56 protein-coding genes (2 of these 56 cut by a window edge) are annotated in these 55428 nt (G+C 65.9%); 30 read left to right on the top strand and 26 right to left on the bottom strand.

The genetic code is table 11. The features are described 5' to 3' along the window. Positions 1-257 carry the beginning of a hypothetical protein gene (locus RXV90_RS10780; protein ID WP_316648661.1) on the bottom strand. The gene continues 274 nt to the left of window position 1, outside the view, so only the first 257 of its 531 coding nucleotides appear in the window; its start codon is at positions 255-257; its stop codon lies beyond the left edge, outside the window. A gap of 143 nt (positions 258-400) precedes the next feature. Here RXV90_RS10780 and pyrF point away from each other — a divergent pair, with 143 nt between their 5' ends. Beyond that, entirely contained in the window at positions 401-1120 is a 720-nt protein-coding gene (pyrF, locus tag RXV90_RS10775; RefSeq protein WP_316648660.1) for an orotidine-5'-phosphate decarboxylase, read from the top strand. Between the two features lie 54 nt (positions 1121-1174). Next, positions 1175-2065, top strand: a complete 891-nt coding sequence (locus tag RXV90_RS10770) for a bifunctional helix-turn-helix transcriptional regulator/GNAT family N-acetyltransferase (protein WP_316648659.1) — start codon at positions 1175-1177, stop codon at positions 2063-2065. On the opposite strand, the gene RXV90_RS10765 is transcribed toward RXV90_RS10770, so the two are convergent. Then, positions 2052-2339, bottom strand: a complete 288-nt coding sequence (locus RXV90_RS10765) for an NfeD family protein (protein WP_316648658.1) — start codon at positions 2337-2339, stop codon at positions 2052-2054. The genes RXV90_RS10770 and RXV90_RS10765 overlap by 14 nt on opposite strands. After that, positions 2336-3229 (bottom strand): SPFH domain-containing protein, encoded by an 894-nt coding sequence (locus RXV90_RS10760; protein ID WP_316648657.1) that lies wholly within the window; start codon positions 3227-3229, stop codon positions 2336-2338. The genes RXV90_RS10765 and RXV90_RS10760 overlap by 4 nt, the downstream gene beginning before the upstream one ends. 156 nt (positions 3230-3385) lie before the next feature. On the opposite strand from RXV90_RS10760, the gene RXV90_RS10755 reads away from it, so the two are divergent. The 4 genes from RXV90_RS10755 to RXV90_RS10740 all read left to right on the top strand — a co-directional run bounded on the left by RXV90_RS10755 (position 3386) and on the right by RXV90_RS10740 (position 8636). Then, the gene (locus tag RXV90_RS10755) at positions 3386-4639 is read left to right on the top strand and encodes a DNA polymerase IV (protein ID WP_316648655.1); all 1254 of its coding nucleotides are present in this window, start codon (positions 3386-3388) and stop codon (positions 4637-4639) included. 208 nt (positions 4640-4847) lie between these two features. Continuing rightward, positions 4848-5819: a UDP-glucuronic acid decarboxylase family protein gene (locus RXV90_RS10750; protein ID WP_316648688.1), complete on the top strand. Its 972-nt coding sequence runs from the start codon at positions 4848-4850 to the stop codon at positions 5817-5819. Positions 5820-5957: 138 nt separating this feature from the next. After that, complete coding sequence (gene folE2 / locus RXV90_RS10745) at positions 5958-7061, top strand: GTP cyclohydrolase FolE2 (RefSeq protein ID WP_316648654.1); 1104 nt, start codon at positions 5958-5960, stop codon at positions 7059-7061. A 123-nt stretch (positions 7062-7184) separates the two neighbouring features. Further along, on the top strand, positions 7185-8636 hold the full coding sequence (locus RXV90_RS10740) for a TrkH family potassium uptake protein (RefSeq protein WP_316648653.1): 1452 nt from the start codon (positions 7185-7187) through the stop codon (positions 8634-8636). A 67-nt stretch (positions 8637-8703) separates the two neighbouring features. Here RXV90_RS10740 and RXV90_RS10735 read toward each other — a convergent pair whose 3' ends face one another. After that, positions 8704-10464 (bottom strand): trypsin-like peptidase domain-containing protein, encoded by a 1761-nt coding sequence (locus RXV90_RS10735; protein WP_316648652.1) that lies wholly within the window; start codon positions 10462-10464, stop codon positions 8704-8706. 119 nt (positions 10465-10583) lie between these two features. Here RXV90_RS10735 and RXV90_RS10730 point away from each other — a divergent pair, with 119 nt between their 5' ends. From RXV90_RS10730 to glmM, 8 genes are all read left to right on the top strand, one after another. Beyond that, positions 10584-11510 carry a glycine--tRNA ligase subunit alpha gene (locus RXV90_RS10730; RefSeq protein WP_316648651.1) on the top strand — a complete coding sequence of 309 codons (927 nt, stop codon included), beginning with the start codon at positions 10584-10586 and terminating at the stop codon, positions 11508-11510. Between the two features lie 20 nt (positions 11511-11530). Next, positions 11531-12043, top strand: a complete 513-nt coding sequence (locus RXV90_RS10725) for a DUF6446 family protein (protein WP_316648650.1) — start codon at positions 11531-11533, stop codon at positions 12041-12043. Positions 12044-12097: 54 nt separating this feature from the next. Beyond that, positions 12098-14335 (top strand): glycine--tRNA ligase subunit beta, encoded by a 2238-nt coding sequence (gene glyS / locus RXV90_RS10720; protein ID WP_316648649.1) that lies wholly within the window; start codon positions 12098-12100, stop codon positions 14333-14335. A gap of 134 nt (positions 14336-14469) precedes the next feature. After that, positions 14470-17013, top strand: a complete 2544-nt coding sequence (locus RXV90_RS10715) for a putative PEP-binding protein (protein ID WP_316648648.1) — start codon at positions 14470-14472, stop codon at positions 17011-17013. Positions 17014-17295: 282 nt separating this feature from the next. Then, positions 17296-17853, top strand: a complete 558-nt coding sequence (locus RXV90_RS10710; RefSeq protein ID WP_316648647.1) for a cell wall hydrolase — start codon at positions 17296-17298, stop codon at positions 17851-17853. A gap of 93 nt (positions 17854-17946) precedes the next feature. Then, positions 17947-18864, top strand: coding sequence for a dihydroneopterin aldolase (locus tag RXV90_RS10705; protein WP_316648646.1), 918 nt, complete (start codon positions 17947-17949; stop codon positions 18862-18864). Continuing rightward, entirely contained in the window at positions 18861-19877 is a 1017-nt protein-coding gene (gene folP / locus RXV90_RS10700; RefSeq protein ID WP_316648645.1) for a dihydropteroate synthase, read from the top strand. Before RXV90_RS10705 ends, folP begins: the two co-directional genes overlap by 4 nt. Positions 19878-19880: 3 nt before the next feature. Next, entirely contained in the window at positions 19881-21221 is a 1341-nt protein-coding gene (glmM, locus tag RXV90_RS10695; protein ID WP_316648643.1) for a phosphoglucosamine mutase, read from the top strand. Positions 21222-21223: 2 nt separating this feature from the next. Here the strand turns inward: glmM and RXV90_RS10690 are convergent, their stop codons facing one another. The 5 genes from RXV90_RS10690 to ilvC all read right to left on the bottom strand — a co-directional run bounded on the left by RXV90_RS10690 (position 21224) and on the right by ilvC (position 25581). Further along, a complete protein-coding gene (locus RXV90_RS10690; protein WP_316648642.1) occupies positions 21224-22138 on the bottom strand; it encodes a DMT family transporter in 915 nt (304 codons plus the stop codon). A gap of 67 nt (positions 22139-22205) precedes the next feature. Next, positions 22206-22772 carry a hemerythrin domain-containing protein gene (locus RXV90_RS10685; protein ID WP_316648641.1) on the bottom strand — a complete coding sequence of 189 codons (567 nt, stop codon included), beginning with the start codon at positions 22770-22772 and terminating at the stop codon, positions 22206-22208. Positions 22773-22836: 64 nt separating this feature from the next. Beyond that, a complete protein-coding gene (locus tag RXV90_RS10680) occupies positions 22837-23757 on the bottom strand; it encodes a DMT family transporter (protein WP_316648640.1) in 921 nt (306 codons plus the stop codon). A gap of 61 nt (positions 23758-23818) precedes the next feature. After that, positions 23819-24451 carry a GNAT family N-acetyltransferase gene (locus tag RXV90_RS10675; protein ID WP_316648639.1) on the bottom strand — a complete coding sequence of 211 codons (633 nt, stop codon included), beginning with the start codon at positions 24449-24451 and terminating at the stop codon, positions 23819-23821. Between the two features lie 107 nt (positions 24452-24558). Then, positions 24559-25581 (bottom strand): ketol-acid reductoisomerase, encoded by a 1023-nt coding sequence (gene ilvC, locus RXV90_RS10670; protein WP_316648638.1) that lies wholly within the window; start codon positions 25579-25581, stop codon positions 24559-24561. A gap of 136 nt (positions 25582-25717) precedes the next feature. Between ilvC and RXV90_RS10665 the strand changes: the two genes are divergently transcribed. The 5 genes from RXV90_RS10665 to RXV90_RS10645 are packed head-to-tail and all read left to right on the top strand — an operon-like array spanning position 25718 to position 28929. Continuing rightward, positions 25718-26173 carry an Lrp/AsnC family transcriptional regulator gene (locus RXV90_RS10665; protein WP_316648637.1) on the top strand — a complete coding sequence of 152 codons (456 nt, stop codon included), beginning with the start codon at positions 25718-25720 and terminating at the stop codon, positions 26171-26173. Continuing rightward, on the top strand, positions 26170-26628 hold the full coding sequence (locus RXV90_RS10660; protein ID WP_316648636.1) for an Lrp/AsnC family transcriptional regulator: 459 nt from the start codon (positions 26170-26172) through the stop codon (positions 26626-26628). The genes RXV90_RS10665 and RXV90_RS10660 overlap by 4 nt, the downstream gene beginning before the upstream one ends. Before the next feature lie 19 nt (positions 26629-26647). After that, complete coding sequence (locus RXV90_RS10655) at positions 26648-27013, top strand: cupin domain-containing protein (protein ID WP_316648635.1); 366 nt, start codon at positions 26648-26650, stop codon at positions 27011-27013. A gap of 6 nt (positions 27014-27019) precedes the next feature. After that, positions 27020-27769 carry a hypothetical protein gene (locus RXV90_RS10650; RefSeq protein WP_316648634.1) on the top strand — a complete coding sequence of 250 codons (750 nt, stop codon included), beginning with the start codon at positions 27020-27022 and terminating at the stop codon, positions 27767-27769. 32 nt (positions 27770-27801) lie between these two features. After that, positions 27802-28929, top strand: a complete 1128-nt coding sequence (locus tag RXV90_RS10645) for an alanine--glyoxylate aminotransferase family protein (protein WP_316648633.1) — start codon at positions 27802-27804, stop codon at positions 28927-28929. Here RXV90_RS10645 and RXV90_RS10640 read toward each other — a convergent pair. Next, entirely contained in the window at positions 28917-30119 is a 1203-nt protein-coding gene (locus tag RXV90_RS10640; protein WP_316648632.1) for an FAD-dependent monooxygenase, read from the bottom strand. The two genes, RXV90_RS10645 and RXV90_RS10640, sit on opposite strands and share 13 nt — an antisense overlap. A 52-nt stretch (positions 30120-30171) precedes the next feature. Continuing rightward, entirely contained in the window at positions 30172-30819 is a 648-nt protein-coding gene (locus RXV90_RS10635) for a pyrimidine 5'-nucleotidase (RefSeq protein WP_316648630.1), read from the bottom strand. 99 nt (positions 30820-30918) lie between these two features. Between RXV90_RS10635 and RXV90_RS10630 the strand changes: the two genes are divergently transcribed. Then, a complete protein-coding gene (locus tag RXV90_RS10630) occupies positions 30919-31572 on the top strand; it encodes a GntR family transcriptional regulator (RefSeq protein ID WP_316648628.1) in 654 nt (217 codons plus the stop codon). Here the strand turns inward: RXV90_RS10630 and RXV90_RS10625 are convergent. Both RXV90_RS10625 and carA read right to left on the bottom strand, forming a co-directional pair. Next, positions 31511-33460: a glycosyltransferase family 2 protein gene (locus RXV90_RS10625; protein ID WP_316648626.1), complete on the bottom strand. Its 1950-nt coding sequence runs from the start codon at positions 33458-33460 to the stop codon at positions 31511-31513. The two genes, RXV90_RS10630 and RXV90_RS10625, sit on opposite strands and share 62 nt — an antisense overlap. Before the next feature lie 88 nt (positions 33461-33548). Further along, positions 33549-34700 (bottom strand): glutamine-hydrolyzing carbamoyl-phosphate synthase small subunit, encoded by a 1152-nt coding sequence (gene carA, locus RXV90_RS10620; RefSeq protein ID WP_316648625.1) that lies wholly within the window; start codon positions 34698-34700, stop codon positions 33549-33551. Positions 34701-34840: 140 nt separating this feature from the next. Here carA and RXV90_RS10615 point away from each other — a divergent pair, with 140 nt between their 5' ends. Continuing rightward, on the top strand, positions 34841-35302 hold the full coding sequence (locus tag RXV90_RS10615) for a GatB/YqeY domain-containing protein (RefSeq protein WP_316648624.1): 462 nt from the start codon (positions 34841-34843) through the stop codon (positions 35300-35302). 15 nt (positions 35303-35317) lie between these two features. On the opposite strand, the gene RXV90_RS10610 is transcribed toward RXV90_RS10615, so the two are convergent. From RXV90_RS10610 to RXV90_RS10565, 10 genes are all read right to left on the bottom strand, one after another. Then, entirely contained in the window at positions 35318-36031 is a 714-nt protein-coding gene (locus RXV90_RS10610) for a DUF5765 domain-containing protein (RefSeq protein WP_316648623.1), read from the bottom strand. Positions 36032-36099: 68 nt separating this feature from the next. Continuing rightward, positions 36100-37272 carry a DNA recombination protein RmuC gene (locus RXV90_RS10605; RefSeq protein WP_316648622.1) on the bottom strand — a complete coding sequence of 391 codons (1173 nt, stop codon included), beginning with the start codon at positions 37270-37272 and terminating at the stop codon, positions 36100-36102. Beyond that, the gene (mutL, locus tag RXV90_RS10600; protein ID WP_316648620.1) at positions 37269-39101 is read right to left on the bottom strand and encodes a DNA mismatch repair endonuclease MutL; all 1833 of its coding nucleotides are present in this window, start codon (positions 39099-39101) and stop codon (positions 37269-37271) included. Before mutL ends, RXV90_RS10605 begins: the two co-directional genes overlap by 4 nt. A gap of 45 nt (positions 39102-39146) precedes the next feature. Further along, complete coding sequence (locus RXV90_RS10595; RefSeq protein ID WP_316648619.1) at positions 39147-40460, bottom strand: M16 family metallopeptidase; 1314 nt, start codon at positions 40458-40460, stop codon at positions 39147-39149. Then, positions 40457-41803 (bottom strand): M16 family metallopeptidase, encoded by a 1347-nt coding sequence (locus RXV90_RS10590; RefSeq protein WP_316648618.1) that lies wholly within the window; start codon positions 41801-41803, stop codon positions 40457-40459. Before RXV90_RS10590 ends, RXV90_RS10595 begins: the two co-directional genes overlap by 4 nt. An 82-nt stretch (positions 41804-41885) precedes the next feature. Further along, a complete protein-coding gene (locus tag RXV90_RS10585; protein WP_316648617.1) occupies positions 41886-42410 on the bottom strand; it encodes a DUF3035 domain-containing protein in 525 nt (174 codons plus the stop codon). Positions 42411-42441: 31 nt separating this feature from the next. Further along, complete coding sequence (gene lspA / locus RXV90_RS10580) at positions 42442-42939, bottom strand: signal peptidase II (RefSeq protein ID WP_316648616.1); 498 nt, start codon at positions 42937-42939, stop codon at positions 42442-42444. Then, positions 42936-44525 carry a bifunctional phosphoribosylaminoimidazolecarboxamide formyltransferase/IMP cyclohydrolase gene (purH, locus tag RXV90_RS10575; protein ID WP_316648615.1) on the bottom strand — a complete coding sequence of 530 codons (1590 nt, stop codon included), beginning with the start codon at positions 44523-44525 and terminating at the stop codon, positions 42936-42938. The genes lspA and purH overlap by 4 nt, the downstream gene beginning before the upstream one ends. A gap of 17 nt (positions 44526-44542) precedes the next feature. Next, positions 44543-46297: a heparinase II/III family protein gene (locus RXV90_RS10570; RefSeq protein ID WP_410482357.1), complete on the bottom strand. Its 1755-nt coding sequence runs from the start codon at positions 46295-46297 to the stop codon at positions 44543-44545. A 102-nt stretch (positions 46298-46399) separates the two neighbouring features. After that, positions 46400-47677: an RsmB/NOP family class I SAM-dependent RNA methyltransferase gene (locus RXV90_RS10565; RefSeq protein ID WP_316648614.1), complete on the bottom strand. Its 1278-nt coding sequence runs from the start codon at positions 47675-47677 to the stop codon at positions 46400-46402. 77 nt (positions 47678-47754) lie between these two features. Between RXV90_RS10565 and RXV90_RS10560 the strand changes: the two genes are divergently transcribed. Further along, positions 47755-47937 (top strand): DUF1674 domain-containing protein, encoded by a 183-nt coding sequence (locus RXV90_RS10560; RefSeq protein ID WP_316648613.1) that lies wholly within the window; start codon positions 47755-47757, stop codon positions 47935-47937. Positions 47938-47951: 14 nt separating this feature from the next. Here the strand turns inward: RXV90_RS10560 and RXV90_RS10555 are convergent, their stop codons facing one another. Then, positions 47952-48338, bottom strand: coding sequence for a dihydrodipicolinate reductase (locus RXV90_RS10555; RefSeq protein WP_316648612.1), 387 nt, complete (start codon positions 48336-48338; stop codon positions 47952-47954). Positions 48339-48399: 61 nt separating this feature from the next. Further along, positions 48400-49230, bottom strand: coding sequence for a 4-hydroxy-tetrahydrodipicolinate reductase (dapB, locus tag RXV90_RS10550; RefSeq protein ID WP_316648611.1), 831 nt, complete (start codon positions 49228-49230; stop codon positions 48400-48402). A 139-nt stretch (positions 49231-49369) separates the two neighbouring features. Between dapB and RXV90_RS10545 the strand changes: the two genes are divergently transcribed. From RXV90_RS10545 to rpsO, 7 genes are all read left to right on the top strand, one after another. Then, positions 49370-49705, top strand: coding sequence for a DnaJ family domain-containing protein (locus tag RXV90_RS10545; RefSeq protein ID WP_316648610.1), 336 nt, complete (start codon positions 49370-49372; stop codon positions 49703-49705). Between the two features lie 46 nt (positions 49706-49751). Next, positions 49752-50150 (top strand): 30S ribosome-binding factor RbfA, encoded by a 399-nt coding sequence (gene rbfA / locus RXV90_RS10540; protein WP_316648609.1) that lies wholly within the window; start codon positions 49752-49754, stop codon positions 50148-50150. Further along, positions 50134-50892 (top strand): phosphodiester glycosidase family protein, encoded by a 759-nt coding sequence (locus RXV90_RS10535; protein ID WP_316648608.1) that lies wholly within the window; start codon positions 50134-50136, stop codon positions 50890-50892. The genes rbfA and RXV90_RS10535 overlap by 17 nt, the downstream gene beginning before the upstream one ends. Before the next feature lie 67 nt (positions 50893-50959). Continuing rightward, the gene (gene truB / locus RXV90_RS10530; protein ID WP_316648607.1) at positions 50960-51865 is read left to right on the top strand and encodes a tRNA pseudouridine(55) synthase TruB; all 906 of its coding nucleotides are present in this window, start codon (positions 50960-50962) and stop codon (positions 51863-51865) included. After that, positions 51862-52374, top strand: a complete 513-nt coding sequence (locus RXV90_RS10525) for a DUF1643 domain-containing protein (protein WP_316648606.1) — start codon at positions 51862-51864, stop codon at positions 52372-52374. Before truB ends, RXV90_RS10525 begins: the two co-directional genes overlap by 4 nt. 45 nt (positions 52375-52419) lie before the next feature. Then, positions 52420-52788, top strand: a complete 369-nt coding sequence (locus RXV90_RS10520) for a DUF5665 domain-containing protein (RefSeq protein WP_316648605.1) — start codon at positions 52420-52422, stop codon at positions 52786-52788. 152 nt (positions 52789-52940) lie between these two features. Next, positions 52941-53210, top strand: coding sequence for a 30S ribosomal protein S15 (gene rpsO / locus RXV90_RS10515; RefSeq protein ID WP_316648686.1), 270 nt, complete (start codon positions 52941-52943; stop codon positions 53208-53210). Between the two features lie 89 nt (positions 53211-53299). On the opposite strand, the gene RXV90_RS10510 is transcribed toward rpsO, so the two are convergent. After that, positions 53300-53986, bottom strand: coding sequence for an SGNH/GDSL hydrolase family protein (locus tag RXV90_RS10510; RefSeq protein WP_316648604.1), 687 nt, complete (start codon positions 53984-53986; stop codon positions 53300-53302). 254 nt (positions 53987-54240) lie between these two features. On the opposite strand from RXV90_RS10510, the gene pnp reads away from it, so the two are divergent. Continuing rightward, positions 54241-55428, top strand: the 5' portion of a protein-coding gene (gene pnp, locus RXV90_RS10505; protein ID WP_316648603.1) for a polyribonucleotide nucleotidyltransferase. The gene runs 945 nt beyond the window's last position; only the first 1188 of its 2133 coding nucleotides appear in the window; it begins with the start codon at positions 54241-54243; its stop codon lies off the right edge, out of view.

Genomic DNA, 55428 nt, shown 5'->3' with positions numbered 1-55428 from the left:
TAGGTTGCGGGAAAGAGGAGCCCGTCGGCGGAGATTTCGAGTACGGCCGGGTTTCGGACGATCACAGCGGCAAGAAGGAGGATGCCGCCGAGGAGCGTGAGTGAAAAGACGGCCGCAATGGCGGGATCCCAGCCCCCGCGGTCGAAGCCGGGGCCAAGGAGGGCGGCGATAAGGACGAGGCAAAGAAGCACCGCGAGCAGGCAGAGAAGAGACACCAGCGCGCGCCTTCGGTGGGTGAACCTGTCGATCCGGGCCATGGCTTTCCTGATCCGGCGGCCCCGTCGGGCCGGTTTTCACACCCATCCTGCCATGATTTGCCCAAATGGGCGACACGGGCCCTTCCGGCTTGACGCAAGGAGGGGAACGGCCCAGTAGAGGGAAAACCGCGGGAGGCGCCCCCATGTTCGACGACAGATTGATCGTAGCCCTCGATGTTCCGAACGCGCTTGAGGGCCTCGCACTGGCCGAGCGGTTGGGCGACGCGGTGAGTTTCTACAAGATCGGCCTGGGGATGCTGACGGGCGGCGGGCTGGCGCTGGCCAACGAGCTGAAGGCCGAGCACGGCAAACGCATCTTCCTTGACATGAAGCTGTTCGATATCGGCGCGACGATCGAGGCGGCGGTGCGGGGCATTGCGCAATACGACCTCGATTTCCTGACCGTGCACGGCGATCCGCATGTGGTGCGGGCCGCGCGGGAAGGAGCCGGGGCGTCGGAGATGAAGATTCTCGCCGTGACCGTTCTGACCTCGATGGACCGGGACGACCTTGATGCCGGGCAGATCCGTGCGGGAAGCCTGCCGGAAATCGTGGCCGCACGGGCCGCGCGGGCCTTTGAAGCCGGGGCGCACGGGGTGATCTGTTCGCCGCAGGAGGCCGCGATGATCCGGTCGCTGCCCGAAGCCGCGGGCCGGCTGATCGTAACGCCCGGGGTGCGGCCCGCGGGTGCCGCACTTGGCGATCAGAAGCGGGTGATGACCCCGGCGGAGGCGATTGCCGAAGGCGCCGATCACGTGGTGGTGGGCCGCCCGATCCACCGGGCGGAAGACCCCCGCGCGGCCGTGCAGGCCATCCTTTCGGAATTCGACACGCCGCAGGCGCGGACGCCCAATCGGATCTGAGCCACCGCCGTTTGACCCTTGCCCGCGACACTTATCTGACTTAAGTCAGATAACATGATGCAGGATCCCGTTGCCCGTTTTCGCCGCTTTGCCCGTGCCGTGACCTCGGAAGTCGGCGCGCTCGACACCTCGTTTCTCGGGCGGGGCCGCCCGCTTGGGGCTGCGCGGGTGCTGAACGCCATCGGCCAGGGGATGGAGGACGTGCAGACGGTTCGGGAGTACCTCGACCTCGATTCGGGCCTCATGAGCCGGCTGTTGCGGGGCCTCGAGGACGAGGGGCTGATTGAAACGGTGCCACATCCCGATGACGGACGACGCCGGATCGCGAAGCTGACGGAGGCGGGCCAGCGCGAGTTCGAAATCTACGAGGAGGTGTCGAACGCCCGGGCCAGGGCGCTTCTTGATCGTCACCCCGCACCCGAAGAGCTTCTTGCCGCGATGGATCTGATCGCCTCGGCGCTGGGACGGGAGCGGATTGCGCTGACCGAGGAAGATCCCCGGTCGGAGCCCGCGCGCCAATGCCTCGAAGCCTATTACGGGGAACTCGCGCGGCGTTTCAACACCGGGTACGACGTGAACCTTGCCCGCGATCCCGGCGCCATCGACATGATGCGGCCCAGGGGGGTGTTCCTCGTCGCGTGGTCGGACGGCGCGCCCATGGGGTGCGTCGGCGTAAAGGGCCATGGCGGCCGGGAGGGAGAGATCAAGCGGCTCTGGACCGCGCCCCATGCCCGGAGGCTCGGTGTCGCGACGCGCCTGATGACGCAGGCCGAAGCCGTGGCGGCGGAGCTTGGGATAGCGGTTCTGAGGCTAGATACGAACAGCGCCCTGCCAGAGGCAGAGCGCTTTTACCGCGAGGGCGGCTGGCAGGAAATCGCGCGCTTCAACGACGACCCCTACCCCGATCTTTTCTTCGAGAAGCGGCTGTCGCTCAATCCTCGTTGATGTCCCGGTCCCACACCTTCACCTGACCGTCGCGGACGCCCACCACCTTGCGCAGAAGCGCCCAGGCGATCAGCGACAGGACAGCGAAGATGAGCATGGTGGCCGGAAGCGACCCCGCCATCAGCGTGGCCAGCGGGCCGCCGATGCCAAGGAGGATCCCGGTGATCGCCGCGCCGATGGCGAAGCCCAGAAGGATGTAGCCGGAGACGAAGACCTCGAGCACGCCAAGGATCAACGCGCCCGCAAGCCAGACCCACCAAACGGACCACATCATCCCCGCCCCCTGAGCATCTTGAAGGCATCCGAGAACGCCTCGAGCGCCTGGGCGGGCACGACGATCGTCTGCTGGCCCTGGCCCTGGCCAAGCTGGCTGAACGCTTCCACCTGTTTCAGGGCAACCTGGTACTGCGCGGCCTCAAGCCCGTTGGCCTGGATCGCCGCGGCGACGACGCCGGTGGCGTAGGCTTCGGCATCGGCCTGCACGCGGCGGGCTTTCGCGGTCTGTTCGGCCGCATAGAGATCGGCGTCGGCCGCGAGTTCGACCGCCCGCCGCTGGCCTTCGGCGCGGGTAACCGCGGCACGGCGCTCGCGCTCGGCATTCAGCTGCTGGAGCATCGCGTCGCGCGTGGCCTGATCGAGGTTCACGTCGAGGATTTCGGCGCGCGTCACCTCGATCCCCCAGTTGTCCACGGCATCCTCTACGCTGGCCTTGATCGTCGAGATCAGCGCGGACCGGTTGGCCTGCACATCGTCGAGTTCCATCTTGCCGATCTCGGCCCGCACGATCCCCGCCACGGTCGTGGCGATTGCGGCATCGACGTCGCGGATCCGGTAGACCGTCTTTTCAGGCTCGATGATGCGGTAGAAGACGCTGGTTTCGACCTGCACCAGCACGTTGTCGGCCGTGATCGCATCCTGGCTGGCATTCGGCAGCTGCCGCTCGAGGATCGAGATCTCGTGCGCCACGCGATCGAGGAAGGGCACGATGAAGTTGATGCCCGGCCCGAGAACGGCCCGGAGCCGCCCGAAGCGTTCCACCACATGCTTTTCGGACTGCGAGACGATCCGCACGCCCTTGAAGATGCAGAGGATGATGAAGCCGGCAACGAGCAGGGTCACGAGCCCGCCGCCGCCGATCACGTTCAGAATATCGTTCAGGTCCATCGAAGGCTCCCGACCTTATGCCCCACACGGGAAGAAATCTGAGTTCCGGCGCGTTCGGACACAAGGGGAACCGCGCGCGTAAACTCCCCCCTGTTGCCCGAAAAACCCTTAAGCAAATGGTGTATTCCGGCGCCGCTCTGGTGATACTGTCCGGCCATGCCTGCCCTTTGCCGTTCCTGCCTTCACGCCTTCGACAGTGGCCCGCGCTGCCCGGCCTGCCGCAGCCCCCGGGTGATCGCGCATCATGAACTCTTCGATCTGTCGATCGCGCATATGGATTGCGATGCCTTCTATGCCTCGGTGGAAAAACGCGACGATCCTTCCTTGCGGGACAAGCCGGTGATCGTGGGCGGCGGGCGGCGCGGGGTTGTCACGACGGCCTGCTACATCGCGCGGATCAAGGGCGTGCGTTCGGCCATGCCGATGTTCAAGGCGCTGGAGCTGTGCCCGGAAGCCACGGTCGTGCGCGGGCGGATGGATGTCTATGTGGGCGTTTCGAAACAGATCCGGGCGATGATGGAAGAGCTGACGCCGGTGGTGGAGCCCCTGTCGCTGGACGAGGCGTTCATGGATCTGACGGGCACCGAACGTCTGCATCACGCGCCGCCTGCGGTGATGCTGGCGCGGCTGACCAAGCGGATGGAGGAGGAGCTGGGGATCACCGGGTCGATCGGGCTCAGCCACAACAAGTTCCTCGCCAAGGTGGCCTCGGATCTCGACAAGCCCCGCGGGTTCTCGGTGATCGGCAAGGCGGAAACGATGGCGTTTCTGCGCGACCGGCCGGTGCGGATGATCTGGGGCGTGGGCGCGGTGGCGGAAGGGGCGCTGGAAAAGGCCGGCATCCGCACCTTCGGGGATCTGCTGCGCTGGGAGAAGGCGGATCTGCACGCGCGCTTCGGCGCCTCCGGCGACCGGTTGTGGCACCTGGCCCGGGGCGAGGATTACCGGCGGGTGGAGCGGAACGCGCCGGTGAAATCGGTGTCGAACGAGACGACGTTTCACGAGGATACGGGCGATGCCGATATCCTCGACGGGCATATCTGGCGGCTGTCGGAAAAGGTGTCTGACCGGCTGAAGGCACGCGATCAGGCCGGGCGCGTGGTGACGCTGAAGGTGAAGCGGTCGGATTTCACGATCCTGACGCGCCGGCTGAGCCTGCGCGATCCGACGCAGATCGCCGACCGGATCTACCGCACCGCGCGGGGGCTGTTCGACACGGTCGCCGACCGCGCGCCGTTCCGACTGATCGGGGTGGGGGTGTCGGAGATCGGGCCGTCGGGGAATGCCGATGCCTCGGGCGACCTTCTCGATCCCGGCGCCGCATCGCGGGCGGGGGCGGAGCGTGCCGCCGATGCGATCCGCGACCGGTTCGGGCCGGATGCGATCATCAAGGGCAGATCGCTGCGCTGAGCCTGCTTCATGTGGCCGGAAATATCCCGTGGGAGCCCCGAAGGGGCGGGGGCAGCGCCCCCGTTTTCTCCGGAACAGAGACGCGCCGGTCGGGGAATTGTTGCAACGCGGGAGACGCCGGCCCACCCCTGCGCCCGGTTTTGCTGCACATCGAGGCGAAACCGTGCTTCAAGACGTGCGGGACGCATATCGGGAACGGAGTGACGCGGTGGCGCATCTTTACGACAGCCGGAAACGCATTCTTGTCACCGGGGGCGCGGGGTTCCTCGGCTCGCACCTGATCGACCGGCTTCTGGCCCAGGGGCACGAGGTGATCTGCGCCGACAACCTTTTCACCGGCACGAAGCGCAATCTCGATCACCTGCACGGAGAGCCCCGGTTCGAGTTCCTGCGCCATGACGTGACCTTCCCGCTTTATGTGGAGGTCGACGAGATCTACAACCTCGCCTGCCCGGCCTCGCCGATCCACTACCAGCACGATCCGATCCAGACGACGAAGACCTCCGTCCATGGCGCGATCAACATGCTGGGGCTGGCGAAGCGGCTGAAATGCAGGATCTTTCAGGCCTCGACCAGCGAGGTTTACGGCGACCCGAATGTGCACCCCCAGACCGAGGCGTACTGGGGGAACGTGAACCCGATCGGCGCGCGGTCCTGCTATGACGAGGGCAAGCGCTGTGCCGAGACGCTGTTCTTCGACTATCACCGGCAGAGCGGGCTTGAGATCAAGGTGGCACGGATCTTCAACACCTACGGCCCCCGGATGCACCATGCGGACGGGCGGGTGGTGTCGAACTTCATCGTGCAGGCGCTGCGCGGCGAACCGATCACGATCTATGGCGACGGGAGTCAGACGCGGGCGTTCTGCTATGTCGACGACCTGATCGAGGGGTTTCTGCGGCTGATGGACACCGATGCGAGCGTGACCGGGCCCATGAACCTCGGCAATCCCGGCGAGTTCACGATCCGGGAACTGGCCGAAACGGTTGTCGAGATGACCGGCGCGCGGTCGGAGATCGTGACCCGGCCCTTGCCGCAGGACGACCCGAAACAGCGGCGGCCCGACATCTCGCTGGCGGAGAAAACGCTTGGATGGGCGCCCGAGGTGCCCTTGCGCGAGGGGCTTGAACGGACGATCAAGTATTTCGAGGCACGGCTCGAAGAACTCGAACAGGCATAGGCCGAATCCGGCGTTCGAGAGCGGGCGGAGCCTGATCCGATCCCCTCCCAAATACGTACAATTGCGTGAAGATGGCTGGACAAAGGGGGGTTGAAACCCATTTGTGCGGCTCACCAAACCTGCGCAGGTTCCTGTCCGATGAATATCCATATGCCCTCGATCGACCGTGATCCGACGCGCGACGACGCGCGGCGGGCCCTTGATATGCTGAGAAAATGGGCCGAGGCGGCGACGGAAGATGAAATCCGCACGCTTGACCCCGCGATCGCGCGGGTTCTGCCGGGCGACAGCGGGACGGATTACCCGGTGCTCGCGCGGGCCTATCCTGAAACATTCAGCGTCGACGCGGCCTATCGCGCCGACCTGCCCGATCTTCAGAACGGCCCCGAAAGCCTGATCAAGGGCGCGCGGCGCGAGATCCAGCATGTGGGGATTTCGAATTTCAGGCTGCCGATCCGCTTCAGGACCCGCGACAACGGGGATCTGACCCTGGAAACCTCCGTCACGGGCACGGTGAGCCTCGATGCGGAGAAGAAGGGCATCAACATGAGCCGCATCATGCGCTCGTTCTATGGCCATTCCGAACGCAGCTTTTCCTTCGACGTGATCGAGGCGGCGCTCGACGACTACAAGCGCGACCTCGAAAGCTTCGACGCGCGCATCCAGATGCGGATTTCCTTCCCGATGAAGGTGGAAAGCCTGCGTTCGGGGCTGTCGGGCTGGCAGTATTACGACATCGCGCTGGAACTGGTGGAGCAGGCGGGCGCGCGGCGGAAGATCCTGCATCTCGACTATGTCTATTCCTCGACCTGCCCCTGCTCGCTGGAACTGAGCGAACATGCCCGCCAGACGCGCGGACAACTGGCCACGCCCCATTCGCAGCGGTCGGTTGCGCGGGTTTCGGTGGTGCTTGACGACAGCGCGGGCGTGCTGTGGTTCGAGGACCTCGTGGAGCTTTGCCGCCGCGCCGTGCCGACGGAAACCCAGGTGATGGTGAAGCGTGAGGACGAACAGGCTTTCGCCGAGCTGAACGCCGCGAATCCGATTTTTGTGGAGGATGCTGCGCGGCTTTTTGCCGAGATTCTGCAGATCGACCCGCGAATCGGCGATTTTCGGGTAGCGGCCAGCCACCAGGAAAGTTTACACAGTCATGACGCCGTCAGCGTGCTGACCGAGGGCGAGACCTTTGCAAGTGCAAGTCTGGACCCGCGGTTCTTCGAAACACTGTTTCACGTCGGCTGACGTGTGACGAGTTCGCACCGGTAAACTTCCCCCAGAGCGGGGCCTGTGTATTAGGGCCCTATCCGGTGTGATACCGCCGCCGTCGCCTTGACTTGGCGACGGCGGCACAGCAACGCTCCATCCATGATCGATCTGCGCCCCGTTGGATACGTCGTCGGCCTTCTGGTCGCAGCGCTTGGCGTGACGATGCTCGTGCCGATGGGCATGGATCTTCTGGCCGGGAACGATCACTGGCAGGTCTTCCTCGAATCCGCGCTGATCACCGCCCTGGTGGGCGGGCTTATCGCGCTGGCCTGCGCGAACGGGGTGAGCCAGCGCCTGTCGATCCAGCAGACCTTCCTTCTGACCACGGGCGTCTGGCTGATGCTGCCGGTCTTCGGCGCGATCCCCTTCGCGCTTGGCGCGACCGAGGCGCGATTCGTGAATGCGTTCTTCGAATCGATGTCCGGCATGACCACGACAGGATCGACCGTCTTCGTTGGACTGGAGCGCCTTCCGCCGGGTCTTCTGCTCTGGCGGTCGATGCTGCAATGGTTCGGAGGCATCGGGATCATCGTCGTGGCCATGGTGTTTCTGCCCGAACTCAGGATCGGGGGGATGCAGATGTTCCGCTCGGAAGCCTTCGACACGATGGGGAAGATCCTGCCGCGCGCGACCGCGATCGCGGGGCAGATCTCGGCGATCTACCTCGTTCTGACGGTCGCCTGCATGCTGGCCTACCTGGGAACGGGGATGAGCGCCTTTGACGCCCTGAACCTTGCCATGACCACCGTGTCGACCGGCGGATTCGCCCCGAGCGACGCCTCGATGGGGGCCTATGCGGGAATCGCAGAATACGTGGCGACCCTGTTCATGTTTCTCGCGTCGCTGCCTTTCGTGCGCTACGTGCAGCTTGTCGCCGGCACGGCGCGGCCGCTTGTGTCCGATACCCAGGTTCGGGCGCTGATCGGAACGGTCGTTGTCTCGGTCACGGTTCTCGTCATCTACCGGCTCATGACCAGCGAGGCGGACTTTGCATCGACCTTTCGCGAAGCGCTCTTCAATCTGACCTCGATCATCACCGGAACCGGGTTCGCCAGCGTCGATTACCAGCTTTGGGGGCCGCTTGCGGTCACGGTGTTCTTCTTCATTGGCCTTGTGGGCGGCTGCGCCGGTTCGACATGCTGTTCGGTGAAGATCTTCCGCTACCAGATCCTGTTTTCGTCGATCAAGGCGCAGATCCAGCGGATCCACTCGCCGCACGGGATCTTCACGCCGCGGTTCGACGGGCGGACGGTGTCCGACGACATCCTGAGTTCGGTGATGGCGTTCTTCGTGATGTTCATCGTCTCGCTCGGGATCTTTGCGGTGGCGCTGGGGGCCACGGGGCTCGATTTCATCACCTCGGTGTCCGGCGCGGCGACGGCGCTGGCGAATGTGGGCCCGGGGCTTGGCCCCCAGATCGGACCGGCGGGGAATTTCGCGGGGCTGAATGACGCGGCGAAATGGATCCTGATCGGCGCGATGCTGACCGGGCGGCTGGAGATCATGGGGGTCTATGCGATCCTGACTATCAATTTCTGGCGGACGAGCTAGGGGGCTCTGCCCCCGCCTCCCTGCGGTCGGCCCCCCGGGATATTTCAGGCCACATGAAGCCGGGGGGTCAGTTCCAGCATTCGACGAGCACGGTCATGTCGGCCCCGATCAGGGCCAGATCCTCGGGCGCGAGCGCGCGGGCCTCCTCGGCCACCGGGATCGCGATGCCGTTCGCGTCGAGAAAATTCGCGATCTGGTCGGACTTGGTGGCGAATTGCACCTCGTCGGGGAGGGACCGCCCGTTTTCGGCCCGCCGGGGCAGGAGGATGCCGACCACGCCGCCATCGGCATCGAGCACCGGCCCGCCGGCATCGCCCGGCTGGACCGTGAGGGCGAGGCGCTGGAGCGTGGCCTCGCCATTGAGACCGCGCAGATCCTCGAGCGTGCCGAAACTCATCGTCGGCGCACCGAGGAGGCCGCCATAGGAATAGCCCGCCACGGCGATCTCGGCCTGGAGGCGCGGGAGATCGGCACTGAGCCGCCCGATGGCGAGCGGCGCGAGGCGCGCGGCGGGCCTGAGGAGCGCCAGATCGAGGGCGGCGTCGGTGGCCGTGATCGCGGCCTCGGTATCGTCGCCGAGAGTGATGCGGGCGCAGGCCTCAAGGGGTGAGGCCGCCGTCAGCACCGCACCGTCGGACGTGACGAAGAAGCCGCTCAGCGAGGCCTCGGGCTGGCGGATCTGGAGGCCGGCGAGAAGATCGGGGCGTTCGATCGCCTCGCCGCGGGCGGTATCGGGCAGGACCTGGCCTTCGATCGTGTCGAAGCTTTCGCGCATCCGGTTTATCGCGATGGAGCGGCGCAGGTTATCGCCCCGGGGCCAGACGATGATCATGCCCTTGACCGCCCCGTCGGCGAGGGTGGCGAAGGCGAAGCTCGAGATGTCGCGGTTCACGCCTTCGATGGTGAACCCGTTGCGGCGCAGATCGCGGGGCCCGTCGAGCGGCATAATTTCGAGCGTCTGGAGGATCTCGAACAGCCCCGCGAGCGTGGCCTGGTCGCCCGACTGGCTGATGAGCAGGATCTGCGCGCCCTCGGTGCCGGCGTATTTCGCGAAGGGGGCCTCGTAGCCGTCGAACTCGACCATGGCGAGGGGCAGATCGACGGAGATGCCGGCCGCGCTGTCTTCCACCCGGACGAAACCGAGGCTGGCCATCATGGCGCGCAGTTCCTCGGTCAGTTCGCGGCGCTGGGCGGTGGTGAGGATGCCCGTAGGCTCGTGCCCGAAGGCCGATTGCCAGTTCGCCATGGCGCGGCGGGTGCCGGGGCCGAAGGCGCCGTCGATGGCCGCGGTGTAGAAGCCCTTGATCTGGAGCGCGCGCTGCAGTTCCTCGCGTTCCGTGCGCGTGAGGCGGCGTTCGCCCGCGCGCGCCTCGGCGGGCGTTTCGTCGGCGGGTTCGGGCTCGGCCGCCGCATCGGGCGTGGCCCCGGGCGCGGCGGGATCGGCCGGCAGGACGGGTGCGAGCGCGGCCGCGCCGCCCGGGGGCCAGAATTGTTCGCCGTAGGTCTGGCCGTCGGAAATGAAGCTGTCCCCCGGGATCGCGCGGAGCGCCCGGAGGCGGCGCAGTTCCGCCGCCGCCGCTTCGGGCGTGTAGGGGCCGAGCGCGATGGCGTACCAGCCCGAGCGCAGACGGTAGCCCACCACATCGGCGATCTCGGCGGCATAGGCGCGGGCCCGATCTTCGGCGGAGGGCTGGTTCGGACGGGCCTCGATCTGCACCCAGGCCGTGCCCTGCGCCAGAACGGGGGTGGCGAGGCCGGCGAAGAAGAGAAGGACAAGCGCGGCAGAAACCCGCGAGAGGGCATGGGAGGACATCGGATACCGTTTCATCACCTGTGACGGTGATCCTAGCAATTCACGGGGCGGTTGCACGCCCATTCGGCGCCGCGTTGATTGACCCCCGTCAGGCTGTTGCTTAATGAGAACGCGATTTTGACCGGGGCACGCAGATGACAGGCAAGGACGGCAAACCCACCTCGTTCCAGGAGATCATCCTGCGGCTTCAGACCTATTGGGCAGGGCATGGCTGCGCCGTGCTGCAGCCCTATGACATGGAGGTGGGCGCGGGCACGTTTCACCCGGCGACGACGTTGCGGGCGCTGGGCCCCGAGCGCTGGGCCGCGGCCTATGTGCAGCCGTCGCGCCGGCCGACGGACGGGCGGTATGGGGAGAACCCCAACCGGCTTCAGCATTACTACCAGTACCAGGTGATCATCAAACCCTCGCCGCCCGACCTGCAGGAGCTTTACCTCGGTTCGCTGGCCGCGATCGGGATCGACATGGACCTGCACGACATCCGCTTTGTCGAGGACGACTGGGAAAGCCCGACGCTGGGGGCCTGGGGGCTTGGCTGGGAAGTGTGGTGCGACGGCATGGAGGTGTCGCAATACACCTATTTCCAGCAGGTCGGCGGCCATGACTGCCGCCCGGTTTCCGGAGAGCTGACCTATGGGCTGGAACGGCTGGCGATGTATGTGCTGGGCGTCGATCACGTGATGGACATGGCCTATAACGATCCGGATGCGCCCATCCCGCTGACCTATGGCGACGTGTTTCGGCGCACCGAGATCGAATATTCGCGGTGGAACTTCGACGTGGCCGACACCGAGACGCTGTTGCGCCATTTCGAGGATGCGGAGACCGAATGCGCGCGGATCCTCGACGCGCCGGAGGCCGATCCGAAGACGGGGCGGCGGATCATCATGGCGCATCCCGCCTATGACCAGTGCATCAAGGCGAGCCATGTTTTCAACCTGCTGGATGCGCGGGGGGTGATCTCGGTCACCGAGCGGCAGGCGTATATCGGGCGGGTGCGGGCGCTGGCGAAGCGCTGTGCCGATGCCTTCGTGGCCGGCGGGAGCGACGCCGCGGCCTGAGGGCCGGGGCGGGCGGAACCATGAACGGGCGAACGCTTGGGATCATCATCGTGGGGTCGGCGCTTGGCCTCGGGGCGCTGATGTACTGGCTTCAGGTCTATGCCTTCTACCGGGACGTGACGGCGGAGGAGGCCGGGATGTCGATCGTGACGGCGGAGGGGCCGCGGGCGCTGGACGTCGCGGACTTCCGGGGCATCAATTCGGACAGTTCGCCGATCCGGTTTCGTGCCTGTTTCACGGTGGAGGCGCCCGGAGCGCTTCTGGCAGATGCGCGACTGGCCGAAGATGCGGTGCCCCTGAACGCGCCGGGGTGGTTCGACTGTTTCGATGCCGCCGGGATCGGGGCGGATCTGGAGAGCGGGGCTGCGACCGCGCTTCTCGCATCGGAGAACACGCCCTACGGGATCGACCGGATCATCGCGCTTTATCCAGACGGGCGCGCCGTGGCGTGGGACCAGATCAACCGCTGCGGCGCGGAGGTGTTCGACGGGAACGCCCCGCCCCTGGGTTGCCCCCTTCCCCCTGCATTGTGATCCGCCCCCGAACCCTTTAACAGCCGACCTGACCCCGCAAGGACCCGTGGCCCGATGCCTGACCTTCTGATCGAACTCCGCTCTGAAGAAATCCCTGCCCGGATGCAGGCCCGCGCGGCCGAGGATCTGAAGCGGTTGATGACCGACGCGCTGGTGGAGGCCGGGCTGACCTATGGCGGGGCGGCGGCATTTTCGACGCCGCGGCGGCTGACGCTGGCGGTGGAGGGCCTGAGCCCCGAAAGCGCGGCGGTGCGCGAGGAGCGTAAGGGGCCGCGGACGGATGCGCCGGAGAAAGCGATTGAGGGGTTTCTGCGGTCGACGGGGCTCGAGCGCGCGGCGCTCGAGATCCGGGACGACAAGAAGGGCGAGGTTTATTTCGCGGTGATTGAGCGGCCTGGGCGACCGGCGGCGGAGATCGTGGCGGACGCGCTCGACACGACGATCCGGAATTTTCCCTGGCCGAAATCGATGCGCTGGGGATCGGGGGATCTGCGGTGGGTGCGGCCGTTGCGGTCGATCCTCGTGATCCTGACGAGCGAGGCGGGTGCGGAGGTCGTGCCGTTCGAGATCGCAGGGCTTCAGGCGGGCGACACGACCGTGGGACACCGGCAGACGGCGCCCGCACCGTTCGCCGTGAGTTCATTCGACGATTACGTGGCGAAGCTGCGCAAGGGCCATGTTGTTCTGAACCCGACGGAGCGGGCCGAACATATCTGGGCAGACGCGGAGAGCGCGGCTTTCGCGCAGGGATTGGAGCTTGTCGAGGACAAGGGGCTTCTGGCAGAGGTTGCGAACCTCGTCGAATGGCCCGCGGTGCTGATGGGCGAGATCGGGGAAGAGTTTCTCGAGCTACCGCCCGAGGTGCTGCAAACCTCGATGAAGGAGCATCAGAAATTCTTTTCGGTGCGGAACGCCAAGACGGGGCGGATCGAGAAGTTTGTGACCGTTGCGAACGTGGCCGCCGCGGACGGGGGCGCAACAATCCTTGCGGGCAACCAGAAGGTTCTGGCCGCGCGCCTGTCGGATGCGAAATTCTTCTGGGAGAACGACCTGCGCGTGGCGCGCGGGGGGATGGGCGACTGGCTGACGGCGCTGGAGAACGTGACGTTCCACGCGCGGCTTGGCACGGTGGCCGACCGTATCGGGCGGATCGCGCTGCTGGCCGGTGAACTTGCCCCGATGGTGGACGCGGCGCCCGCGACCGCGCGGGATGCGGCACGGGTGGCGAAGGCCGATCTCGCTTCGGAAATGGTGTACGAGTTCCCCGAGCTTCAGGGCACGATGGGGCGCTATTACGCAGAGGCCGCGGGGCTTTCGGCAGAGATCGCTGAGGCCGCGGAGGCGCATTATTCGCCGCTTGGCCCGTCTGACGATGTGCCGGCCGCGCCGGTTTCGGTTGCCGTAGCGCTGGCTGACAAGCTCGACACCCTCACCGGGTTCTGGGCGATCGACGAGAAGCCAACGGGGTCGAAGGACCCGTTCGCGCTTCGCCGGGCCGCGCTTGGGGTGATCCGGCTGGTTCTAGCGAACGAGTTGAGGCTGCCGCTTGACCGGTTCTTCGATCGGGGCCTGTTGCTGCACAAGGTGGCGCTAGAGACGCAGGGCGCGTCGGGGCCGGAGCTTCAGGCGCTCGAGGACTTCGCCGACGAGGTGGCCGATCACGGGGTGTTCGGCGCGGCGATCCGCACCGTGGTGGCCGCGATTGCGGACCGTCACGAGGGCGCGGCATCCGTGACGCGGATCGCCGAGGCCGTTCCGGACAAGAGCGACGATCTTCTGAGCTTCTTCCACGACAGGCTGAAGGTGCATCTGCGCGACGAGGGGCTGCGGCATGATGTGATCGACGCCTGTCTTGCGATGCCAGGATCCGATGACCTGACGCTTCTGGTGGCGCGCGCCCGGGCGCTTCAGGAGGTGGTGGGGACGGAGGATGGCGAGAACCTTGTTCAGGGGTTCCGGCGGGCCAACAACATCCTGACCCAGGCCGAAGAGGCCGATGGCGTGGAGTATTCCTTCGGACCGGACGCGAAGCTTGCGGAAACCGACGAAGAGCGCGCGCTGTTCGCCGCGCTTGACACGGCCGAGGCGGCGATCGGGCCGGCAATGGAGACAGAGGATTTCGCCGCGGCGATGCACGCGATGGCCGGGCTGCGCCCCGCGATCGACGGGTTTTTCGAAGGTGTTCAGGTGAATTCGGAGAACCAGGTGCTGCGGCGGAACAGGCTGAACCTTCTGCACCGTATCCGCGAAATCTGTCTGTCCACCGCCGATCTTCGGAAGATCGAGGGCTAAGGCCGCGGCCGGGGCCGAACGGCCCGTTGATGCAGCGGCGCATCCCTTGCGCCGCGCTCGTCCGGGCCGCGCCAACCTGTCTCTTGTAAACTTAGGCTGACACCGTATCCTGCCGGTGAAGGATTCGTGCCGCAGTGCAGCAACACATTGATATCGCAAAGTTTACCGAGATCACGCCGACGGCGCCGATCGCGGTGAACGCCCATGGCGGCCGCGCGAAGTGCCTGCAGCGGCTGATCCGGCTTGGCATGCCCGTGCCGGATACCGTGGCGCTGAGCTTTGCCACGGTGCGCGATATCGCCTCTGGTCAGCTTCCCGATATCAACGCACTGATCGGGCAATTCGGAGAAAATCCGCTTCTGTCCGTGCGCCCGTCGAGCCAGGATCCCGATTGGGGCGGGCCCGGCGCGATCCTGAATATCGGGATGACGGATGAGCGCCACGCGGCGCTTTCGAAGACGCTGGGCGCGCCGGCGGCGGATGCGCTTTACCGGCGGTTCATCCAGTCCTATGCCGTCGAGGTTGCGCATCTCGACCCCGACAGCTTCGACACCGAGGATATCGGCGAACTTCTCGACGCCTATGAATACGAGATGGACGAGCCGTTCCCGCAGGAACCGGAGCGCCAGCTGACCGATGTGCTTCGATCGATGGCGCGGGCCTGGGACGGCACGAGCGCCCGACTGTTGCGGCAGGCGAAGGGGGCGCCGGCGGATGCCGGGCTGGGCCTTGTCGTGCAGGAAATGGCGTTGGGCGTCGGCCCCGGCGAAAGCGGATCTGGCGTGATCCAGTTCGTCGATGCCGCGACAGGCCAGCCGCAGATCACCGGGCGCTACCTGAGCCAGAGCCAGGGGCGCGACGCGGTGACCGGCGAATCAGGGGCGATTTACCTGACACGGGACCCGCGGGGGCCGTCGCTGGAAGATTTGTGCCCGGATATCTTCGCCGCGCTGATCGAGCACGGGAAGATGTGCCGCTCGCGGCTTCGCGAGGAAATGCAGGTCGAGTTCACGATCCAGGCCGGGGCATTGTCGATCCTCGATGCCGTGCGCCTGCCGCGCCTGGCGCGGGCCAATGTCGCGATCGCGGTGGCGCTGGCCGAGGACGGGATCATCTCTCAGGACGAGGCGGTTCTGAGGGTTGAGCCGCGCGCCCTGCCGGAACTTCTGCACCAGCAGGTCGACCCGCGGCATCGGCGTGACGTGGTCGCGAACGGGATCGCGGCGAGCCCCGGGGCGGCGACAGGGCGGATCGTGTTTTCGTCGCGCGCGGCTCAGCAGAGTGCGGCGCGAGAGGAGCCCTGCATCCTCGTCCGGCGGGAAACCTCGCCCGAAGATATCCGTGGCATGCATGCCGCGATCGGTGTGCTGACCGAGCGTGGCGGCATGACGAGCCATGCCGCCGTGATTGCGCGCGGGCTGGGGCTTCCCTGCGTCGTGGGCGCGTCGACGATGCGGCTCAACCGCCGTGACAAGACGCTGACGGCAATGGACGGCCGGATCTTCCGCGAAGGCGATATCATTACGCTGGACGGCACCCGCGGCGAAGCGCTTTCGGGCGAGGCGCCGCTTCTGGAACCGGCGATCGACGGGGCGTTCCAGACGCTTCTGGGCTGGGCGGATGCCGCGCGCGATATCGGGGTTCGGGCCAATGCCGACACGCCCGCGGAGGCGCGGACCGCACGAGCCTTCGCCGCCGAGGGAATCGGACTTTGCCGGACCGAGCACATGTTCTTCGACGAACAGCGCCTGACCGTCATGCGGGAGATGATCTTTGCCGACAGCGCGGGCGAACGGGCGGCGGTTCTCGAGCGGCTTCTTCCGATGCAGCGTGCTGATTTCATTGCGCTTTTCGAGATAATGAGAGGGCAGCCCGTCTGTATCCGCCTGCTCGACCCACCGTTGCACGAATTCCTGCCTTCGGGCCGCGAGGGCATCCGCGATCTGGCCGCGGCACTGAACCTGCCGATCCACGACGTGACCCGGCGGATCGAGGCGTTGAGCGAGTTCAACCCGATGCTGGGCATGCGGGGGGTGCGGCTCGGGATCGCGATCCCGGAAATCTATGACATGCAGGCGCGGGCGATTTTCGAAGCGACCGTGGAAAGCAGCCAGGATGGCGCGCCGGTGGTGCCGGAGATCATGATCCCGCTTGTTTCTGCGAAGCGGGAGGTGGAGCTTGTGAAGGCCAGGGTCGATGCCGTGGCAGCAGCCGTTCGCGTGGAGACCGGGACGGATTTCACCTATAGCCTGGGCGTGATGGTGGAGACGCCGCGCGCTGCACTTCGCGCCGACGAGATCGCTCAGAACGCGGCCTTCCTGAGCTTCGGAACGAACGACCTTACCCAGATGGCCTATGGCCTGTCGCGGGACGATGCCGGGCGGTTCATGGGATCCTATGTGCAGCAGGGGGTTTTCGCCGAAGATCCGTTCCACAGGCTGGATATCGATGGGGTGGGAGAGCTTCTGACGATCGGGGCCGAACGGGGCCGGCACGGGCGCCCCGACATCGTTCTGTCGATCTGCGGCGAGCATGCCGGCGATCCCGACAGTATCGCCTTCTGCCGGGCCGTTGGCTTCACCTACGTGTCCTGTTCGCCGTTCCGGGTGCCGGTTGCGAGGCTGGCCGCCGGGCGGCTTGCGATCGAGGATCGCAACGCCAGAAACAATCCAGCCTGAGTTTCAAGACTAATTATAGTTTTCCACAGGATCGGTGAACTTCCGCCGATGCGGCCATGTGCGCGGGGGGGTCGGGTGGACCTTCCGGATTCGATCTTTTAAGGCCCGGGCGACACAGTGGACGGGGGTCCGCTGGCGAGAATAATGCTCGAAGGGGGCACCATGACTTTGCGACCCACATTGTGGGCTGTCTGTGTTTTGGCGTTCGGGACAACCGCAGCCTGTGCGTCGGATGTTGTGATCAGTCAGTCCAACAATCCTCAGGCACTCCTAAGCGACAGCGTGACCAGCGTGCTCGGCAACGAGCATGCGGCCTTTTCCGCGATCTCGCGGGCGAAGGTGTCGAAGCTGTCAGACGAACCCAAGCAGGAGGCCGTGGCCGTCAGCTATGACCGGTCCTTCCTGAACGAATTGCCGAAGGCGAAGGGCGGTGAAGCCTGGGCGTGCCTGTCGGAAGCCCTGTATTTCGAAGCGCGGGGCGAGCCGATCAAGGGCATCTTCGCGGTTGCCGAGGTGATACTGAACCGGGTGAAGGCAGAGCGCTTTCCCGACACTGTCTGTGGGGTGGTGAAGCAGGGCACGGGCAGGAAATACCAGTGCCAGTTCACCTACACCTGCGACGGGCACAAGGAAGTGATCAACGAGCCCGCAGCCTTCGAAAAGGTGGCCAAGATCGCGCGGCTGATGCTTGACGGTACGGTGCCGGCGAACCTGACCGACGGAGCCACGCATTACCACACGAAGGCCGTGGCGCCGCGGTGGAGCCGGGTCTATGCCCGCACCGCCACGATCGGTCAGCATCACTTCTATCGCCAATCCGAACGCTACGCGTCAAACTGACGTCGTATGCTGCGTGCAAGGTGACGGTCCGAGGCACGCCCCGGGCCGCTTTTGCTGTGAGGCTCTGGCGGCCAAACTGATAGGATCCCCGCGATGACCAGTGATCTTGCCCTAGCCTTTGCCCATCCGGAGGCGCGCGCCCGGGCCACGGAGACGGAGCCGATCGCCGACAGGATATCGCTGCGCGATCATATCGTGGAAGTGGAGATCGGGGCGTTTCAGCAGGAACGCGGGCGCACCCAGCGCATCTGTTTCAACGTGGTGGTCGAGGTGGCGCAGGAGGGCGATCTTGCCGACGATGTCGACCGGATCCTGAGCTACGACCGGATCACCGAGGCGATCGCGGCAGAACTTTCGGGCGACCGCTTGAACCTTCTGGAGACGCTGGCGGAGCGGGTTGCGGCCCGGGTTCTGGCGGAACCGCAGGCGCGGCGGATCTTCGTGCGGATCGAGAAGCTGGACCTGGGGCCCGGGGCGCTGGGGGTAGAGATCGTGCGGTCGCGAGAGGACCTGGAGCCTGCGCCGGTAGCCGAGACGATGGCGCATCCCGTGGTGATCTTCCTGTCGCGGGAGGCCGCGCTGTCGCCGCGGCTGAGCGCCTGGCTCGACGACATCGAGGCGCACAGGCGGCCCGCGATCCTGTGCGTCGGTGCGACCGGCCTGCCCCTGCCCGAAGCCGCCCACCCTGCCCCGCAGCGGCGGATCGACCTTCTGGCGATCGAGCAGGCCGCCTGGGTGCTGGCGGCGCGCGACCGGCGGTGCGTGGTGGTGGAGAGCCGGACGGAACTGGACTGGGCCGCGAAGCAGGGCCGGATCAGCGTCTGGGCGCCGTCGAAGATGGTGCTCGACGCCGCCGATCCGCCGGAGAGCATCGCGCCCGAGGCGCTTGCGGCCTGGCTGGCCGGGGAGATGGGTGCATCGGATCTGGCCTTCGTCGGCGCGGCGGCGCCAGAGGGATGTGGCGCACGGAGGCTCGACGTATCCGCCGGGGCGCTGACGCTCGCCGAATGAGCGCGCGGATCGAACCACTTGCCAGATCCGGACGGCGTTCTCTGAACGCGCTGCCGCTTGCCGGAAGCGCGCATGTCTGGTTCGACACGGTGCGGCCCTGGAGCGGGGATGCGGTGCGCGCCGTGGCTCGGGGACCGGAAAGCGACCGGCTTTCGGCGCTGCGGGCCCCGGTGGCAGGGCTCGCCCTCGACCGCCCGCGGATCATGGGTATTCTGAACGTCACCCCCGACAGCTTTTCCGACGGCGGCGACCTGCCGAGCGTGGAGGCCGCCGTGACGCGCGCACGGGAGATGGCGTACGCTGCCGATATCCTCGATATCGGCGGGGAGAGCACGCGGCCCGGCGCCGATCCCGTACCCGAGACCGAGGAGATCGCGCGCACCGTGCCGGTGATCGCGGCGATCCGGGAGGCAGGGCTCGCAACACCGATCAGCATCGACACACGCAAGGCCGCCGTGGCGGCGGCGGCGCTCGACGCCGGGGCGGATATCGTGAACGATGTTTCGGCGATGAGTTATGACACCGCGATGGCCGGGCTTCTGGCCGAGCGCGATGTCCCCGTCTGCCTGATGCACGCGCAGGGCGACCCGAAGACGATGCAGGCCAATCCCACCTATGACGACGTGGTGGCGGAGGTGGCAGATTACTTGGAAACCCGGATCGAGGCGGCGCTGGCCGCGGGGATCGGGCGCGACCGGATCATCCTCGACCCCGGCATCGGGTTCGGAAAGACATTGCAACATAACGTGTCTCTACTTCGCCATCTTGCGGTGTATCATGACCTTGGCTGTCCGATCCTTCTGGGTGCCTCGCGCAAGCGGTTCATCGGCACATTGGGCGGAGCGGAGGCCGCGAAAGACCGGATGCCCGGATCGCTTGCCGTGGCACTTCATGCCGCCGCGCAGGGGGTTCAGATCATCCGGGTTCACGATGTGGCACAGACACGGCAGGCCATGAACCTTCACCTTGCGCTGAACGGAGCGCCGAACGGGACTGAACACGAGGCAGATTGAGCCATGAGGACACTATTCGGCACTGACGGCGTGCGCGGCACGGCGAACACCCATCCTATGACCGCGGAACTTGCGCTGCGCCTCGGGGCGGCGGCGGGCCGTTATTTCCGGCGTGATACGTCGGCCGCGCACAGGGTGGTGATCGGGAAGGACACGCGGCTTTCGGGATACATGTTCGAGAACGCGCTGACGGCGGGGTTCACCTCGACGGGAATGAACGTGCTGCTGCTCGGCCCGGTGCCGACACCGGCGGTGGGGATGCTGACGAAATCGATGCGGGCCGATGTGGGGGTGATGATTTCCGCCTCGCACAACCCGCATCATGACAACGGGATCAAGTTCTTCGGACCCGACGGATTCAAGCTGTCGGATGGCGCCGAAGCCGAGATCGAGAGCATTCTGGAGGGGGACATCACGCTTGCTAGCGCCGCGAATATCGGGCGGGCGAAGCGGATCGACGATGGCAGGTTCCGCTATGTCGAGCGGGTGAAATCGACACTGCCGCCGGATCTGTCGCTGGACGGGCTGAAAGTGGTGATCGACTGCGCCAATGGCGCGGGCTACCGGGCGGCGCCGGAGGTGCTTTGGGAGCTTGGGGCGGAGGTGTTCCCGGTCGGTGTGTCGCCGAACGGGACGAACATCAACCAGGGCTGCGGATCGACCGATACCCGCACCGCGGCAGAGGCCGTGGTGAGCCACGGCGCGGATGTGGCGATCTGCCTCGACGGGGACGCGGACCGGGTGATCGTTCTGGACGAAACCGGCACACAGGCCGATGGCGACCAGATCATGGCCCTTCTGGCCGGGCGCTGGGCCGGGGAAGACCGGCTGGCCGGCGGCACGCTTGTGGCCACGGTCATGTCGAACCTTGGGCTTGAACGGCATCTTGGCGCGCTTGGCGTATCGCTGCACCGGACGAAAGTGGGCGACCGCTATGTCGTGGAGGCCATGCGCAACGGCGGCTTCAACATGGGCGGCGAGCAGTCGGGCCATATCGTTCTGACCGATTACGCCACAACCGGCGACGGGCTGATCGCAGGGCTGCAGTTCCTGCGCGAGATGGTGCAGACCGGCAAGCCCGCCTCGGCGCTGGCCCGGCAGTTCACGCCGGTGCCACAGCTTCTGAAGAACGTGCGCTTTGCCGCCGGATCCGATCCGCTGGCTTCGGCCGGGGTGCAATCGGCGATTGCCGCCGCTGAGGGACGGCTTCAGGGGACGGGCCGGCTGCTGATCCGGAAATCGGGCACCGAACCGCTGATCCGCGTCATGGCGGAGTGCGAGGACGAGGTGCTTCTGGCCGATGTGGTGGACGGGATCGTGGCGGAGGTAGAGCGGGCGGCCTGAGATTACCGCCGGCGCCGCGCGCTCCACTGGCTGAAGGCGATGCCCGTGAAGATGAGCCCAAGCGCGATGAAAAGCTGTTTGGGGAGCGTTTCGCCGAGGATCAGGATGCCGAAGATCACCGACCAGAGCGGCACCATGTAGCTGACCTGGCTCATGAACAGGGCGCCCGCAGTCTGGATGATCCGGACCTGCACGAGGGCGGCGAGGGCCGTGGGGCCGAGCGCGACCCAGACCAGTGCTGCGGATGGCAGGGCGCGGGGAATGTCGGGCACGCCTTCGATCATGAGGGCGAGGGGCACGAGAACGAGGCTTGCGGTCAGCAGTGCCGCGGTGGCGAGCGCGATGGGCGGCATCCGCGGCGCGCGCCGGGTGAGGATGTTCGCAACCGCATAGCAGCAGGCCGAAAGAACGCAGGCAAGTCGGCCCCAGCCGACGAGAGGGGATTCGCCCGAGAAGGCGCCCGGCCCGACGAGGATCACGAGGCCGAGGAACCCGAGCGAGACGCCCGCAATCCGGCGGGGCCCCACGCCTTCTTCCCGCGAGAAGTACATCGCGAGCAGCAGGGTCAGGAGCGGCACGGCACCCATGGTGACCCCTGCGAAGGCCGAGGGCACATGCTGTTGCCCCCAGGAGAGAAGGGAAAACGGCACGGCTGCGGCAGCAATCCCCACAAGGCAGGCGAAGAGCCAGCCGCGGGCCGAGGGAATGCGGGTAAGGCCCTGCCCCAAGATCGGCCCGACGACGAGAAGCACCAGTGCGCCGATCAGCACCCGCCCCGCCGCCACGGTGAACGGCGGATAGGCCCGCAGCGCCACTTCGACCCCCATGAAGGCAGTGCCCCAGACAACGCCGAGACCGAGGACAAGGGCCCAGTTCAGCGCGCCGGGCGTGGCTGGAGACGGCTGCGGCATGGCCATGGAGTGACGCCAACCCGTGCCATGCGCAAGGGCTGGCGGCACACCTTTCAACACCATCTGGTGCGTGTCAGCCGCGCATCCGATGATGCAGGAGGATCGGAACGACCAGATCCTCTTCGTCGGTCAGGTGCCGGTCGAGAAACCGCTCGATCCGGCTGGCGCTTTCGTGGAGCGCGCCCGCCTCGCCGCGCGCCTGCGGTTCGTCGAGCTGGATCAGCTTGATCACCCGGTTCGCGCGGCCCGTCAGAACCTCCAGCGTTTCGTCGAGCACGTCATGATCGCTTTCCAGCGTCTCGAGCCCACGGTCGAACCGCTGGTCCGCCGCGCGAATCTCGGGAAAGAACGACCGGTCCTCCCAGGTATGATGACCGTGGAGGTTGCGCACGAGGATATCGCCGTAATAGCCAAGCCGGCCCGCCGCCGCCTCGGGCGCGATGTCACGATCGAGATAACCTTCTGCCGTGTCGCGCAAGAGGCCGCTCAACTGGCGGAAACCGCGATGCGCGCCCATCCAGTTCTGGATCGAGCGGGCGAAATGCGGATGCCCCGGCCAGAGATCGCGCGGGTAATCGGCAAGAAGCGTGGCGGCCTCTTCCGGCCAGCCGTCGCGGGTGTGTATGGATGGATGTGTCATGCCGCGCGATGTGGGCGGGCGGTCATCCCGCAACAAGTCTGCGTTTGCGCAGGGCAAGGGTGCGTCAGCGGCGGAACAGGCGCGAAAGGCTGGACCACTGGGCCGCGGCGACGCCGGCGACGATCAGCAGAACGGCGATGTAGAGCGATGGCTGAAGCTCTTCCCCCATCAGGAACACGCCGAAGATCACCGCCCAGACCGGCACCATGTAGGCCACGAGGCTCATGAAGATCATCCCAGCCGACTGGATGATCCGCACCCTGAGGAAGAAGGCGATCCCGGTGGGGCAGAGACCGACAAAGATCAGCGCAAGGGTGGCGCGGCTGACCGAGACCTCGGGCAGACCATCGAAGATCAGGGCAAACGGCGCGAGGACGGCAGTCGCGACCAGAAGCATCCCCCCCGTGAGCGTGAGCGGCGGCATGGGTGGCGCGCGCCGTGTCAGGATCGCGCCCACCGCGTAGCAGAGGGTGGCCGTGACACAGGCGAGGCGCCCCGGCATCTCGTTCTCGCCGCCCGAGGCCAGCTCGCCTCCGGGGACGACCAGAACAATGACCCCCACGAAGCCCACCACGATGCCGATGACGCGGCGCAGATCGGCGCTTTCGCCGGGCGAGAAAAGGATGGCGAGCGGCAGAACGAAGAGCGGCGACGCGCCCATCGACACACCTGCGAAGGCCGAGGGCACGTATTGCAGGCCCCAGGTCAGAAGCGCGAACGGCAGGGCGACGTTCAGAAGCCCGATCAGGGAGACCATGGCCCAGCCCTGCCGGCCCGGCACGCGGCCCAGCCCCTGGCCCAGCGCGGAGCCGAGGATCAGAAGCGCAAGCGCCCCGATCCCCGTCCGGCCCGCCGCGACCGTGAGGGGGCCGTAGCCCTCGAGCGCGAGGGCCATGCTCATGAAGGCCGCCCCCCAGACGATGCTGAGGATGAATAGCGTGATCCAGTTGGAGGCGTCGGGCGCGTCGGGCGTGCCGGATGTCATGTAGGTCGCCCGGAGCAGAAATGTCGGTGCAGGCCGGTGATATCGCCGCCCGGAGAGATTGTCATCCGAAGAGCTTCATGAGCGCAGCGCCGGCAATGGCGCCCGAGACAAGCGTGAACCAGCCGCCCGTCAACCAATGCAGGACGAGGGAAGGGCCGGTCATGTTGGGATAGTCGCGTGCCTGCCGCCCGGGCCCTGCGCTGAAACGAATGTAATCGGGTGTGAAACCTTCCGAGCGAAACAGTGCCTCGGACGCGTCGTTTCCTGTCCAGACCTGGGCGGTGAGACTGTCCCAGCCCCGCTCTTCGGCCAGGGCGCGCACATGGCGAAGAAGAGCGCGCGCGACACCTCTGCCCCTGAACGCAGGTTCGACACAGATATCGTCAACCGAAACATAGGGCATCTGTTTCCTGCTCCGCCGCGCCCAGTGCGACAGGAGCACGTAGCTTGCGAACTCGCCACCGATGAATGCGGCATAGGCGTTGGGGCTCTGCTTCAGCGAGCGCAGTGTGCCGAAGAAGGCCGCTTCGACCAGCGGCGCGACGAGAATGCGGTAGGCGTTCTTCGGGAAAGCGTGCGGCTGGCGGGCGCGGTGTTCCTCGAAGGTCTGTTCGCAGAGCGCTGCCATGCGATCCTTCACCGCGCGCGGTGCCGGACGGATTTCGATCGCAGGATTGGGAGTGTCTGCCGTCATGGGATCTGTCCTTACCACGGATCACGCCATCCCTGGCACGGGCAGCGGGCGGAAATGGGGCGCCGGCGAGCAGATGGCCGCCGGCGCCCAGACCTGTTGCCCGAAGGTCAGTTCTTTTCCTTGTCGACCATCTTGCCGGCCGAGATCCACGGCATCATGCCGCGGAGCGTTTCGCCCACCGCCTCGATCTGGTGTGCATCGTTGTTGCGGCGAATTGCCTTGAACGAGGGCTGGCCGACCGAGCATTCGGCCATCCAGTCGCGCACGAAGCGGCCCTGCTGGATGTCGTCGAGCACGGCCTTCATGCGGGCCTTCGTTTCGTCATAGGGCAGAATCCGCGGCCCCGAGACATACTCGCCGTATTCGGCCGTGTTCGAGATCGAGTAGTTCATGTTCGCGATGCCGCCTTCGTAGATCAGGTCGACGATCAGCTTCACCTCGTGGAGGCATTCGAAATAGGCCATCTCGGGGGCGTAGCCCGCCTCGACCAGCGTTTCGAAGCCCATGCGGATCAGTTCGACGAGGCCACCGCAGAGCACGGCCTGTTCGCCGAACAGGTCTGTCTCGCACTCTTCCTTGAAGTCGGTCTCGATGATGCCCGAGCGGCCGCCGCCGATGGCGGAGCAGTAGCTGAGGCCGATCTCGAGCGCGCGGCCCGAGGCGTCGTTGTGAACCGCGACGAGGCAGGGCACGCCGCCGCCCTTGACGTATTCGCCGCGCACGGTGTGGCCGGGGCCCTTCGGCGCCATCATGATGACGTCGATATCCTTCGGCGCCTCGATCAGGCCGAAATGGATGTTAAGGCCGTGGGCGAAGGCGATCGCCGCGCCGGGGCGGATGTGATCCTTGACATGCGCGCGCCAGGTTTCGGCCTGAAGCTCGTCGGGCATGGTGAACATCAGAAGATCGCACCAGGCGGCGGCGTCGGAGATGCTCATGACCTGGAGGCCCTCGCCTTCAGCCTTTTTCGCCGAGGGCGAGCCTTCGCGCAGCGCCACGACGATGTTCTTGGCGCCGGAATCGCGCAGGTTGAGGGCGTGGGCGTGGCCCTGGCTGCCATAGCCGAGGATCGCCACCTTCATGTCCTTGATCAGATTGATGTCGCAATCGCGGTCGTAGTAGACGCGCATGGGTTCGTCCTTCCTTTCTGGAAACGTGATGCGGCGGACAATAGGCCGGTGGCAGTGAAGAATCCGTGCTGATTTTGACAAAATCCGTTATTTTGTGAAATAATCATTCTCGATCTTCGACACAGCACAAATACTCATGCTCGACGACACGGACAGGCGGCTTCTTCGCAACTTGCTTGCGGACCCCGATGCAACCGGCACGGACCTGGCACAGAGGGCCGGGATCTCGCCCGCCGCCGCCTCCCGCCGGATCGAGCGGCTGAGGGAGAGCGGGGTGATCCGCGGCATCCATGCCGAGATCGACTGGCGTGCGGTCGGATACGAGGTGGAGGTCAGCCTGCGGGTGACGCTCGACAAGACGGATCCCCGTGCCTTCGACACCTTCCTCGAGGCCGCCCGCAGCGTGCCCGAGGTGATCGAGATTCAGACGTTCCTGGGCCGCGTCGACGTGCGGCTGGAGGTGATCGCCCGCGACATGGGCCACTACCAGGAGATCTATCGCGAGCGCATCCTCACGCTGCCGCATATCGCCGATATCGAGGCGCTGATGCAGGTCGCCGTGATCAAATCGGCCCAGGGGCTGCCGATATGATCGACCTCGACGAAACCGATCGCCGTCTTCTGCGCCTTCTGGCAGAGGACGGAGCACTTTCGGCGGGGGCGGCGGGCCGGAAGATCGGGCTGTCGCAGCCCGCCGCCTGGCGCCGGATCCGGCGACTGACCAAGGCGGGAATTCTCAAAGGCCGGCGAATCGACCTTGATCTGGAGAAGGCGGGGTTCGGGGTGACGGTGTTTCTTGGCGTGAAGCTTGCCACCAAGGGGCGCGTCAGCCTCGAGGATTTCGAACGTGCGGTGGCGGCGATCCCGGAGGTTCAGGCGGTGCATCATGTACTGGGGCTTTACGACTACCGGCTGCGGGTGGTCGCACGGGACATCTCGGATTTCGAGCGGGTGCTTCGGCGACGGATCATGACGCTGCCGGGGGTTGGCGGGGTGGAGGCGAATGTGCTTCTCTCCGAGGAACGGCGGCCGGGGCCGATTGGGTGAACCCGGCGACGGGGGATCCATGCACTATCATCACCTCTACATGGATGCCGGCGGTGAAAGCCGGTGGAAGGACGTGGACATAGCGCTGGAGGTGAAGACATTCGCACCGCCCGCACAGTCGATCGAGATTTCCGAGGGCCGGGCGTCGCGCAACATGCTGTTCCTGCGGCTGAGGGCCGGTTGGAACGAGCCGGTGCATCCGACCCCGATCCGCCAGACGCTTGTTTGCCTGCGCTGTGCGGTGCGCGTCACCTCAAGCGACGGGGATATCCGCGATATCGGCCCCGGCGATCTCTGGCTTATGGAAGATACCGGTGGCAGGGGACACCATACCGAGGTTACGAGCGCCGATGATTTCGAGGCGGTCATTGTACAGCACGACTAGGTTGGAATGGCGCGGAAAACGCAAAAGCCGCTGAAGGCCAAGATCACCGAGGACCATCCGTTTCACGAGGTGATCACGGAGGCCTACCGCATCTTCGACTATCCCAAGCCGGGTGCGACCGGCGTGTGCACGGATTGTTGCATGGAGCCGGAGATCGAGCGCGATTTCTTCACGCCGGAGATCGCGGAGCTGCCGCTTCACTATCTCAACGACTGGTTCTTCGCGGCGTGCGAGCCGGAGCTGCCGAAGAGCATCTGGGCCTATCTTCTGCCGCGGGTTCTGGAGGTGCTGGCGGTCGGGGGCGACGCGCCGGCGACGGTCGGGATCGAAGTAAGCCTCAATCGCTATCAGACCGGCCGTCGCGAAAACTGGTCGAAGGCCGAATGGGCCGTGCTCGACCGGTTCCAGCGCCTTTACCTTCGGCGAACGGTGGCGGGGACCGAGCCGTTTCTCGACGACATTCTCTGCATGTTCGGGATCGCGGGCTGGCCGCTTGACGATCTGTTCGCGCAGGTGCTTGAGGCGCCCGATGAGATCCTGATACCGCGGCTCTGGGACGACTGGTGCATCGGGCGCCCACAGATCTGGCTGACCGAGTTCTGGGAGGGTGGGGGCAATTCTGCCGCATATGATTTCTACACGTCAGATGCGATCTACGATCGGGCGGTGGCGTTTGGACTGGATGAAAGCGCACCCGCTGCGCTCGCGCGCAAGGCGCGTGATGTGGCCTCGGTGATCGAAAGCGCGAGGGCTTAGGGCGACACCGCCCCGCAAAGGAGGAACAGGATATGCCGGCACTCTTGAACGACGTCGATCCAGACGGGCTTCTGGAATTTTCGGTGGTCTTCACCGACCGCTCGCTCAACCACATGTCGGCGGCCTTTCAGGGGGTAATGCGCGATATCTCGGCAGTGCTTCGGGAGGTCTACAAGGCCGACGGCGTGGCGCTGATCCCGGGCGGCGGAAGCTATGCGATGGAGGCCGTGGCGCGGCAGCTGGCGACCGGACAGACCGCGATGGTCATTCGGAACGGATGGTTCAGCTATCGCTGGACGCAGATTTTCGAAGCCGGACGCATTCCCTCGGAAGAAATCGTGATGAAGGCGCGGCGGACGGGGAACGCGCCCGACGCGCCCTTTGCGCCCGCACCGATCGAAGAGGTGACCTCGCGAATTCGCGAGGTGAAGCCCGGTGTCGTTTTCGCCCCCCATGTGGAGACGAGCGCGGGGATGATCCTGCCTGACGATTACCTGCGCGCCGTGGCGGAGGCCGTGCACGAGGTGGGTGGGCTTTTCGTGCTGGATTGCATCGCCTCGGGCTGTGTCTGGGTCGATATGGAGGCGCTTGGCCTCGACGTGGTGATTTCGGCCCCGCAGAAGGGCTGGTCAGCCTCGCCGTCCGCAGGGCTGGTGATGATGAGCGCGCGCGCATTGGAGCGGGTGAAGGCCACGCAATCGACGAGCTTCGCCGTCGATCTGGGCAAGTGGCTTCAGATCATGGAGGCCTATGAGGGCGGCGGGCATGCCTATCACGCGACGATGCCGACCGATGCCCTGCGCGGGTTTCGCGACGCGATGATCGAGGCGAAGGATTATGGCTTCGAACGGCTGAAGGCCGCGCAGTGGAAGCTGGGCGACGGCGTGCGGGGTGTTCTGGCCAAACGCGGGTTCCGGTCGGTCGCGGCAGAGGGTTTTCAGGCGCCGGGCGTCGTGGTGTCCTACACCGACGACCCCGAGATCCAGTCGGGCCGCGCGTTTCTGGCGCAGGGCGTTCAGATCGCCGCCGGGGTGCCGCTGATGGTTGACGAAGGCCCCGAGTTCAAGACGTTCCGGATCGGGCTTTTCGGGCTCGACAAGCTGATGGATACCGATGCTGCCGTGGCGCGGTTCGAGGCCGCGCTCGATCAGGTGGCCTGACGACCGAGCCCGGCCTGCATCACCGCGCGGCGGATGGGCGCGATGTCGTGAACGGCCTTCAGCCCGGCGAGGCGAAGGGCCTGTACGGGCGGGGCATCGGACTTGCAGACACGGTTGAAGAGGTCGATCACCTTCGCGCGGAGGTGGATATCGGCGCTGCGCTGGCGGCTGTAGGCGTCGAGCATAGGCGCTTCGCCGAGATGCGCGGGATCCCCGGCCGCGAGGCGGACGAGGGCCGCGATATCCTGTAGCGAAGTGTTGAGCCCCTGCGCGCCGATCGGCGGCAGCACATGGGCGGCCTCGGCGATAAGCGCTGTGCGCCGGGCCGTCAGCCGATCCGCCGTCTGGGTGATGACCGGCCAGAGGCGGCGGGGCCCGGTGGTGGTGAGGCGGCCGAGGAGGCCGAGGCTGCGTTCCGTCATATGCGCGTCGAAGCCGTCGGCGTCGAGGGCATCGAGCCGCGCGGCCTCTGGGCCGTCGTTCATCCAGACCACCGCCGAGCAGGGCGTGCCATCCACATCGGGCATGGGCACGAGGGTGAAGGCGCCGCCGCGATTGTAGATCTCCGTCGAGATGTTCTCGTGCGGATGCTCGTGCAGCGCTGCAAGCGCGAAGGCGCGCTGGCCGTAACCCGTGCGGGTCGATGCGATGCCCGCGGCCTCGCGCACCGGCGAAGTGCGCCCGTCGGCCCCCACAACGAGGCGGGCGCGCAGGCGCGTGCCGTCGGTGAGCGTGACAAGCGCCTCGCTTTCGCGGGCAAGGAGTGTCCGGAACCCTGTGCCGAGGCAGAGGCGGACATTCGGCAGATCGGCGATCGTTTCCGCCAGCACCTTGCGGGTGAGCCAGTTGGGGAGGTTCCAGCCGAAGGGCCGGTCGCTCAGATCATCGGCGCGGAAATCGCGGCGCGCGCGTTCGACGGGCGGCCAGCCGGTGGTGTCGATGACGCGAAGCACTTCGAGCGGGGTTGCGTGCGCTTCGAGCGCCGGCCAGAGGGCGGCGGCATCCATGAGGTCGCGCGACGGCTGAAGATAGGCGGTGGAGCGCAGATCGGAGCCTTCGGCCTCCATCGTTTCCGGTGGCGGCGCGGGATCGGCGAGCACGACCGAGAACCCCGCCTGCCCGAAGGCCGCGGCGGCGACGAGGCCTGCGATCCCGCCGCCCGAGACAAAGATATCGGTATCTTCGATCATCTCGGGGCAGATAGTGCCGAAACGTTGGCTGTCTTGCGGATGGGGCGCGTTGTCACGGCAGAACCCGGGCGAGGAAGGCGGTGAGATCGTCGGTGTGGTGGTGAATATGGGGCGCAGGCTCGGGTTCGGGCGCGACATGGACAGTGCGCATGCCCATCTCGTGCGGGGCGGCAAGATTGCGGGGATCGTCTTCGAACATCGCCGCTTTCGACGGGTCGGTCCCGTCGGCCGTGAAGATCGCCTCGAAGGCCGCACGCTCCGGCTTGGGGCGGAAGTTTGCGTGCTCGACCCCGTAGATCGCATCGAAGAGGCCTGAGAGACCCCGCGCCGCCAGCACGCGTTCGGCATAGGGCGCCGAGCCGTTGGTGTAGACGATGCGGCGGCCCGGTAGATCGCGGATCCGGGCCTTGAGCTCGCGGTCCTCTTCGAGATGGTCGAGCGAGATCTCGTGCACATGGGTGAGGTAAGGTGCGGGATCGACACCATGTTCGGCCATGAGGCCGGCCAGCGTCGTGCCGTACCGGCGCCAGTACTCCGTCCGCAGGCGATCGGCCGTGGGCCTGTCGACGCCCAGGGTTTCGACAACCCAATCGGTCATCCGAACCTCGATCTGATCGAAGAGCCGCGCCTCGGGCGGGTAGAGGGTATTGTCGAGATCGAAGACCCAATGGGTCACGTGAGAGAAGTTCTGCGCCACCATGGCAGGGGTTCTAGGCTGCGCCGGGCCCGGCAGCAACGCTTGATCGGCGGGGACATGGGCCCTAAACCTCGAAGAACACGAAAGATTGCGGCGGGACCGATGACGGAACAGAAATCTTCGCAGGGCGATGCCTATCAGATGATCCTGCAGGCCATCGATTCGGGCGTGTACCGCCCTGGCGACCGGCTGGTGGAAAGCGAACTGGCCGACCGGTTCGGCGTGTCGCGAACCCCGATCCGCGAGGCGTTGCAGAGGCTGGAGACGCAATCTCTTTTGTCGCGAGATGGCCGAAGCCTGATCGTCGCCTCGCTCGACCATAACGACATGGCCGAGCTTTACATGGTGCGGTCCGAGCTTGAGGCGCTGGCCGCGCGGCTGGCGGCGCGCCATGCAACCACCGAAGAGGTGCGGGTGATGGAGCGGATGCTGGAGGACGACAAGGCGCGGATCGGCGATCCCGCCGCGCTGGCCCGGTCGAACCGCCAGTTCCACCGCCAGGTGCACCTGGCCTCGCACAACCGGTTTCTCGTGCAGCAGCTTGATCTCGTCTATCGGTCGATGGCGCTGATGGCGACGACGTCGCTGGCGATCGAGGGGCGCGGGGAAACGGCGCTGGCCGAACATCAGGCGATCGTCGACGCGATTGCGGCCCGGGACGAGGACAAGGCGGCGGAGGCGTTCCGCGCCCATATCAGCCATGCTTTCGAGAGCCGCCTGCGTCAGAACGCGGAATCCCAGGGCGGGGTGGCCTGACCGCTTCGAGGGAGAGGCCGTGGGGCGTTTTCTCCCACTGGGTGGGGGCGAGCGCGATGCCGAAGAGGGCGCGGTAGCTGGCGATCGCTGCGAGCGGGAAGTAGAGCGGCATCGTCAATGTCCAGCCGGTGAGCCAGCGATCCTTCGCGGTCTGAACTGCCCTGAGGTTCACCACGAGATTGATGAATTCGGCGCCGATGAACAGGGCGACGATCCCTGTCAGCACCCCCGTGGGCAGCGCTGTCGCGGGATGCGCAAGGCCCAGCGGCAGAGCGAGAAGCGACCACATCAGCGGCGCGAGCAGGAACAGTAGCGTCGTGCCCAGGAACAGGATCTGGAAGCCGAGAAACTTTCGTGGCCCCAGGTCACGCCAGAGGCGCAGGGGGTGGCGCATGTGCACGGCCCAGGTCAGCGCATATCCCTTGAGCCAGCGGGCGCGCTGTCGGATCCATGGCATCGCCCGGCAGTTCGCTTCTTCGAACGTCGTGGTGTCGGCCATTTCGGTGCGATAGCCGGCGCGGGCAAGGCGAATGCCGAGATCGGCGTCTTCGGTGACGTTATGTGCGTCCCAGCGCCCGAGCTCTTCAAGGGCCGCGCGGCGGAAGAACGGCGTCGTGCCCCCGAGGGGAACGGCGAGGCCGAGCCGCGCGATACCCGGCAGGACGATGCGGAACCAGGCCGCGTAGTCGATGGTGAAGCAGCGGGCGAGCCAGTTCTGGCGCGGATTGTAGAAGTCGAGCCGGCCCTGAAGGCAGACGGTATCCGGCGCGGCGACGGCGAATTGCGCCACGATGCGTCGCAACTGATCGGGTTCCGGCGCGTTCTCGGCATCGTAGACGCCGATGATATCGCCTTCCGCGAAATCGAGCCCGTAATTCAGAGCGCGGGGCTTCGTGCGAACCGTGCCGCGTGGCACGGTGACGATCCGCCAGTTCGGCGGCAGGGTGGCGCGGGTCAGGGAGCCCGGTGTGCCGGTATCGCTGGCTTCGACGATCAGCGTCACGTCGAGGCGATCCGAGGGGTATTCGAGGGCGCGCAGACGCTTGACGAGCGCTCCTGATATCGCCGCCTCGTCGAGAAGCGGGACGAGAAGGGAGATGCGCGGCAGGCGGAGGGCGATATCCGGAGGGATCGCGATCTGCACCTTCGGCGGACGGCGGCAGGCGAAAAGGGCCGCGAGCTTCAGCAGAGACATGGAGAGAAGTGCAAGAGCCGCGAGGCCAAGAAGACAGTTGAGGAGAATCACCGGTGCAACCGACGCGGTGAGTGCGAGACATAGCCCAACGCCAAGGAGCGCCGAGAAGAGGCCGAGGCGCGAAAAGCCCCGTACGCTGTGGGCACGCTCGGGTCGCGCTTCGGCGCGCGCGACCAGGGCCTCGCCGCAGCTTGCCACCAGCGTGTCGATGATCGCCGCTTCGTCGGCGATGGCCATGGTGACGCGCCCGTAGGCTTTTTCAAGGTCTGGCCGCAGCGCCTCGAACGAGGCCGGCCGAGCGGTTGCAACAATGACCGTGCCGTTCCGGCTGCGCCACGGCAGCAGGCGGTGACGAAGGCACCGATCGGCGCCGAACGGGTGGATGATCTCGATCTCGAGCCCGTCGGCAGAAACCGGCGCCTGCCAGACCCCGCGCTGAAGCGCGAGCCCCGCATCAACCGCGTCGCGGGTGGCCAGGTGTTCGTCGAGCAGGATGCGCCCGAGCGGGCCAGCCGCCTGCCCCACGCTTTGCTGCAGCCAGAGCGCCCGGTCGAGCCGATCGGGGCGTAGCGCGCCGCGCCCCACGAGGATTTCCCCCAGGCGCTGGCCAGGGAAGGGAGAGGCCAGATCGACAATGCCGATTTCGGACGGCCTTAGATTCCCAAGGGTCGGGTCCGGTCGATAATCGGGCATAGGGGCACCTCAAGGGTCGGTCACCCCGCCTTGATGGGGACCTCAGCCTTAAGAAGCCGTTAACGTTAATGCGCGGTTTACGAAAAAATCAGGCCGGGACGCTGCGGGCCATGGCCTCGGAGAAGCGTTCGAAGAGATAATAAGAATCCTGCGGGCCGGGGCTGGCCTCGGGGTGATACTGGACGGAGAAGACCGGGCGATCCTCCATCCGGATCCCGCAATTCGAGCCGTCGAAGAGCGACACATGGGTTTCCTTCACGCCGATGGGCAGGGTCTGGCTGTCGACGGTGAAGCCGTGGTTCATCGACGTGATCTCGACCTTGCCGGTCTCGATATCCTTGACCGGGTGGTTCGCCCCGTGATGGCCGTGGTTCATCTTGATCGTTTTCGCGCCGAGTGCGAGGGCGAGCATCTGGTGGCCGAGGCAGATCCCGAATACCGGGATATCGGAGGCGTCGAGCACCCCCTTGATCGTGGGCACAGCGTAGACGCCGGTGGCCGCCGGATCCCCCGGGCCGTTCGACAGGAACAGCCCGTCGGGCCGGAGCGCCAGCACATCCTCGGCCGTCGCGGTGGCGGGCAGCACGGTCACCTCGCACCCCGCGCTGGCAAGGCAACGCAGGATGTTGCGCTTGGCGCCATAATCGATCGCCACCACCTTGTGGCGCGGCGCGGTCTGGCGGGTGTAGCCCTCGGGCCAGGCCCAGCGCATCTCGTCCCAGCGGTAGGACTGGGCGCAGGTCACATCCTTGGCGAGGTCGAGCCCTTCGAGCCCCGGGAAGGCCCGGGCAGCGGCGACCAGCGCCTCGATATCGAACACGCCATCGGGGTTGTGGGCGAGCGCCACATGGGGCGCACCCTGCTGCCGTATCGCCCGGGTCAGCCGGCGTGTGTCGAGCCCGCCGATACCGATCCGCCCCCGGCGCGTCAGCCAGTCAGAAAGCTCTCCCGCCGCGCGCCAGTTCGAGGGTTCTGTGGGATCCCATTTGACGACCATGCCCGCCGCCACCGGATCAGCGCTTTCGTCGTCTTCGGGCGTCACGCCGACATTTCCGATATGGGGAAAGGTAAAGGTCACGACCTGGCCCGCGTAGGAGGGATCGGTCATGATCTCCTGATACCCCGTCATCGCGGTGTTGAAGCAGAGTTCCGCCTCGGTCAGGCCGGTGGCGCCGAAGCCCTTGCCGTAGAACAGGGTGCCATCGGCGAGAGCAAGGCAGGCGGTCGGCTTGGCAGGCATCTTCGGGGCTCCATCGCGCGGGTAAATCGGCTGTGGTCTATGGGGCCTGCGCCGCAGCGTCAAGTCGGACGCCGCTTGCTGATCAGCCGCGAAGCCCCTATATGCAGAGCCCAGTTTCCCAGAATCGACGAGTTATTCTTATGGACATGCGAACCCGCGTCTCCGAGGCGCTCAAATCCGCGATGAAGGCGAAGGACCAGCGCAGGCTATCCGCGCTTCGTCTGATCAACGCGGCGATCAAGGACCGTGACATCGCCAAGCGCGGCGATGGCTCGGACGAGGGCGTGGGCGACGACGATATCCTCATGATCCTCGGCAAGATGGTGAAGCAGCGTCAGGACAGCGTGCACGCCTATGAAGAAGGCGGGCGGCTGGAGCTTGCGGAGCGGGAGCGCGAGGAAATCGAGGTCATCGAGGAGTTTCTGCCGAAGCAACTCGACGATGAAGAGATTGCCGCGGCGATCGACAAGGCCGTGAAATCGACCGGGGCCGACAGCATTCGCGACATGGGCAAGGTCATGGGTGCGTTGAAGTCGAAGTACACGGGCCAGATGGATTTCGGCCGCGTCGGGCCGATGGTGAAAGAGCGGCTGGCCACCTGAGCCAGCCTGCCTGCCTCATATGTGGGCGGGCCCCGGCACATGCGCCCGCATCACCTTGTGGCGGATGAACGGACTGAGCGCGATGGCAAGGATACCGATCGAGAACAGGCACCAGATTGCCGGCATCTCGTTCGGATCCCGCGTCAGGAGACTGGCGAGAAGCGGCCCCGCCGCGGCGTGGAACAGGACGAAGCGCCAGGCCCCGTAGACGAGGGGTAGCGCAAAGACAGCCAGCATGTAGCTTGGAAACTGAAACGGGATCCCGAGAGCGGTCGGGAGCCCGTTGAGCGGAACCTCCCACGCAATGTGCCATTCACCGGACCGCAGACACCAGGCCGGGCCGCAAAGCACCTCCCCCGGGACGCAGAACCCAAGGGCCGGAAGCGGGACGAGACGCAGAAACAGCACCGCCGAGGCCAGCCCCGCGAGGGCCCAGACCCATCGCCGCACCTGAGGGCCAGGCCGTACGGGGGCGATTGCCATGGCGAAGGCGTTGATGAAAAGCGGCTGCAACGCGATGTGCAGATAAGACAGGATGGTGATCGTCCGGTTGGCGGGGCTGCCGCATTGATCGATCACCGCGTAACCGGTGGCCTGAAGCCCTTCCATGACCGTGAAGAAGCCGAGCGTGGCCCAGATCGCCGCCGGGTCGCCGCGTCTCAGGGTGATCGCGGCCCCAACCCCGCCTGCCGCGACCATCGCGACAGAAGCCGTGGCGCTCCAGCACATGTGCCCCTCCGTTTTACCTGAACTATTTCAGAACGGCGCGGGGCGATCCACCACCAAGGGAGAAGATATCAACCCTGTTTGGGGGCGAGAGCCACGACCGGGGTTTCAGGCTCTCCGCCCAGTTCCTCGAAGTCGAAGTTGTCGAGGCGGCGGGCGCGCTTGCCGGCCTTGTCGGCGGAGATCTTGATATCCGAGATATCCTTGGCGGCCTGCGTGAAATGGCGGTCGAGGTTGCCGACACGGTCGACCAGCCGCTCCACATCCCCGTGCAGCATCTTCAGTTCCTTGCGGATCGCGCCAGACTGTTCGCGCATACGCGCATCTTTCAGGATCGCGCGCATGGTGTTCAGCGTCGCCATGCAGGTGGTGGGCGAAACCGTCCAGACCCGGAGATCGAAGCCTTCCCGCACGATTTCGGGAAAGTTGGCGTGGAGTTCTGCATAGACCGCTTCCGATGGCAGGAACATGAGCGCGCCATCGGCCGTCTCGCCTTCGATGATGTAGCGTTCTGCGATATCGCGGATGTGCTTTCGGACGGCGGTGCGGAGCGCCTTGGCCGCCTCGTTCAACTCCCACTGCGTGTCGGCGGCGCGGAGGGCCTCGTACGCCTCGAGAGGGAACTTCGAATCGATGACGATAGGCCCCGGCGGGTTCGGCAAGTGGATGAGGCAATCGGCGCGCCGGTCGTTCGACAGCTTCGCCTGAATTGTGAAGCTGTCCCTCGGAAGCGCCTTCGACACGATATCGTGCAACTGGATTTCCCCGAAGGCGCCGCGGGTCTGTTTGTTCGACAGAATATCCTGAAGGCTCAGCACATCGCCGGAGAGCTTTTCGATATTGGCCTGGGCCTTGTCGATCGTCTCCAGCCGCTGTTGCAGATCCCCGAGCGAGCGCGCGGTGCGGGTGGCGCTGTTCGAGAGGTTTTCGTTCATGCGGGTGGACACTTCGGAGAGCCGCGCCTCCATCAGCTTGAGCATGTTGGACTGGGCGGCAACCTGGGCCTCGGACACGTGGGTGAGACCGCCTGCGAGCCTTTCCTGGCCGTCCGACAGCCCCTGAACACGGGTTGAAAGGGCGTCGAGATGGGTGGCGAGCGGCACGACCATGCGCGCCGAACGCCCGGCACGGACGAGGGTGAGGACCAGGAGGAGCAGGATCAGCCCCAGAAGCGCCGCGGCCACGACGCCCGCGATCACGAGAGTTTCGCTGAAGGAGAAGGTGAGATCGCCGATCTGAATCATGACCGCCCGAACAGCCTCTCGATATCGGCCAGCTTGAGTTCGATATAGGTGGGGCGGCCGTGATTGCACTGGCCGGAATGGGGCGTCGCCTCCATCTCGCGCAAAAGCGCGTTCATTTCGTCAGGCCGCATCTGGCGGCCGGAGCGGACGGAACCGTGGCAGGCGACGCGGGACAGAACCGCCTCGATCCGGCCCTGCAGGCCGCGGGTGCCCTGCCCGTCCGACAACTCATCAAGAAGATCGAGGATCAGGGCACGGGCATCGACCGTGCCGAGAATGGCGGGCGTCGCGCGGACTGCGATGGCACCGGGGCCGAAGGGTTCGATCTCGAGCCCGAGGGGTGCGAGATCCTCTGCCGCCGCCGAAAGGGTTGCCGCGTCGCTTTCAGACATCTCGACAATCTCGGGCACAAGAAGGGCCTGGGAGGCGACGCCGCCCGCCGCCGCCTGCGCCTTCAGTTTCTCGTAGACGAGGCGTTCGTGGGCCGCGTGCTGATCGACGACGACGATGCCGTCCGCTGTTTGCGCGATGATGTAGTTCTGGTGAACCTGCGCCCGGGCTGCGCCGAGGGGGCCGTCTGCGGGCGCGGTGTCTTCCGCCGGTTGCGGTGCCTCCGTGGCGGCGGAAAAGGTTTCGCGGGGTTCGAACAGCTGGGTCAGCGCCTGTGCATCGCCCGACGGGAATGCGGGGCCGCGGGGCAGCCTTTCCATCTGGTAGACGCGGGGTTCGGCGGGACCGGGGCGGAACGCGCCGAGCGCCGCGCCAGCAACAGTCGTGGAGGCGCGGTGCCCGGCTTCGGCCAGCGCGTGGCGGAGGCCCGAGACAAGAAGGCTGCGCGCCGTGCCGGGATCGCGGAAGCGGACCTCGGATTTCGCGGGGTGCACGTTCACGTCCACCCGTTCGGGCGCGCAGTCGACGAAAAGGACAGCTGCAGGGTGCCTGTCGCGGCTCAGGAAATCGGAATAGGCCGCGCGGAGGGCGCCGATCAGAAGCTTGTCGCGCACGGGGCGGCCATTGACGAAGAGGAACTGTGCCACGGCCGCACCCCGCGAATAGGTGGGCAGCGCCGCATAACCCGAGAGGTGAAGATCCTCGCGGGTGGCATCGATCGGGATCGCATTGTCGGTGAATTCGCGGCCAAGGATCGCGGTCAGGCGGCTGTGAAGCGCCTCCATCGGGGTGCCGGTTTCGGCGGCGAGGCGGAGGAGGATGCGAGGTTCGGCGGAGGTATCGCGCAGGGTGAAGGCGACCGAGGGTTCGGCCATGGCGAGGCGGCGCACGGTATCGGCAACCGCCTGAAGTTCCGCCCGGTCGGTACGCAGGAACTTGAGCCGCGCCGGGGTTGCATAGAAGAGATCGCGCAGTTCCACGACGGTGCCTGGGCGACCCGAAGCCGGGGTTACCGCGCCGGTGCGGCCACCGTCCACCTCGATCCGGTGGGCGCCGCCCCCAGCCGTGCGTGATGTGATCGTGAGCCGTCCGACCGCACCCAGGGAGGCGAGCGCCTCGCCCCGGAAGCCGAAGGTGTGGATGTTCAGAAGATCGGAGCCGTCGATCTTCGATGTTGCGTGGCGAGCCACCGCAAGCGGCAGATCGCCCGGCACGATGCCGCCGCCATCGTCGGAAACCCGGATCAGCCCCTTGCCGCCATGGGCGATGTCGATTTCCACCCGCCGGGCGCCGGCATCAATTGCGTTTTCAACCAGTTCCCTGACGGCGGAGGCAGGGCGTTCGACCACCTCGCCCGCCGCGATACGGTTGACGGCCGCCTCGTCAAGACGGCGGATTTGGGTGCGATCAATGCTTATATTGGGTTCGGCGACGGGCATACCACAACAGGTAGCATGCCTGCCGCCGATTCTTCAAAGGTGAAATCAGTTCGACGGCTCGATGCCTTCGGGTTCGCCCGCAATGACGATCTGAAGGTCTTCGGGCCGGTAGATCCGTGCCGCGACACGGTTGGCCTCCTCGAGCGTAACGGCCCGGATCCTGTCATTCCGCGTTGCGATGTAGTCGATCGGCAGATCGTCCATCTGCATGCCGACGAGGATGCGCGCAATCTGGGCATTGCCGTCGAAGCGAAGGGGATAGGCACCGGTCAGATAGGTTTGCGCCGCTTCGAGTTCTTCCGCGGTGATGCCATCCCCGGCGATACGGCGCCACTCCTCGGTCAGTACATCCACCGTTTCGCGCATCCGCCCGTTCACCGTCGATACCTGCCCGATCAAGAGATCGCCATAGTCGCGCGACGACAGGTAGGCGCCGATCCCGTAGGTCAGCCCGCGCTTGGCGCGCACCTCGCGGTGGAGACGCGATTCAAGGCCGTGGCCGCCAAAGATCTCGTTCACGATATAGGCCGCGAAGAAATCGTCGTCGTCCCGCGACAGCCCTTCGTGACCGAAGAAAGCAACGGCCTGGGGCGTTTCGAAGGGCACGACCGTGATACCGGGTTCAAGCTGAAGCTCGGCCATCTCTGGCAGGGGCGCACCGGTTTCGGGGAGATCGCCCAGAACCTCGTCGATCAGGGACACGAGTTCCTCGGGCGTGATATCGCCCACCGCGCCGATCACGGCGCGGTCCTTCGCAATGGCAGCGGCGTGGGCGTCGAAGATATCATCCCGCGTCAGGGCGGTGACGCTGTCGATCGTGCCGTCGCCGGAAGAGCCATAGGGATGACTGCCCCATGCCATCGCATTGAAGGTGGATTGTGCGATTTCGCTTGGGTCCGTTTCGCTGGACCGGATCGAGGACAGGACCTGCGCGCGCACACGTTCGAGGGCCGTCTGATCGAACCGGGGATCGGTGAGGGCGGTCTTCAGAAGCTCCACCGATGCATCCCGGTTTTCTGTGAGGAAGCGGAAAGAGACCGACAGGGCGTCGTCGTGCACGCTGAACCCGATGCTTGTCGCCAGTTCCTCTCGCCGCTTGGAGAAGGCAATGGCGTCCATCTCGCCCGCGCCTTCCTCGATCATGGCCGTCATCAGGTTCGTCGCGCCGCGCTTGCCCTCGGCGTCGAGCGAGGTGCCGCCCTTGAAGCGAAATTCGACGGCGACGAAGGGGATCGAATGTTCCTCGACCAGCCAGGCAGAGAAGCCACCGGGGGTGGTAACCTCCGTAATGTCGACTTCCGCCTGCGCGGGCAGCGCCGCGACGAAGAAGGCGGCCAGGGTAACGGCGAAGCGGATCATTGCGAGACGTCTCCTTCGATAATCGGGGGCGGCATGACCCAGCCGGTGACGGCATTGCGGCGATCGAAGACACGCCTGGCCGCGGCGATGATTTCATCGCCCGTGATAGAGTCGAGGACTTCGGGCCAGGCCTCGATATCCTCAAGCGTAAGCCCTGAGGTCAGGGCATTGCCATAGCGGTTGGCGAGCCGCTGCACGCTGTCGGCGTCATAGATTTCAGAGGCGCGGATCTGTGCCTTGATGCGATCGAGTTGTTCGGGATCGACGCCCTCTTCCAGGAATTCGGCAACCGCAACGTCAAGCGCGGCCTCGGCATCCTCGAGGCTTACGCCATCCGGGGGAGCGGTAAAGAGGGAGAAGGTGGTATCGTCGAGCGAGACGCCCCGATAAGACGCATCGCTGTAGATCGACATCTTCTGTTCGAGCTGAAGCTTCTGAGCCAGCACCGACGTCGTCTGCGACCCGCCCAGAACGTTTGCGAGAAGGGTGAGTGCCGCCGCCTCGCGCTGGTCGCCCGGGTCGCGTTCGGGGGCAAGATAGCTGCGGGCGACATAAGGCTGTGCGACCCGCGGATCCTGGTAGACCATGCGCCGTTCGGACAGCTGCGGGGGCTCGTCCACCCGGTCGCGCGGGGTGATCGCCGGGTTGGCGGGGATCGGTCCGTAATGGCGTTCCGCCAGCACGCGCACCTCGTCGGGTTCCACATCGCCCGCCACGATCAGGATCGCGTTGTTGGGAGCATAATGCGCCTCGTAGAAGCTGACGGCATCACCGACCGTCAGAGTTTCGATCTCGTGCTTCCAGCCGATGATCGGGATGCCGTAGGGGTGATGAAGGTACTGTGCCGCCCTGCGCTGTTCCTGGAAGAGAGCACCCGGATCATTCTCCACTCGCTGGTTGCGCTCCTCGAGAACGACGGCGCGTTCGCTGTCGACGAATTCGGGCGCGATGCTGAGGTTTTGCATGCGGTCGGCTTCGAGCTTCATCATCAGCTCGAGCCGGTCGGCGGCGACGCGCTGGAAGTAACCGGTGTAATCGAACGAGGTGAAGGCGTTGTCGTTGCCGCCATTGGCGGCGACGATATCGGAGAATTCGCCCGGCCCGGTCGTGTCGGTGCCCTTGAACATCAGGTGTTCGAGGTAATGGGCGATGCCAGATTTGCCGCGCGGTTCGTCGGCGGAGCCCACGCGATACCAGACCATGTGGACGACCACCGGCGCGCGGTGATCCTCGAGCACTACCACCTCGAGCCCGTTGTCGAGGGTGAAATTCGTGACTTCCGCCGCTGTGGCCGCGGTGGCAATGGAAAGCGCCGTCGCGAGGGCTGCAATGCGTCTGAACATGAACGTCCTTCCGGCTTGACCGTTGAGAGGAAGGTACGCCTTCCGCGCCACCGTTCAAGCGGGTGATGACGCGGTTGTGAGGTTACTCGTCGTCGACGGGAAGCGGCGGGGCGGCGGGCGTACGGATCCCGGCGCGCCGGAAGCGTTCAAGCTCGAGATACTGGTCGAGTGCCTGATCGCTGTAGGCGTCGAAATATGTGGTGACGTTGAACAGCCGTTCGAGCGGAAGCCCGGGGTTCTGCTGACGGAAGCGGAGGTCTGCCGCGGCGAGCTGACCGCGGATGCCCTGCGCCACACCGTAGCGGCCCGCATAATTCAGAAGCCCCCCATCTGTCGACGCGCGGGCGAGCACCGCCGGATTGCCGCCGAGAGCGGCGACCATATCGGCCTCTGGCGTCGGATCGGTGAGGTTGCTGCCGCCCGGCGTGGGGGCGGGCAGTTCCGCGAAGGATTCAGGGGTTTGCAGGGGCTTTGACGGCAGAATCGCAAACTCATCGGGCCCGTCGCCATCGTTCGAGGCGCGGAACGTGATCAGATCGGGCTCCTTCGCGCTGCATCCAGCGACGAGGATGACGAGACACCCGATCACTCCAACCTGTTTACGCATACCTGCCCTCAGACTACCCGGCATGTACTTCCTAATCCTCTTTTTCGCCCGCGTCACGGGGGTTACCGGAAAACAGAATGAGACCGATTGCACCCGCGAAGATCGAAATATCCGCGACGTTGAAGGAATAGGGGTTCTCGAAGCCGCAGCAGGACATGTTCAGAAAGTCGGCCACCGCACCGTAGATCACCCTGTCGATGACATTGCCGAGCGCGCCGCCCACGAGCAGGCCTGCCGAAATCATCGTCAGGATCCCGCCGCCCTCGCGCCGAACCCACCAGATCACCCAGCCGGAAATGAGGATCGAAAGGGCCACGAGCGTCCAGCGCATCCATTCGCCGGGATTGGAAAACAGCCCGAAGTTGATGCCCTGGTTCCAGGCCATGCGGAAGTTCACGTAGGGGGGCAGCACGTCAATCGCACCCACCGTCCTGAGATCCATCACGTGGACGACCAGCCATTTCGAAAGCTGATCGGAGACGAAGATCGCCAACCCGACCCAGAGGGCGATATGGGCGTGGCGGCTCAATGCCGGAAATGCCGCTGACCGGTGAAGACCATGGCGAGGCCCAGCGCATCGGCAGCTTCGATCACCTTGTCGTCACGCATCGACCCGCCGGGCTGGATCACAGCCGTTGCCCCGGCCTCGGCGAGTGTCTGAATGCCGTCGGGGAAGGGAAAGAAGGCATCGGAAGCGGCAGCCGATCCCTTCGTGGGAACCTCTGCCATGCCGAGACTTTCGGCCATGTCCGCCGCCTTGCGGGCGGCGATGCGGGTGGAATCCACGCGACTCATCTGGCCCGCGCCGACGCCGACGGTGGCCCCGTCCTTTGCATAGACGATGGCGTTCGACTTCACGTGTTTCGCAACCGTCCAGGCGAAGCGCAGGTCGGCAAGCTCCGCTTCTGTCGGGTTGCGCTTGGTGACGACCTTGAGATCGGCGGGCGACACCAGCCCGTTGTCGCGATCCTGCACGAGGAAACCGCCCGAGACCTGGCGGATCGCGAGGCCCGGCGCGGCGGTATCCGCCAGCGCGCCGGTCGTCAGCAGGCGAAGGTTCTTCTTTTCCGCGAAGATGGCACGGGCGTCCTCGTCGGCTTCGGGAGCGATCACAACCTCGGTGAAGATCTCTGTGATGAGACGGGCGGTTTCGGCATCGAGCGGCTGGTTGAGGGCCACGATCCCGCCAAAGGCCGAGATCCGGTCGCAGTCATAGGCCTTGACATAGGCTTCGGCAAGCGTCGCACCTCGGGCCACACCGCAGGGGTTGGCGTGCTTGATGATCGCGCAGGCCGGGCCCTCGGCGGGCGGAAACTCCGACACAAGCTCGAACGCCGCGTCAGTATCGTTGATGTTGTTGTAGCTGAGTTCCTTGCCCTGGTGCTGGCGGGCGGTTGCGACGCCTGGCCGTGCGCTGCCATCTGTGTAGAACGCCGCGGATTGATGCGGATTTTCGCCGTAGCGGAGCGTCTGGGCAAGTGTGCCCGCGAAGGCACGGCGGCGCGGGGCCGGATCCTCGAGATGCGCGGCCATCCAGGCCGAAACCGCCGCGTCATAGGCGCCGGTCCGGGCATAGGCGGTGAGCGCCTGTTTCTGGCGGAATGCGAAGGAGGTTTTGCCCTCATGCGCGTCGAGCTCGGCCAGAAGCGCCTCGTAATCCTCCACATCCGTCACGACGGTGACGTAGGCGTGGTTCTTGGCTGCCGCACGCAGCATGGCGGGCCCGCCGATATCGATGTTTTCGATGATCGTGGCGGCGTCAGAGCCGCGGGCGACGGTGGCTTCAAAGGGATAGAGATTGACCACCAGAAGATCGATCCCGAGGATCCCATGGGTGTCCATCGCGACCTGGTGGTCGATGTTGTCGCGCAACGCCAAGAGGCCGCCGTGGACCTTCGGGTGCAGCGTCTTCACCCGCCCGTCCATCATTTCGGGAAAGCCCGTCAGGTCGCTTACGTCGCGCACCTCGAGCCCCGCCTCGCGCAACGCCTGCGCCGTGCCGCCGGTTGAGACGAGTTCGACGCCGCGTTTGGCGAGCGCCTTTGCGAAGGGCTCGAGCCCCGTCTTGTCGGACACGGAGATCAGGGCGCGGCGCAGCGGCAGAAGGTCGGTCATGGAATTCCCGTTAGTGGTCAGCGGTCGGACGCGGCAAGATCGTCTTCGACCTCGAGATCGCGCACGTGCGAGGGGGTATCCTGAGCTTTGGCCAGCGTCCAGCCGATCCGTGTGCCGTAATCCATCGCCGCCGCCGAAAGAACGATCTGCTTGGTCGCGCGCGGGTTGAGGCGGCCGCGTTCCAGGTAGACCGAGGGCGCCAGAGAAAGCTGTGCCGTGCCGTCATGCCGGAATATCCAGATCTCGCCGGATTTGAGCGCCATGGAAACGGCGGTGCCGCCCATGTCGAGTTCCGCGGCGACATCGGGATGCAGGTGGAACCTGATGGCGAATGGCACGCCGCGCATTCCGGAACGATCGAAGGCAATATCGAAGAGGCGTTCGGCATCCTGGGTGAGGGCAGACAGGGAATCGTCGCCGATGAGGCTGCGCCCGTCAGCGGCGAGTTCCAGGCGGCGGTGATGGATAAGGCCGTGGGTGCGGAGGTAGCCGTCATGGCTCATCACCAGGGCCGCGCTGCGATCGGTGCTGGGGCGGGAACAGGTGACGTCCTTGGGTGTGTCGAGCAGAAGTTCTGTCCGCCGGCCCGCGACGATGCCCTGCCCGCCGAGGCGCGACGAGCTGTAGCCCTCGATCGAGAGGGTCGAATGGGAGGGTGTGGCGCGGCCCGCGCGGCGCCATGTGGAGCCGAACGTCTCCCCTGCCCCGCAGTTCACGATCAGCGGGCGGCGGCCGGAGGTGAGCTCGAACGCAAGCGTCGAAGCATGGCCGTTCAGCGAGGCCTCGCCCGAAGGCGGGCGCGCGGCATCGGCGATCAGCGTGGTGCGGCCCTGGCTGAGGCGGGCGAAGCCCATGCCGAGGCCCTTGTGGCGCATGTGGCGCACGCCGGACAGCGCGAGTGCCTGGTCGAGCCGCCCATCGAGCCCGCGCCCGCCGCCGTGAAACCGGGCGAGCCCGCCATCGGCATGGCGCAGGATGCGCAGGGTGGGCGCGATTTCGCGGATCGCACGCTGGATTTCTTCGGGCGTGTCGATGGCGGCTTCCTGCAGGGCCTCGACGAGGCCGGTGAGCAGGATGAGGACCGAAAGAAGCTCTTCGGGGTTTCGCGAGGGCAGACCGCCTTCATCATCGATCCGCTGGGTGCATTCGCGGGAAAGGGCGCGGAGAGCGGGCTTGATGTGCCGCTCCATCCCATCGAGCGAGAGTGCCGCGTGAAGGAGGCCGCCCAGCGCCTCGAACCGGGGCTGGCCGGGTTCGGCCGCCTTCCAGCGCCGCGCGAGGTAATTCGTCTGGTGCGACAGGACGCGGAAGAAGATTTCACTGGTCTCGCGATCCTGCCCGTTCAGAAGCATGACCGCGTGATTGATCCAGCGCACGAGGCGGCGGCCTGTCAGGTCGGGCTGCCAGCCCGGGCCCTTGCCCTTGCCGAAACGGCGCGCCCAGTCATGCGTCCAGTCCTGCGCGCAGACACGGGAGGCCATGTCGCCCGCTGCCGCGAGGTGATCCAGCCATTCGAAGCCGTGCACCTCCATTTCGAAGGCCTTGTCGGGCATCGGGATGTCAAGGATCGAGGTGCCGGGGGCCTCGACGAGGTAGCCGGCGAAGAGGAAATTGCCTGCCGCAAGCTGACGGCCGCGCGCGAAGCTTCCGATCGAGCGGGGTTCCGGCTGGCTTTTGAACGCGGTCGCGCGATGGCCGCGACCGGCCATCACCGCATGGGTGCGGTTCCATCCTCGCGCAGCCCGCGCGCGCCACCCCTGTTCGTCAGCCACGACGGTTTGTCCTGCCTCTTCGCGCCGGTTCTCCCGGCCACGGTGTTTCGCTCGGGTGATGTTACCGGGTCAAGACCGGGCTGTCATCGTTTGAGGTGCGAGTTAGGCGGGCTTCTGCAGAACCGCGATGTAGAAACCATCCATCCCGCCACGGTCTGGCCAGTAGTCGGGCCGGAGGCGCAGGCCGCCTTCGGGCGTGTGCCAGCCGGCATCGACCCCTTCGATCCGGGTGGCATCCGCATCGACGGCGAGGCCCGGGTGGCGGGCCAGGGCATCGGTGATCTGCTCTTCCCCTTCGTCGAAGAGAAGCGAGCAGGTGCAGTAGACCATCCGGCCGCCGGGGCGGAGCCAGCCGAAGGCACGGTCGATCAGGCGGGCCTGAAGCTCGAACAGGGCCGCGAAATCCGCACTGTCCTTGGCATGCGGCAGGTCGGGGTGCCGGCGTATCGTGCCCGTTGCTGTACAGGGCGCGTCGAGGAGGATCGCATCGAAGGGAGCGTCGGGTGCCCAGTCGAAGGCGTCCGCCACGACAAGGTTGGCGGAAAGCCCTGTGCGGGCGAGGTTTTCCCGAAGCCGCGTCATGCGCGATTCCGAAATATCGAGGGCGGTGACGGCGGCGCCGGCATCGGCGAGTTGCATCGTCTTGCCGCCGGGTGCTGCGCAAAGGTCGAGCACGCGCGCGCCCTCGGCCGGGGCGAGGCAGCGGGCGGGGAGGCTGGCTGCGGCATCCTGGATCCACCAGTGGCCATCCGCATAACCCGGCAGGCGGCTCACCTGCCCGGGATCGGTAAGGCGCAGGCCGCCGGTCGGAAGCGGCGTGGCCCCAAGCCGTTCGGCCAGATCCGCCGGGGCAGCGCGCGCGGGGGTTATGTCGAGCGGCGCGCCCGCAGCATGGGCGCGCTCGATCCCCGCGATGACGGCCTTGCCGTAATCGGCCAAAAGCGGGTTTCGCAGCCAGCGGGGGAGTTCCGGTATGGGAAGATCCTCCCAGACCACCCTGCCCTTTCCAACCCTGCGCAGGACTGCGTTGACGAAGCCCGTCTGGCCCTTCGGCACGCCGGTTTCCTTCAGGATCGTGACGAGGGCATCCACGACACCGTAAGGCGCCGCGCCATCGGTACAGATTTCCCAGACACCAAGCCTGAGGAGGCCATGGAGCGCCGGTTCGGGTTTCTGACGAAGATAGGGGCCGAGCACCCGGTCGGCCCGGCCCGCCCAGCGCAGGGTTTCTGTTGCCAGCCGCTGGGCGCGGGCCCTGTCGGGCGGCGCTAGCGGTTCGAGTAATTTGGGCGCCGTTTCGCTGAAAAGCCGGCCATCCGCCATCGCAGCGGAAATCATTCGCCAGGCCGCGCGCCGCGCGGCAAGTGCATCCTGCGCCATCGCGCGCCGGCTCCGGTGTTGTTAACGGACCGGGGCGGCGTATATCATCGGGACCTGCTCAGCAAGGAGCCCACACGATGCGCGAAGACGACAGACGCAAGGACCTGCCGCCAGAAGCGGTGCGCGCGCTGGAAGAGGCAGATGCACGGCGGAAGGCGGAGAATGCGGCCCCCCTGCCCAAGGAACTGGGCGGGCGCGAGGGGCCCGAGCCCGTGCGCTACGGCGACTGGGAGCGCAAGGGCATCGCGGTCGATTTCTGAGGACGGCGGGCCCGTCAGCGCACTTTCAGATCGGCGAAATCGCCTTCTCCGCGATCGGAGGTAAAGCGCACGGTGTTGCCTGTGATCTTCACTTCCTGGCAGTTGGCGCCAAGCTCTGTCCGGCCCCAGAAAAGTTCGCGGCAGAAATAGCCGTCGCGCCATTCCCAGGCCCCGGTGACCTTGCGGCCGAAGGCGCTGCCCTCGATCCGGCCGTTATCCAGCACCTCGAGCGTGATGCCGAAGCGGCGCAGATTGCCCGCGTTGATGATCTGCAGGAAGGTATCGAGCGACTCGACCCGCTGAAACGGCGCGTCATCGGGCACGAGCGCCCAGACACCGGCATTCGTGGACACGGGCGTCATGAGGCTGAGCCCCGTGGCGAGGATGAGACTGCGCACCATGATCCGGCTCCCGGTTGATCGTGTTTAACCGGAGTTTATACGTAGCGCGCCGCGGTCTGGATCAACCGTCGCGCGGGGTATCCCTGAGACCCAGCACATCGATCATGTCGTATTCGCCCGGTTTCTTGTCGAGGCCCCAGAGCGCCGCCTTGAGCGCGCCGCGCGCGAAGATCGCGCGGTCAGTGGCAAGGTGGCGGAGGACGATACGCTCGCCCTGCCCCGCGAAGATCACGTCGTGCTCTCCCACCACGTCGCCGCCACGGATGGCGGAGAAGCCGATGGCGCCAGGCGCCCGGGCGCCGGTGATGCCGTCGCGTCCGCGCTCGGCGTGGGAGGTGAGATCGATGCCCCGGCCTTCCGCCGCGGCCTCGCCCAGCATGAGCGCCGTGCCGGAAGGCGCGTCAACCTTGTGGCGGTGGTGCGCCTCGACAACCTCGATGTCGAAATCGGCATCTAGCGCTTTCGCAACCCGGCGGGTGAGCTGGACAAGGAGGTTGACCCCGAGGCTCATGTTGCCCGCGCGAATGATCACCGCGTGCCGGGCGGCGGGTTTCAGTTTCGCGATATCGTCATCGGTGAACCCCGTGGTGCCGATCACGTGCACCGCCCGGGTCTGTGCCGCGAGGCCCGCATAGCCGACGCTGGCCGCGGGCGACGTGAAATCGAGCACGGCCTGCGCCTCGGCGAAGGGTTCCAGCGGATCGTCGGTTACGATGACCCCCGTGGGCGCACCGCCCATCGCGGTGCCGATATCCTGACCGATCCAGTCATGGCCCGCCCGCTCGACCGCGCCGGCAAGATGGGTGCGGTCGCTTTCGGCGATCGTGCGGATCAGCATCTGGCCCATGCGCCCCGATGCGCCGGTCACCACGATCCCTGCTGTGTCGCTCATGGCCCTTTTCCCCTCGACATGACGCAACACCCTCTATCCGGGGCGGAGCGCGGAGGCAAACGGTGAGGGTGCCTGGCTTTGGTCGCGTGTTCCGGCGTCTTGCCGCAGACTTTTATGCACCCCGATGAAGAGACCGGCCATGTCGCGCGGGCTGCGCAGCCAGATCGAACGCCAGATCCAGAAGGCTATTGCCGAAGGGCAGCTTTCCGGCCCGTCGGGCGAGGGCAAGCCGTTGCCGGACCGCTCCGGCGAGGCATTCACCGACATGGCGACCCGCGTGGCCACGCGGATCATGGCCGAAGGCGGCGCGGCGCCGGAGGAATTCAAGCTGAAGGAAGCGCTTCTGGCCGCCCGGCGCAGTTACGACGCCACGGCGCCCGAGGCCGAACGCAGACTGGCGCAGGCGCTGATCGCGGAGCTTGAATTGCGATACAACATGGCCGTCGAGGCGCGCCGGGCCTTCATGAAGCCCTGAGCACAGCCTTCTTGCGGGATGGCGTGTGCTGGCATAGATGATCGCAATGGCGAAATCACGTTTCTCTCACGGCTCGGGCCCGTCACAGCGTCAGCTTCGCGTGGGCGAACTGATACGGCGGCGGCTGAGTGACGTTCTGGCGCGCGGCGACGTGCATGACGCCGATCTCGCGGGTATGTCGATCACCGTAAGCGAAGTGCGTGTCTCTCCCGATCTGCGGTCGGCGACGGCCTATGTCCTGCCCCTTGGCGGGCGCGGGGCCGAAGACGCGGTCAAGGCGCTGGCACGCAACAAGTCGGAGCTGAGGCGGATGGTCGTCAAAGGGCTCGACCTGAAATATGCGCCGGATCTGAAATTCATCCTCGACGAAACCTTCGACCGGATGGACGAGACCCGGCGGCTTCTGTCGGACGCCACGGTGCGGCGGGATGTCGACGGCGCTTAGAATGCTGGCGGCATGGGCCGCACTCTGCTCCGCGCTCTCGGGCGGCGGGGCTGCCGCCGGTGGTACGAGTTGCGGCGCGGGCACGTTCGAAGATGTTCCCTTCAGCTATTGCGAGGTGACCCCGGCGGACGGCACGCTGCGGGTCTGGCACACCGCGCCCGATGGCCTGATCTTCGGGACGTTCGAGCGCTTGCGCTCGGCGCTTCAATCCTCGGGTGAAACGCTTCTCTTCGCAATGAACGGCGCGATGTATCATGAGGATCGCGCGCCCGTCGGGCTTTACATCGAGGATGGCACCGAACATGTGCCGCTCGTCACGCGTGATGGGCCGGGAAATTTCGGGCTGTTGCCGAACGGGGTGTTCTGCGTCACGGCGTCGGACGTGCGGGTGATCGAGACGCTGCGCTTTGCAAAGGAACGTCCCGACTGCCGGTTCGCGACGCAATCGGGGCCGATGCTGGTGATCGACGGGGCGCTGCATCCGAGGTTTCTGGCCGACGGCACTTCGCGCAATATCCGCAACGGTGTGGGCGTGCGGCCGGACGGGACGGCGGTTTTCGTAATCTCGGACGCGCCGGTGAATTTTCACCGCTTCGCACGCCTGTTCCGCGATGCGATGGGCACGCCCAACGCGCTTTATATCGACGGAAAGGTATCGCGCCTTTATGCCCCCGCGCTTGGGCGAAGGGATATCGGCTTTCCGCTCGGCCCCATTGTCGGGGCGGTTTCGCCTGCGCAATAGCGGGCGTTCCGATTGACCTCTGCGCCGTGCCGCTATAGCCCCGGCGACCGAACAAGCGGTGAGGCCCATGGCACGACGGAAGAAGGGACGCGACATCTCCGGCTGGATCGTGATCGACAAGCCCGTGGGGCTGACGTCGAACACGGTGGTGGGCAAGGTGCGCCATGCGTTTCAGGCGAAGAAGGCCGGCCATGCCGGAACGCTCGACCCGGCCGCGACCGGGGTTCTGGCGATTGCGCTGGGCGAGGCGACGAAGACCGTGCCCTATATCGTCGATGCGCTTAAGACCTATGAGTTCACCGTACGGCTGGGGATCGCGACGAATACCGACGACGCCGATGGCGAGGTGATCGAAACCTCGGATCTGCGGCCCGACGATGCCGCGATCGAAACCGCGCTCGGGGCATTTCGGGGGGATATCATGCAGGTGCCGCCCGCCTTTTCGGCGGTGAAGGTGGATGGCGAGCGGGCCTATGCAAAGGCGCGCGCCGGAGATGCGGTGGAACTGGCCGCGCGGCCGTTGCATGTGGCCGAGCTTGATATCGTGGACCGGCCGGATGCCGATCACCTGCGACTGCGGATGGTCTGCGGCAAGGGCGGATACGTACGCAGCATCGCGCGGGATCTGGGCCTGGCGCTCGGCTGTCTCGGCCATGTGACGGAACTTCGGCGGACGGCGTCGGGGCCGTTCGCTGCCGAGGGCGCTGTGACGCTTGAGGGGATCACCGGCCTCGCGGGAACCGAGGAGATCGACACGTTGCTTCTGCCGCTCGAGGTGGCGTTGGAGGTTCTTCCCGAAGCGCGCTGTACAGCACTGGCCGCCGAGCGTTTGCGCCACGGCAACCCGGGTGAGATCACCCATACGACTGCGGGTTATGGCGACGAGGCCTGGGCCTCGCATGGCGGGCAGGCGGTGGCCGTCGGGATCTACCGCGCAGGGATGCTGCATCCGAGCCGCGTGTTCGTCGCGTGATCGAACGGCGGTTTCAGAAGGGTGATGCGGCCTCTGTCGCCGTCTATTCGCCCTGCGAGCGCTATCGCTACACGCTGACGCGGACATGGGCGCCCGGGACGGGGAAGATCGTGTTCGTGATGCTGAATCCCTCGACCGCGACGGAGGTTCAGAATGACCCGACGGTCGAGCGATGCGAGCGGCGCGCTCGGGCGCTGGGATACGGGGCGTTCCGGGTCTGCAACATATTCGCGTGGCGCGAGACCGATCCCGGGAAGATGCGCAAGGCCAACGATCCGGTAGGGCCCGGCAACGACGCGGCGATCACGGAGGCCTGCGGCTGGGCGGACCGGATCGTTTGTGCCTGGGGCACCCATGGAGCGCATCTGGAGCGCGGGGCCGCCGTGGAGCGGCTGATGCGCGGTACGGGCCGGCAGCTTTATCACCTCGGGCTCACGAAAGACGGGCATCCGAAGCATCCGCTGTACATCGGTTACGCGACCCAGCCGGTGCCATGGGACGAGGCTTGAGGCACGGAATTTTCCGTTTCGCGGAAACGCGCTAATCTTCTTGTCATGGAACAGGAAACCGACAGCGATTTCGCGGCGCTTCGCGACGAGATCCGCGGCCTCAGGGCCGAAGTGAAGCGGCTGAACGATCACCGGTTCATCAAGGTGCAGAATTCGACGCGGCGGATGCTCACCTTCATGCTGCTGCGTGGCCTGGCGCTGGGGCTTGGGACGGTGATCGGGGCTTCCGTTCTGGTTTCGGTTCTGGCCTTCGTGCTGGCGCAGATCAACTTCATCCCGATTGTTGGCGAATGGGCACAGGACTTCGCGCGCCAGATCGAGGCGGAATTGGCGGCGAACCGGGGCGAGCCGCCGCCGGTCGAGGGGGAGGCGAACCCCGATGGCAGCATTGCGCCGAAAGGGGATGGTCAGTAAGCGCGGAGGCGCTGCGAGAATCCCTTTGCAAACTGCAACCGTTGGCCTTATACGCCCGCATCTGCGCGACACGCGCGCTCCATGGGCCTGTGCTGGACGACATCCCGGCCTGCGCCATGACCACACCGAAGACGCAAGTAAAGGAGACCCCGATGTCGATTACTGCTGAAGAAAAGATCAAACTCATCAAGGAGTTTGGCACCAAAGACGGCGACACCGGTTCGCCGGAAGTGCAGGTCGCGATCCTGACCAGCCGGATCGCCACGCTGACCGAGCACTTCAAGACCCACAAGAAAGACAACCACTCGCGCCGCGGCCTGCTGAAGCTCGTGGCCCAGCGCCGGAAGCTTCTGGACTACACCAAGGCCCGCGACGAGGCCCGCTATCAGGATCTGATCAAGCGCCTCGGCATCCGCCGCTAAGAGGGGATCACCCCGGAATTCGGGAAGGGCCGCAGCCGCCAAAGGCTGCGGCCCTTTTCATTGCCCGCGCCGGCGGAGTGCCGCCGCGGTCAGTTGGCGGCCCGGATCACCCTGGCGATCCGCTCCGCAATCGCCGCACTTCCCTTTCGCGACGGATGGATCCTGTCGAACGCGTGGAACGATTTGTCCCCGCTCGGAACCAGATCGGACAGCGACAGGAAGACTATCCCCGGATCCGCCGCCGCCATGCGGGCAAGGCGCTTGTCGAAGATCGCACCCTCGTTGCGGCAATGCTCGATCGGCGACCCGAAACCCGGGCTTCTGAGATAGCCGACGAAGATCACCCGCGATCCGGCATCGCGGATCCGCCGCACGAGATGCGGGATTTCACCGGCCTGCCCGTTCTCGGAAATGATCCGCTCCATCCTGTCGGCGCAGGCCCGGCACCCGCAGCCCATCCAAAGGTCGTTGCCGCCGCCGTTCAGGACCACCCAGTCCCAGGCTCCCGGCCGGTACTGGCGCGGAATGCTCATCCCCATCGCGCCGGTGATCGGCAGGTTGTAGATCATGCGCGCACCAACGACCGAGCGATCCGTCACGGGTTCGCCCAGGTAGGTTTCGAGCCGATCGGAGATCGAATGACCCGTCGTCCCGTGCCAGGCAAGGAGTGAGTCACCCATCGCGAGAATGCGCGAGCCGTCGCCCCGCGTCGCGATCTCGCCACAGCCCGGCAGCAACAGTATCAACAGAAATGCAAGCGCCCAAACCTTGCGCATTGTCCAAACCTCCGCCCAGATGCAGTTACGTCCCAAGCGGTAGGGAATGTTGATTAACGATCCGTTTATGCGTCCGGGGAAGGCATTGGCGTCTTCAAGCTTTCCAAACGCGGCAATCTCCTGTAAGCCCCCGAAATCTGAGACGCAGCGCATGAGGCCCCGGCGCGTGCAAGAGGATAGGGGCCGGCGGCAATGGGGCCGCCAATCAATCGGGCACTCGGACCGCCGAGACTGGCCCATACAGGATACGCTACATGTTCAAAGAAGTGAAAAAATCCATCCAGTGGGGGGAGGAGACTCTGACCCTGGAAACCGGCAAGATCGCGCGCCAGGCGGACGGATCCGTCATCGCGACTTACGGTGAAACCTCCGTCATGGCGAACGTGACCTTCGCCAAGGAGCAGAAACCGGGGCAGGATTTCTTCCCGCTTACGGTGCACTACAACGAGAAATACTATGCCGCGGGCAAGATCCCCGGCGGCTTCTTCAAGCGCGAGGCGCGGCCGACCGAGAAGGAAACGCTGACCTCCCGCCTGATCGACCGGCCGATCCGGCCGCTGTTCGTCCCGGGATTCAAGAATGAAGTGCTGGTCATCTGCACGGTTCTGTCCCACGACCTCGTCAATGATCCCGATATCGTCGCGATGATCGCGGCCTCTGCCGCGCTGACGCTCTCCGGCGCCCCGTTCATGGGCCCGATCGCGGGCTGCCGCGTGGGCTTCGAAGACGGCGAATACGTGCTGAACCCCGAAGTCGAGGACATGCACAAGCTTCGGGAGAACCCCGATCAGCGACTCGACCTCGTGGTTGCGGGTACCAAAGACGCCGTGATGATGGTGGAATCGGAAGCCTATGAGCTGACCGAGGCCGAGATGCTGGGCGCGGTGACCTTCGCGCATGAGCAGATCCAGCCGGTGATCGACATGATCATCGACCTTGCCGAAGAGGCCGCGAACGAACCCTTCGACTTCCAGCCCGCGGATTATTCGGATCTGTCCGCCCGCGTGTCGGAACTTGGCGAGGCGCAAATGCGCGAAGCCTATGCAATCCTCGACAAGCAGGAGCGCGTGGCCGCGGTATCCGCCGCCCGCCAGAACGTGATCGACCAGCTGACCGAAGAGGAACGTGAAAACGAGAACCTCGGCTCCGCGCTGAAGAAGCTCGAATCGAAGATCCTGCGCGGTGATGTCGTGAAGAACGGCCGCCGGATCGACGGCCGCCGCACCGACGAGGTGCGCCCCATCGTTGCTGAAACCGGGCTTCTGCCCCGGACGCACGGCTCGGCGCTTTTCACCCGGGGTGAGACGCAAGGCCTCGTGGTCACCACGCTTGGCACCGGCGACGACGAACAGATGATCGACGCGCTGGAAGGCACCTACAAGTCGAACTTCCTTCTGCACTACAACTTCCCGCCCTACTCGGTCGGCGAGGTTGGCCGCTTC

The organism is Ovoidimarina sediminis (genome assembly GCF_032586175.1).
Classification (GTDB): domain Bacteria; phylum Pseudomonadota; class Alphaproteobacteria; order Rhodobacterales; family Rhodobacteraceae; genus Ovoidimarina; species Ovoidimarina sediminis.
The sequence above is the reverse complement of the archived record's forward strand: the minus strand, read 5'-3'. Positions and strand labels throughout refer to the sequence as shown.

Excerpts from the sequence above, each read along its gene's own strand:
- RXV90_RS10770 (WP_316648659.1), top strand. The coding sequence starts at position 1,175 with ATGATGCAGGATCCCGTTGCCCGTTTTCGCCGCTTTGCCCGTGCCGTG.
- RXV90_RS10535 (WP_316648608.1), top strand. The coding sequence starts at position 50,134 with ATGTCGACGGCGCTTAGAATGCTGGCGGCATGGGCCGCACTCTGCTCC.
- RXV90_RS10590 (WP_316648618.1), bottom strand. The coding sequence starts at position 41,803 with ATGTTCAGACGCATTGCAGCCCTCGCGACGGCGCTTTCCATTGCCACC.
- folE2 (WP_316648654.1), top strand. The coding sequence starts at position 5,958 with ATGAATATCCATATGCCCTCGATCGACCGTGATCCGACGCGCGACGAC.
- RXV90_RS10665 (WP_316648637.1), top strand. The coding sequence starts at position 25,718 with ATGCTCGACGACACGGACAGGCGGCTTCTTCGCAACTTGCTTGCGGAC.
- RXV90_RS10565 (WP_316648614.1), bottom strand. The coding sequence starts at position 47,677 with ATGGCGCAGGATGCACTTGCCGCGCGGCGCGCGGCCTGGCGAATGATT.
- truB (WP_316648607.1), top strand. The coding sequence starts at position 50,960 with ATGGCACGACGGAAGAAGGGACGCGACATCTCCGGCTGGATCGTGATC.
- carA (WP_316648625.1), bottom strand. The coding sequence starts at position 34,700 with ATGCCTGCCAAGCCGACCGCCTGCCTTGCTCTCGCCGATGGCACCCTG.
- ilvC (WP_316648638.1), bottom strand. The coding sequence starts at position 25,581 with ATGCGCGTCTACTACGACCGCGATTGCGACATCAATCTGATCAAGGAC.
- RXV90_RS10735 (WP_316648652.1), bottom strand. The coding sequence starts at position 10,464 with ATGAAACGGTATCCGATGTCCTCCCATGCCCTCTCGCGGGTTTCTGCC.
- RXV90_RS10560 (WP_316648613.1), top strand. The coding sequence starts at position 47,755 with ATGCGCGAAGACGACAGACGCAAGGACCTGCCGCCAGAAGCGGTGCGC.
- RXV90_RS10520 (WP_316648605.1), top strand. The coding sequence starts at position 52,420 with ATGGAACAGGAAACCGACAGCGATTTCGCGGCGCTTCGCGACGAGATC.
- RXV90_RS10650 (WP_316648634.1), top strand. The coding sequence starts at position 27,020 with ATGGCGCGGAAAACGCAAAAGCCGCTGAAGGCCAAGATCACCGAGGAC.
- folP (WP_316648645.1), top strand. The coding sequence starts at position 18,861 with ATGAGCGCGCGGATCGAACCACTTGCCAGATCCGGACGGCGTTCTCTG.
- RXV90_RS10630 (WP_316648628.1), top strand. The coding sequence starts at position 30,919 with ATGACGGAACAGAAATCTTCGCAGGGCGATGCCTATCAGATGATCCTG.
- RXV90_RS10730 (WP_316648651.1), top strand. The coding sequence starts at position 10,584 with ATGACAGGCAAGGACGGCAAACCCACCTCGTTCCAGGAGATCATCCTG.
- RXV90_RS10510 (WP_316648604.1), bottom strand. The coding sequence starts at position 53,986 with ATGCGCAAGGTTTGGGCGCTTGCATTTCTGTTGATACTGTTGCTGCCG.
- RXV90_RS10760 (WP_316648657.1), bottom strand. The coding sequence starts at position 3,229 with ATGGACCTGAACGATATTCTGAACGTGATCGGCGGCGGCGGGCTCGTG.
- RXV90_RS10685 (WP_316648641.1), bottom strand. The coding sequence starts at position 22,772 with ATGACACATCCATCCATACACACCCGCGACGGCTGGCCGGAAGAGGCC.
- RXV90_RS10680 (WP_316648640.1), bottom strand. The coding sequence starts at position 23,757 with ATGACATCCGGCACGCCCGACGCGCCCGACGCCTCCAACTGGATCACG.
- RXV90_RS10765 (WP_316648658.1), bottom strand. The coding sequence starts at position 2,339 with ATGATGTGGTCCGTTTGGTGGGTCTGGCTTGCGGGCGCGTTGATCCTT.
- RXV90_RS10635 (WP_316648630.1), bottom strand. The coding sequence starts at position 30,819 with ATGGTGGCGCAGAACTTCTCTCACGTGACCCATTGGGTCTTCGATCTC.
- rbfA (WP_316648609.1), top strand. The coding sequence starts at position 49,752 with ATGGCGAAATCACGTTTCTCTCACGGCTCGGGCCCGTCACAGCGTCAG.
- pyrF (WP_316648660.1), top strand. The coding sequence starts at position 401 with ATGTTCGACGACAGATTGATCGTAGCCCTCGATGTTCCGAACGCGCTT.
- RXV90_RS10725 (WP_316648650.1), top strand. The coding sequence starts at position 11,531 with ATGAACGGGCGAACGCTTGGGATCATCATCGTGGGGTCGGCGCTTGGC.
- RXV90_RS10595 (WP_316648619.1), bottom strand. The coding sequence starts at position 40,460 with ATGATCCGCTTCGCCGTTACCCTGGCCGCCTTCTTCGTCGCGGCGCTG.
- glmM (WP_316648643.1), top strand. The coding sequence starts at position 19,881 with ATGAGGACACTATTCGGCACTGACGGCGTGCGCGGCACGGCGAACACC.
- mutL (WP_316648620.1), bottom strand. The coding sequence starts at position 39,101 with ATGCCCGTCGCCGAACCCAATATAAGCATTGATCGCACCCAAATCCGC.
- RXV90_RS10660 (WP_316648636.1), top strand. The coding sequence starts at position 26,170 with ATGATCGACCTCGACGAAACCGATCGCCGTCTTCTGCGCCTTCTGGCA.
- RXV90_RS10555 (WP_316648612.1), bottom strand. The coding sequence starts at position 48,338 with ATGGTGCGCAGTCTCATCCTCGCCACGGGGCTCAGCCTCATGACGCCC.
- RXV90_RS10625 (WP_316648626.1), bottom strand. The coding sequence starts at position 33,460 with ATGCCCGATTATCGACCGGACCCGACCCTTGGGAATCTAAGGCCGTCC.
- RXV90_RS10705 (WP_316648646.1), top strand. The coding sequence starts at position 17,947 with ATGACCAGTGATCTTGCCCTAGCCTTTGCCCATCCGGAGGCGCGCGCC.
- RXV90_RS10585 (WP_316648617.1), bottom strand. The coding sequence starts at position 42,410 with ATGCGTAAACAGGTTGGAGTGATCGGGTGTCTCGTCATCCTCGTCGCT.
- purH (WP_316648615.1), bottom strand. The coding sequence starts at position 44,525 with ATGACCGACCTTCTGCCGCTGCGCCGCGCCCTGATCTCCGTGTCCGAC.
- RXV90_RS10655 (WP_316648635.1), top strand. The coding sequence starts at position 26,648 with ATGCACTATCATCACCTCTACATGGATGCCGGCGGTGAAAGCCGGTGG.
- RXV90_RS10610 (WP_316648623.1), bottom strand. The coding sequence starts at position 36,031 with ATGTGCTGGAGCGCCACGGCTTCTGTCGCGATGGTCGCGGCAGGCGGG.
- rpsO (WP_316648686.1), top strand. The coding sequence starts at position 52,941 with ATGTCGATTACTGCTGAAGAAAAGATCAAACTCATCAAGGAGTTTGGC.
- RXV90_RS10615 (WP_316648624.1), top strand. The coding sequence starts at position 34,841 with ATGGACATGCGAACCCGCGTCTCCGAGGCGCTCAAATCCGCGATGAAG.
- RXV90_RS10545 (WP_316648610.1), top strand. The coding sequence starts at position 49,370 with ATGTCGCGCGGGCTGCGCAGCCAGATCGAACGCCAGATCCAGAAGGCT.
- RXV90_RS10675 (WP_316648639.1), bottom strand. The coding sequence starts at position 24,451 with ATGACGGCAGACACTCCCAATCCTGCGATCGAAATCCGTCCGGCACCG.
- RXV90_RS10605 (WP_316648622.1), bottom strand. The coding sequence starts at position 37,272 with ATGATTCAGATCGGCGATCTCACCTTCTCCTTCAGCGAAACTCTCGTG.
- RXV90_RS10645 (WP_316648633.1), top strand. The coding sequence starts at position 27,802 with ATGCCGGCACTCTTGAACGACGTCGATCCAGACGGGCTTCTGGAATTT.
- RXV90_RS10640 (WP_316648632.1), bottom strand. The coding sequence starts at position 30,119 with ATGATCGAAGATACCGATATCTTTGTCTCGGGCGGCGGGATCGCAGGC.
- RXV90_RS10740 (WP_316648653.1), top strand. The coding sequence starts at position 7,185 with ATGATCGATCTGCGCCCCGTTGGATACGTCGTCGGCCTTCTGGTCGCA.
- dapB (WP_316648611.1), bottom strand. The coding sequence starts at position 49,230 with ATGAGCGACACAGCAGGGATCGTGGTGACCGGCGCATCGGGGCGCATG.
- glyS (WP_316648649.1), top strand. The coding sequence starts at position 12,098 with ATGCCTGACCTTCTGATCGAACTCCGCTCTGAAGAAATCCCTGCCCGG.
- RXV90_RS10690 (WP_316648642.1), bottom strand. The coding sequence starts at position 22,138 with ATGGCCATGCCGCAGCCGTCTCCAGCCACGCCCGGCGCGCTGAACTGG.
- RXV90_RS10755 (WP_316648655.1), top strand. The coding sequence starts at position 3,386 with ATGCCTGCCCTTTGCCGTTCCTGCCTTCACGCCTTCGACAGTGGCCCG.